The 56,235-nt window shown below is 71.5% G+C and carries 50 protein-coding genes (1 of these 50 only partly in view); 30 read left to right on the plus strand and 20 right to left on the minus strand.

Translation table 11 applies throughout. The features are described 5' to 3' along the window. Positions 1–130: 130 nt before the first annotated feature. On the minus strand, positions 131–1,315 hold the full coding sequence (locus tag ABZW17_RS00005; RefSeq protein ID WP_354808081.1) for a glycoside hydrolase family 88 protein: 1,185 nt from the start codon (positions 1,313–1,315) through the stop codon (positions 131–133). Between the two features lie 351 nt (positions 1,316–1,666). Between ABZW17_RS00005 and ABZW17_RS00010 the strand changes: the two genes are divergently transcribed. After that, positions 1,667–3,439 carry an alpha-L-fucosidase gene (locus ABZW17_RS00010; protein ID WP_354808082.1) on the plus strand — a complete coding sequence of 591 codons (1,773 nt, stop codon included), beginning with the start codon at positions 1,667–1,669 and terminating at the stop codon, positions 3,437–3,439. Here ABZW17_RS00010 and ABZW17_RS00015 read toward each other — a convergent pair. Continuing rightward, positions 3,418–4,653, minus strand: coding sequence for a hypothetical protein (locus ABZW17_RS00015; protein ID WP_354808083.1), 1,236 nt, complete (start codon positions 4,651–4,653; stop codon positions 3,418–3,420). The two genes, ABZW17_RS00010 and ABZW17_RS00015, sit on opposite strands and share 22 nt — an antisense overlap. A gap of 62 nt (positions 4,654–4,715) precedes the next feature. On the opposite strand from ABZW17_RS00015, the gene ABZW17_RS00020 reads away from it, so the two are divergent. Continuing rightward, complete coding sequence (locus tag ABZW17_RS00020) at positions 4,716–5,861, plus strand: ROK family protein (protein WP_354808084.1); 1,146 nt, start codon at positions 4,716–4,718, stop codon at positions 5,859–5,861. A 304-nt stretch (positions 5,862–6,165) separates the two neighbouring features. Further along, the gene (locus ABZW17_RS00025; protein WP_354808085.1) at positions 6,166–8,097 is read left to right on the plus strand and encodes a S53 family peptidase; all 1,932 of its coding nucleotides are present in this window, start codon (positions 6,166–6,168) and stop codon (positions 8,095–8,097) included. Positions 8,098–8,145: 48 nt separating this feature from the next. Here the strand turns inward: ABZW17_RS00025 and ABZW17_RS00030 are convergent, their stop codons facing one another. Continuing rightward, positions 8,146–9,699 carry an ATP-binding protein gene (locus tag ABZW17_RS00030; RefSeq protein ID WP_354808086.1) on the minus strand — a complete coding sequence of 518 codons (1,554 nt, stop codon included), beginning with the start codon at positions 9,697–9,699 and terminating at the stop codon, positions 8,146–8,148. Positions 9,700–9,830: 131 nt separating this feature from the next. On the opposite strand from ABZW17_RS00030, the gene ABZW17_RS00035 reads away from it, so the two are divergent. The 3 genes from ABZW17_RS00035 to ABZW17_RS00045 are packed head-to-tail and all read left to right on the plus strand — an operon-like array spanning position 9,831 to position 12,919. After that, a complete protein-coding gene (locus tag ABZW17_RS00035) occupies positions 9,831–11,204 on the plus strand; it encodes a cytosine permease (RefSeq protein WP_354808087.1) in 1,374 nt (457 codons plus the stop codon). A 45-nt stretch (positions 11,205–11,249) separates the two neighbouring features. Further along, complete coding sequence (locus ABZW17_RS00040) at positions 11,250–11,915, plus strand: SDR family NAD(P)-dependent oxidoreductase (protein WP_354808088.1); 666 nt, start codon at positions 11,250–11,252, stop codon at positions 11,913–11,915. Next, entirely contained in the window at positions 11,912–12,919 is a 1,008-nt protein-coding gene (locus tag ABZW17_RS00045; RefSeq protein WP_354808089.1) for an S-adenosylmethionine:tRNA ribosyltransferase-isomerase, read from the plus strand. Before ABZW17_RS00040 ends, ABZW17_RS00045 begins: the two co-directional genes overlap by 4 nt. A 4-nt stretch (positions 12,920–12,923) precedes the next feature. Here the strand turns inward: ABZW17_RS00045 and ABZW17_RS00050 are convergent, their stop codons facing one another. Then, positions 12,924–13,319 (minus strand): hypothetical protein, encoded by a 396-nt coding sequence (locus tag ABZW17_RS00050; protein ID WP_354808090.1) that lies wholly within the window; start codon positions 13,317–13,319, stop codon positions 12,924–12,926. Between the two features lie 205 nt (positions 13,320–13,524). Here ABZW17_RS00050 and ABZW17_RS00055 point away from each other — a divergent pair, with 205 nt between their 5' ends. The 3 genes from ABZW17_RS00055 to ABZW17_RS00065 are packed head-to-tail and all read left to right on the plus strand — an operon-like array spanning position 13,525 to position 16,259. Then, positions 13,525–14,577, plus strand: coding sequence for an ABC transporter substrate-binding protein (locus tag ABZW17_RS00055; RefSeq protein ID WP_354808091.1), 1,053 nt, complete (start codon positions 13,525–13,527; stop codon positions 14,575–14,577). A gap of 19 nt (positions 14,578–14,596) precedes the next feature. After that, on the plus strand, positions 14,597–15,388 hold the full coding sequence (locus ABZW17_RS00060; protein ID WP_354808092.1) for an ABC transporter ATP-binding protein: 792 nt from the start codon (positions 14,597–14,599) through the stop codon (positions 15,386–15,388). Continuing rightward, positions 15,375–16,259: an ABC transporter permease gene (locus ABZW17_RS00065; protein ID WP_354808093.1), complete on the plus strand. Its 885-nt coding sequence runs from the start codon at positions 15,375–15,377 to the stop codon at positions 16,257–16,259. The genes ABZW17_RS00060 and ABZW17_RS00065 overlap by 14 nt, the downstream gene beginning before the upstream one ends. Positions 16,260–16,679: 420 nt before the next feature. Here the strand turns inward: ABZW17_RS00065 and ABZW17_RS00070 are convergent, their stop codons facing one another. Continuing rightward, complete coding sequence (locus ABZW17_RS00070; RefSeq protein ID WP_354808094.1) at positions 16,680–18,215, minus strand: DEAD/DEAH box helicase; 1,536 nt, start codon at positions 18,213–18,215, stop codon at positions 16,680–16,682. 234 nt (positions 18,216–18,449) lie between these two features. Between ABZW17_RS00070 and ABZW17_RS00075 the strand changes: the two genes are divergently transcribed. From ABZW17_RS00075 to ABZW17_RS00095, 5 genes are all read left to right on the plus strand, one after another. Further along, positions 18,450–20,156: an acyl-CoA dehydrogenase gene (locus ABZW17_RS00075; RefSeq protein ID WP_354808095.1), complete on the plus strand. Its 1,707-nt coding sequence runs from the start codon at positions 18,450–18,452 to the stop codon at positions 20,154–20,156. Next, positions 20,156–20,602: a nitroreductase family deazaflavin-dependent oxidoreductase gene (locus tag ABZW17_RS00080; protein ID WP_354808096.1), complete on the plus strand. Its 447-nt coding sequence runs from the start codon at positions 20,156–20,158 to the stop codon at positions 20,600–20,602. The genes ABZW17_RS00075 and ABZW17_RS00080 overlap by 1 nt, the downstream gene beginning before the upstream one ends. After that, entirely contained in the window at positions 20,599–21,369 is a 771-nt protein-coding gene (locus ABZW17_RS00085; RefSeq protein WP_354808097.1) for a fumarylacetoacetate hydrolase family protein, read from the plus strand. The genes ABZW17_RS00080 and ABZW17_RS00085 overlap by 4 nt, the downstream gene beginning before the upstream one ends. A 4-nt stretch (positions 21,370–21,373) precedes the next feature. Then, on the plus strand, positions 21,374–21,787 hold the full coding sequence (locus ABZW17_RS00090; RefSeq protein ID WP_354808098.1) for a hypothetical protein: 414 nt from the start codon (positions 21,374–21,376) through the stop codon (positions 21,785–21,787). A 92-nt stretch (positions 21,788–21,879) separates the two neighbouring features. Further along, the gene (locus ABZW17_RS00095) at positions 21,880–23,214 is read left to right on the plus strand and encodes a ribosomal protein L7/L12 (RefSeq protein ID WP_354808099.1); all 1,335 of its coding nucleotides are present in this window, start codon (positions 21,880–21,882) and stop codon (positions 23,212–23,214) included. A 47-nt stretch (positions 23,215–23,261) separates the two neighbouring features. On the opposite strand, the gene ABZW17_RS00100 is transcribed toward ABZW17_RS00095, so the two are convergent. Beyond that, complete coding sequence (locus ABZW17_RS00100) at positions 23,262–25,637, minus strand: Tex family protein (RefSeq protein WP_354808100.1); 2,376 nt, start codon at positions 25,635–25,637, stop codon at positions 23,262–23,264. 145 nt (positions 25,638–25,782) lie between these two features. On the opposite strand from ABZW17_RS00100, the gene ABZW17_RS00105 reads away from it, so the two are divergent. After that, positions 25,783–27,270, plus strand: a complete 1,488-nt coding sequence (locus tag ABZW17_RS00105; protein WP_354808101.1) for a glycosyl hydrolase family 18 protein — start codon at positions 25,783–25,785, stop codon at positions 27,268–27,270. Between the two features lie 48 nt (positions 27,271–27,318). Here ABZW17_RS00105 and ABZW17_RS00110 read toward each other — a convergent pair whose 3' ends face one another. The 3 genes from ABZW17_RS00110 to ABZW17_RS00120 all read right to left on the minus strand — a co-directional run bounded on the left by ABZW17_RS00110 (position 27,319) and on the right by ABZW17_RS00120 (position 31,604). Beyond that, complete coding sequence (locus ABZW17_RS00110) at positions 27,319–28,971, minus strand: GMC family oxidoreductase (protein ID WP_354808102.1); 1,653 nt, start codon at positions 28,969–28,971, stop codon at positions 27,319–27,321. Next, positions 28,971–30,434, minus strand: coding sequence for an NAD(P)/FAD-dependent oxidoreductase (locus ABZW17_RS00115; protein WP_354808103.1), 1,464 nt, complete (start codon positions 30,432–30,434; stop codon positions 28,971–28,973). The genes ABZW17_RS00110 and ABZW17_RS00115 overlap by 1 nt, the downstream gene beginning before the upstream one ends. Positions 30,435–30,509: 75 nt before the next feature. Next, complete coding sequence (locus ABZW17_RS00120; RefSeq protein ID WP_354808104.1) at positions 30,510–31,604, minus strand: winged helix DNA-binding domain-containing protein; 1,095 nt, start codon at positions 31,602–31,604, stop codon at positions 30,510–30,512. Positions 31,605–31,684: 80 nt separating this feature from the next. Here ABZW17_RS00120 and ABZW17_RS00125 point away from each other — a divergent pair, with 80 nt between their 5' ends. Continuing rightward, complete coding sequence (locus ABZW17_RS00125; protein ID WP_354808105.1) at positions 31,685–32,755, plus strand: AraC family transcriptional regulator; 1,071 nt, start codon at positions 31,685–31,687, stop codon at positions 32,753–32,755. Here ABZW17_RS00125 and ABZW17_RS00130 read toward each other — a convergent pair. Further along, a complete protein-coding gene (locus ABZW17_RS00130) occupies positions 32,661–33,332 on the minus strand; it encodes a helix-turn-helix domain-containing protein (protein WP_354808106.1) in 672 nt (223 codons plus the stop codon). The genes ABZW17_RS00125 and ABZW17_RS00130 overlap by 95 nt on opposite strands. A 193-nt stretch (positions 33,333–33,525) precedes the next feature. On the opposite strand from ABZW17_RS00130, the gene ABZW17_RS00135 reads away from it, so the two are divergent. Further along, positions 33,526–33,837, plus strand: a complete 312-nt coding sequence (locus ABZW17_RS00135) for a hypothetical protein (RefSeq protein ID WP_354808107.1) — start codon at positions 33,526–33,528, stop codon at positions 33,835–33,837. Positions 33,838–33,879: 42 nt separating this feature from the next. Here ABZW17_RS00135 and ABZW17_RS00140 read toward each other — a convergent pair whose 3' ends face one another. From ABZW17_RS00140 to paaI, 3 genes are read right to left on the minus strand one after another with little or no spacing between them, the layout of a single operon-like run. Next, complete coding sequence (locus ABZW17_RS00140) at positions 33,880–34,473, minus strand: TetR/AcrR family transcriptional regulator (RefSeq protein WP_354808108.1); 594 nt, start codon at positions 34,471–34,473, stop codon at positions 33,880–33,882. Next, positions 34,470–35,747, minus strand: a complete 1,278-nt coding sequence (gene paaK, locus ABZW17_RS00145) for a phenylacetate--CoA ligase PaaK (RefSeq protein WP_354808109.1) — start codon at positions 35,745–35,747, stop codon at positions 34,470–34,472. The genes ABZW17_RS00140 and paaK overlap by 4 nt, the downstream gene beginning before the upstream one ends. Next, complete coding sequence (paaI, locus tag ABZW17_RS00150; RefSeq protein ID WP_354808110.1) at positions 35,744–36,160, minus strand: hydroxyphenylacetyl-CoA thioesterase PaaI; 417 nt, start codon at positions 36,158–36,160, stop codon at positions 35,744–35,746. Before paaI ends, paaK begins: the two co-directional genes overlap by 4 nt. 166 nt (positions 36,161–36,326) lie before the next feature. Between paaI and paaZ the strand changes: the two genes are divergently transcribed. From paaZ to paaE, 6 genes are read left to right on the plus strand one after another with little or no spacing between them, the layout of a single operon-like run. Next, positions 36,327–38,357, plus strand: coding sequence for a phenylacetic acid degradation bifunctional protein PaaZ (paaZ, locus tag ABZW17_RS00155; RefSeq protein ID WP_354808111.1), 2,031 nt, complete (start codon positions 36,327–36,329; stop codon positions 38,355–38,357). Next, positions 38,354–39,286, plus strand: coding sequence for a 1,2-phenylacetyl-CoA epoxidase subunit PaaA (paaA, locus tag ABZW17_RS00160; RefSeq protein WP_354808112.1), 933 nt, complete (start codon positions 38,354–38,356; stop codon positions 39,284–39,286). Before paaZ ends, paaA begins: the two co-directional genes overlap by 4 nt. A 38-nt stretch (positions 39,287–39,324) precedes the next feature. Then, a complete protein-coding gene (paaB, locus tag ABZW17_RS00165; protein ID WP_354808595.1) occupies positions 39,325–39,639 on the plus strand; it encodes a 1,2-phenylacetyl-CoA epoxidase subunit PaaB in 315 nt (104 codons plus the stop codon). Beyond that, positions 39,636–40,493: a 1,2-phenylacetyl-CoA epoxidase subunit PaaC gene (paaC, locus tag ABZW17_RS00170; RefSeq protein ID WP_354808113.1), complete on the plus strand. Its 858-nt coding sequence runs from the start codon at positions 39,636–39,638 to the stop codon at positions 40,491–40,493. Before paaB ends, paaC begins: the two co-directional genes overlap by 4 nt. Continuing rightward, a complete protein-coding gene (gene paaD / locus ABZW17_RS00175; RefSeq protein ID WP_354808114.1) occupies positions 40,487–40,975 on the plus strand; it encodes a 1,2-phenylacetyl-CoA epoxidase subunit PaaD in 489 nt (162 codons plus the stop codon). Before paaC ends, paaD begins: the two co-directional genes overlap by 7 nt. 1 nt (position 40,976) lies before the next feature. Then, entirely contained in the window at positions 40,977–42,029 is a 1,053-nt protein-coding gene (gene paaE / locus ABZW17_RS00180; RefSeq protein ID WP_354808115.1) for a 1,2-phenylacetyl-CoA epoxidase subunit PaaE, read from the plus strand. Between the two features lies 1 nt (position 42,030). On the opposite strand, the gene ABZW17_RS00185 is transcribed toward paaE, so the two are convergent. From ABZW17_RS00185 to ccrA, 5 genes are all read right to left on the minus strand, one after another. Further along, entirely contained in the window at positions 42,031–43,695 is a 1,665-nt protein-coding gene (locus ABZW17_RS00185; protein WP_354808116.1) for a toll/interleukin-1 receptor domain-containing protein, read from the minus strand. Between the two features lie 86 nt (positions 43,696–43,781). Then, entirely contained in the window at positions 43,782–44,894 is a 1,113-nt protein-coding gene (locus ABZW17_RS00190; protein ID WP_354808117.1) for an adenylate/guanylate cyclase domain-containing protein, read from the minus strand. Between the two features lies 1 nt (position 44,895). Then, positions 44,896–45,348, minus strand: coding sequence for a universal stress protein (locus ABZW17_RS00195; RefSeq protein ID WP_354808118.1), 453 nt, complete (start codon positions 45,346–45,348; stop codon positions 44,896–44,898). Between the two features lie 93 nt (positions 45,349–45,441). Further along, entirely contained in the window at positions 45,442–46,659 is a 1,218-nt protein-coding gene (locus ABZW17_RS00200) for a chromosome segregation protein (protein ID WP_354808119.1), read from the minus strand. A 157-nt stretch (positions 46,660–46,816) separates the two neighbouring features. Further along, entirely contained in the window at positions 46,817–48,157 is a 1,341-nt protein-coding gene (ccrA, locus tag ABZW17_RS00205; protein ID WP_354808120.1) for a crotonyl-CoA carboxylase/reductase, read from the minus strand. A gap of 194 nt (positions 48,158–48,351) precedes the next feature. Between ccrA and ABZW17_RS00210 the strand changes: the two genes are divergently transcribed. Beyond that, positions 48,352–48,720 carry an SPW repeat protein gene (locus ABZW17_RS00210; protein ID WP_354808121.1) on the plus strand — a complete coding sequence of 123 codons (369 nt, stop codon included), beginning with the start codon at positions 48,352–48,354 and terminating at the stop codon, positions 48,718–48,720. A gap of 16 nt (positions 48,721–48,736) precedes the next feature. Continuing rightward, complete coding sequence (locus ABZW17_RS00215; protein WP_354808122.1) at positions 48,737–49,309, plus strand: TetR/AcrR family transcriptional regulator; 573 nt, start codon at positions 48,737–48,739, stop codon at positions 49,307–49,309. Positions 49,310–49,816: 507 nt separating this feature from the next. On the opposite strand, the gene mce is transcribed toward ABZW17_RS00215, so the two are convergent. Continuing rightward, positions 49,817–50,272 carry a methylmalonyl-CoA epimerase gene (gene mce / locus ABZW17_RS00220; protein WP_354808123.1) on the minus strand — a complete coding sequence of 152 codons (456 nt, stop codon included), beginning with the start codon at positions 50,270–50,272 and terminating at the stop codon, positions 49,817–49,819. A 137-nt stretch (positions 50,273–50,409) separates the two neighbouring features. On the opposite strand from mce, the gene ABZW17_RS00225 reads away from it, so the two are divergent. The 3 genes from ABZW17_RS00225 to ABZW17_RS00235 all read left to right on the plus strand — a co-directional run bounded on the left by ABZW17_RS00225 (position 50,410) and on the right by ABZW17_RS00235 (position 53,549). Continuing rightward, the gene (locus ABZW17_RS00225) at positions 50,410–51,597 is read left to right on the plus strand and encodes an acetyl-CoA C-acetyltransferase (protein ID WP_354808124.1); all 1,188 of its coding nucleotides are present in this window, start codon (positions 50,410–50,412) and stop codon (positions 51,595–51,597) included. After that, positions 51,598–52,563: a methylmalonyl Co-A mutase-associated GTPase MeaB gene (gene meaB / locus ABZW17_RS00230; RefSeq protein WP_354808125.1), complete on the plus strand. Its 966-nt coding sequence runs from the start codon at positions 51,598–51,600 to the stop codon at positions 52,561–52,563. A gap of 260 nt (positions 52,564–52,823) precedes the next feature. Further along, positions 52,824–53,549 carry a peptidylprolyl isomerase gene (locus tag ABZW17_RS00235; protein WP_354808126.1) on the plus strand — a complete coding sequence of 242 codons (726 nt, stop codon included), beginning with the start codon at positions 52,824–52,826 and terminating at the stop codon, positions 53,547–53,549. A gap of 118 nt (positions 53,550–53,667) precedes the next feature. On the opposite strand, the gene ABZW17_RS00240 is transcribed toward ABZW17_RS00235, so the two are convergent. Continuing rightward, on the minus strand, positions 53,668–55,050 hold the full coding sequence (locus tag ABZW17_RS00240) for a PLP-dependent aminotransferase family protein (protein WP_354808127.1): 1,383 nt from the start codon (positions 55,048–55,050) through the stop codon (positions 53,668–53,670). A 46-nt stretch (positions 55,051–55,096) separates the two neighbouring features. Here ABZW17_RS00240 and ABZW17_RS00245 point away from each other — a divergent pair, with 46 nt between their 5' ends. Both ABZW17_RS00245 and ABZW17_RS00250 read left to right on the plus strand, forming a co-directional pair. Further along, positions 55,097–55,558, plus strand: coding sequence for a carboxymuconolactone decarboxylase family protein (locus ABZW17_RS00245; protein WP_354808128.1), 462 nt, complete (start codon positions 55,097–55,099; stop codon positions 55,556–55,558). Further along, on the plus strand, positions 55,555–56,235 hold the 5' portion of the coding sequence (locus ABZW17_RS00250) for an isocitrate lyase/phosphoenolpyruvate mutase family protein (protein ID WP_354808129.1). It continues 57 nt past the right edge of the window; 681 of the gene's 738 nt are visible here — the first part of the coding sequence; the start codon lies at positions 55,555–55,557; the stop codon falls past the right edge of the window. The genes ABZW17_RS00245 and ABZW17_RS00250 overlap by 4 nt, the downstream gene beginning before the upstream one ends.

Below are 56,235 nucleotides of genomic sequence, written 5' to 3' on the forward strand. Positions count from 1 at the left end.
GGAGGGTCGGCTCACCAACCGACCCTCCAGGTACGCGAACCGACGGTCCAGGTACGCGAACCGACCGTCCGGGTACGGACGAAGGGGCCCCGGCCTGGTGGCCGGGGCCCCTTCTGCGGCGTCACAAAGGTCAGTGGGTGTACTGCTCGTTCATGATCAGGAAGGCTCCGAGGCCGTGGAAGTCGTTGGTCTTGCGGCCGCGGCCGTAGTAGTACGACAGGTCTCCGACGTTGGTGCCTTCGCAGATGTCGGTGATGTTCGTCAGGCCGTCCGAGCCGACCGACACCTTCTTGAGCACGCCGGCGTAGCCGCGGTCCGCCACCGCCTGGTAGGACGACGGCAGGTAGCCGCGCTGGACGCCGCGGGCCATCGTGAACGTGTACATCGACGACGCCGACGTCTCCAGCCAGTTCTTCGAATCACCGCCGCGGTCGACCACCTGGTACCAGCGGCCGGTCGAGGCGTCCTGGTACCGCTGGTAGCCGGCCGCCAGGAACCGCACGACGTCGATCAGGGCCGCCCGGCGAGGGTGGTCGGCCGGGAGCACCTCGAGGATGTCGATGGTGGCCATGCCGAACCAGCCGATCGCGCGCGCCCAGTGGTACTTCGAGTGGTGGCCGGCGCCGGACGCCCACGACTCGGAGCCGTCCTCGTCGTAGGCGTGGTAGAGCAGGTTCTTCGCCGGTTCGCGCAGGTGGCTGAAGTACACGACGATGTTCTTCGCCGACTCCTCGAAGCAGTAGTCCCCGTCGCCGAACGCCGCGCCGTACAGCGCCAGGAACGGCTGGGCCATGTAGACGCCGTCGCCCCACAGCTGGCCGACCTTGCTGGTCGCGTGGAACATGCCGCCGTCGGACGTCCGGGGGTAGGACGGGAACCGCTTGCGCAGCTGGTCGGCCGCCGTCCTGTACTTCTTGCGGCCCGTCTCCGCGTACAGCAGCGGCAGCATCTGGCACGAGCGCATCGAGTCCAGGTTGCTGAAGCTGTTGGAGATGCCGCTGTCGGTGATGAACCGGTCGTACCACGCGACGATGTAGTCGAGGTACTTCTTCTCGCCGGTGCGCTTGTAGAAGAGGTACTGCCCGTAGAGGTACAGGCCCAGGGTGTAGCCCCAGCCGCCGATCTTGTCGGGCGTGTAGCGCTTCATCGTCGAGTCGATCACCGCGCGCGACCAGTCCGTGGGCGCCGCGCCGCCGATCGGGGGGAGCCGGTCCGCCGCCCACGCGACGGGACCCGTCGCGGCGAGCGCGCCCAGGGCGCCGAGGGTGCCGGCCAGGACCGCGCGCCGGGTCGGGCGAAGGGGGTGTTCGGACATTCATCGTCCCTTCGTGCATTGGCCCCGCGACGCGGTGAAAGGGTGGCCGGGATGCCGATCCGCCGTCCGTCGGCATCCCGACCAGCTCTGGGGGGCGCGGCGTGCTGCCCGTGTCGCCGGAGCGATGGTCTCGAAGCGAAAGCGCTTCCGGGGAAAACATCTACTCGCCTCCGGGACGCCCAGTCAAGAGAGATCGGATCTCTCGCGTCATATATCAGATATTTAACCCGAACGGCCGCAACGTGGATGTACCGGCCAGCGAAACTCGGCGGAAAGGTCGGATCTAAGCCTTGACCGGCGGTTGCGGCGAGGAGTACACCACCGAGTGGACCAGACCACTGGAGGTCGTTCATGGCAGACAGGTTCCTCCGCCGGGCGCTCGTCGCGTGCGCGTCGATGCTGGCGGTGTCCGGGCTCATCGCCGCGCCGGCTTCGGCCGACCTGCAGAAACCCTCCCAGCAGTGGCTGCGCGACAGCCAGGCGGGGCTGTTCCTGCACTGGGGCATGCGCACGTCACCCGGCTACACCAGCTGCAGCGCCTGGGAAAAAGCGATCACCGACGGCGGGTGGAATCCCGCCTACTGGGTCACCGAAGCCAAGAAGCTGCACGCGTCCTACCTCGTGCTCGCCTCCTTCCACAGCCGCCTCGGCTATTCCCGGGCCTGGCCGTCGAAGATCCCGGGCAGCTGCAGCACCAAGCGGGACTTCCTCGGCGAGCTCGTCGCCGCGGCGAAGCCCCAGGGCCTCAAGGTCATCCTCTACATGACCAACGACGCCCAATGGCACGACGAGGACGGCCACGAGTGGCTCGACTCGGCCGGCTACTCGAAGTACAAGGGCAAGACCGTCGACCTCGACAGCCAGGACGGCTTCGGCCAGTTCAGCTACGACAACTTCTTCGAGGTCATGAAGAACTACCCCGACCTCGGCGGCTTCTGGATCGACAACGACAACGCCTACTGGGAGTCGCACGACCTGTACCGGCAGATCTACCAGCAGCGCCCGGACTACCTGCTCAGCAACAACAACGAAGACACGCCGATCATGGACACGATCAGCAACGAGCAGAAGACCGGCATGACCCCGTCCTACGACTACCCGCAGGCGACCTACACGGCGATGCCGCGGCTCACCGAGGCGTGCTTCAAGCTCCCCGACACCGGCTCGTGGTGGTACGGCGGATCGAACTCCGCGGTGAACAAGATGCTCAACCTCGGCCGGTTCGTCACGAACTCGGGCTCGTCGATCAAGTCCCTGATGGCCGAAACGGCGATGGTGAACGGCAGGTTCCCGTCGAACCAGGAGGCGTTCAACAACTTCGCGAACACCTACCTCGACGCGATCTGGGAGTCCCTCGGCGGCACCCAGGGCGCCGGCTACATGTACGGCGGCATGCAACCGGGTTTCTGGAACGACGGCGCCCACGGCGTCATCACCATCAAGGGTGACGCGCAGTACGTCCACGTCCTGACCAAGCCGTCGGGGAGCACGCTCAAGATCCGCGACAACGGCTACCGCGTCAGCCGCGTCACGAACCTCCGCACCGGCGCGGCGATCTCGTTCGGCCAGGGCGGCGGCAGCCTGACGCTCTCCGGGCTGTCCGGCTGGGACACCTACGACACGGTGTTCAAGGTCGAGACGGCGGGCCGCACCGGCACCTACGACCCGAAGACCGTGACGCTCAAGGCGAGCGCGTCGGCCAGTGGCCACAGTGGACAGTCCGCGAGCGACGGCGACTACCTGACGTACTTCGACAACAACAAGACGCTCCCGGTCAACCTCGACTACGACCTCGGGACGGCGAAGAAGGTCCAGTACCTCGGCCTCAACCAGCGGGAGGATTCGGTCAGCTACGCCCGGTCGGACAGCGAGCAGTCGGCGCGGATCAAGGCGTACAAGGTGTTCGTGTCCGACGACGGCAAGGACTGGGGCAGCGCGGTGAAGTCCGGGACGCTGCCGAGCCACCGCGGCGTCCAGTTCGTCGACCTCTCCGCGGTGAACGCCCGGTACGTGCGGCTCCAGGTGACGAGCACGTACGCGGCCTCGAGCGACAGCACGCGGTACAAGCGGCTGCGCATCGACGAAACCTGGGTCGGCTCGGACTACGCGACCGCGGCGGGCTGATCCGCCAGGAGGTCGACGGTCAGGGCCGCGGTCCAGCTGAACGACCGGGTGCCGTGGCCGGCGCCGGTCAGCGGGTCCACGTACTCGGCGAAGTCCGTGCGGGCGGCGATCTCGACGAGGTCGCCGCCCAGCCGGGCGGCGAGGGCGAACTCGCCGTGGCACACCAGCCCGCGCCGGACCAGCCAGCCGATGTTGGACCACGACGGCCCGCGCCAGTAGCGGCCCGGGTCGAAACCCGGGGCGGTCAGGTCGTGGCTCGGGACGCCGTGCACCCGGCCGAGCCGGAACCGCGGACCGGTCGCGGCCGCCACCAGGGCCGGCGCGACCGCGAGGTCCGGCAGCACCAGCGGCAGCAGGCCCGCGCACGTGTACTCCGGGGTCAGTGAACCGGTGAGAACGTCGCGGGCGAAGAAAAAGCCGTCGTGCCACAGGGTTTCCTGCAACGCCTTTTCGATGCGCGCCGCGGCTTCGCGGTGGGCGCCGGACGGCAGGCCGAGTTCGTCGGCGATCTCGGCCAGCGCCAGCTCGGCGTCGGCCAGCAGGGCGTTGAAGCCGGGGTCTTCCACGGCGAAGGTCCCGAAGTCCCGGTAGCCGCTGTCCCGGTAGTCCGCGGCGAGCCGGACGTACCTGCCGTAGTCGTCGTCGCCCGGCCGGTCGCCGGCGGCGCCGTGCGCCAGGTCGCGGCGGACGAACCCGGTCGCGGGCGTGACGCGCGAAAGCGGGCCGTCCCAGGCCGGGCTGTTGTCCATTCCGGACTCCCACGGGTGCACGATCGCCACCAGCCCGCGGCCGCCCGCGTCGCGGTGCGTCCGCAGGTGGTCGTGCCACGCCACCAGCTTCGGGTACAGCGCGGCGAGGAACTGGAGATCGGGCGCGGTTTCGTGCACCGCGAGCACGGCGCGGGCGTGCACCGGCGGCTGGACCAGCCCCGACGTGCGCCCGGCCTGCCAGAAGGACGGCCCCGGGAAGTACGCCTCGGGCGGTGTCGCCGGGTCGAACACGATGTGCGGGACACGGCCGTCGGGCCACTGCGCCTCGAACAGCGTCACCAGCTCACGCCGGGCTCGCGAAGGGGAGAGGTGGCGGAGGCCGAAGGCGATGAAGGCGGAGTCCCAGCTCCACTGGTGCGGGTAGAGCGAACGCGAGGGCACGGTGGACGCGCCGAGCCAGTTGCCCGCCAGGACGGCCGCCGCCCGCTCCCGTGTTACGTTCATATGTCCAATCTATCTCCAACTTGTGTCTTGTCAATGGACAAAAGTCCGAAGGAGGCCGCCGGATGACCGCGCCGACCAGCGCCGGAGAGCTGCTGCAGCTGGTCCGGACGGGCCAGGCGAGCACGCGGAAGGCCCTCCAGGAACGCAGCGGGCTGTCCCGCTCGACGCTGACCGCGCGCCTGGAGCAGCTCCAGACGGCGGGTCTGCTCACCGAAGGCGGCCAGGAGGACTCCACCGGCGGCCGCCCGGCGCGGCAGCTCCGGTTCGCCGACCGGCACGCCGTCGTCCTCGCCGCGAGCATCGACACCATGCACGCCGAAGCCGCGCTGACCGACCTGGCCGGCCGGGTGCTGGCCCGCCGCGGCGGCGCGCTGCGGGTCGCCGACGGTCCGGAGCCGGTGCTCGGCCGGATCGCGGAGTGGTTCGACGCGATGCTGGCCGAGGCGGGCCGGCCGGTCTGCGGCGTCGGCGTTTCCGTGCCGGGCCCGGTCGAACCCGGCCGCGGGCGGGTCACCCGGCCGCCGATCATGCCCGGCTGGGACGGCTACCCGATCGACGCCTTCCTCGGCGCGCGCTTAGGCGCCCCGGTGCTGGTCGACAACGACGCGAACCTGATGGCGCTGGGCGAGCACCGCGCCCGGTACCCGGACTCGGCCGCGCTGGTCGTCGTCAAGGTGTCCACCGGCATCGGCGCCGGGCTGGTCCTCGGCGGCGAGGTGTACCGCGGGGTCGACGGCGGGGCCGGCGACATCGGGCACATCCGCCTGCCCGGCCACCCGGAGGCGCGGTGCCTGTGCGGCTCGCTCGGCTGCCTCGCGGCGGTCGCGGGCGGCGGCGCGCTGGCCGCCCGGCTGACGGAACAGGGCCTGCCGACGGTGTCGGGCTCCGGCGTGCGCGACCGGATCGTGGCGGGCGAGCCGGCCGCGATCCGGCTCGCCGAGGTCGCCGGCCGCCAGGTGGGGGAGGTGCTGGCGACGCTGGTCTGCGTGGTCAACCCGGGCGTGGTGGTGCTGGCCGGCGACCTCGCCGAGCCGCACTTCGCCGCCGGCGTCCGCGAGGTGCTCTACCGGCGGGCGCTGCCGCGGGCGACGCAGAACCTGCGGGTGGAGATCGGCGGCCGCGGCGAGGCGCTCGGCGGTGCGGTGGCGATGGTCGTCGACGCGGTGTTCGCCCCGGCCGAGGTGGACCGGCGGCTGGCCCGCGCGTGACGGCCGAAGTGCCGTCAGCCGCCGGACTGTCCCGAGTGGACGGAGCGCCCGACTTTAGTAGGTGGCGGGCGGCCGTCGCGCGTGGTCCGCGATACCGCCACGAACCGGACTTAAGGTGCACAATATAATAATCCTCGCGTTTTTCCCGCGACAAATCGGATTTCCGTACCACGCTTAACGGGGCGCGAATTCCTGTCCAGATAACGGTTCCGCAGGCACTTCCCGTGAGCGGAACACCGATCTAGTCTCAGCCGGTGTTCCAAGGCCCATTTACTGGGGGCCGCTTTCGAAGAGGGAGATTTCTGTGCGAAGAAGCTCCACCCTGCTCCTTTCGCTCGCGGTGGTGGGTGGCCTGACCGGCACCCTGCCGGCGACGGCGTCCGCGCAGGGGCGTCAGGACATTCCGCAGTCGCACCCGTTGTGGGCGAACGCGCAGGCGAAGGTCGCCGACACCGCGCCCGCCGCGAAGCTGAGCTTCCGGGTCTACCTGAACCAGCGCGACAACGCCGGTGCCGAGGCGCTGGCCCAGGCCGTGTCCGACCCGGACAGCGCGACCTACCGCCAGTACCTCAGCCCCGACCAGGTGCGCGACCGCTTCGCCGCCAGTGACGCGACCGTCAACGCGGTCAAGTCGTGGCTGACCGGCAACGGGTTCAGCATCGGCGAGGTTCCGTCGAACCGCGCCTTCGTCGAGGCCACCGGTACCGCGGCCCAGACCGAGAACGCGTTCGCGGTCGACCTCGGCAAGTACCGGGTCAAGGGCCAGACGCTGCGCGCCGCCGACAAGAACCTGTCGGTGCCGGCGAACCTGGCCGGCGACGTCCTCGGCGTCGTCGGTGTCGACCAGGCGACCAACCTGTTCAAGCCGGACCACGCCACCGGCTCCGGGACGCCGTCCGACGTCCCGCCCGGCCCCGGCTTCCGCAACGCCCGGCCGTGCAGCGCCTACTACGGCGAGAAGATCGACACCACCGATCCCGCCTACAACGGCAAGCAGCTGCCGTACGCCCCCTGCGGCTACACCCCGGCGCAGCTGCGCTCGGCCTACGGCATCGACAAGGTCGGCGCGGACGGCAAGGGCACCACGATCGCCATCGTCGACGCGTTCGCCTCGCCGAACATCTACTCCGACGCGAGCACGTACGCGAAGAAGAACGACCCGCAGCACCCGCTGAAGCAGAGCCAGTTCTCGCAGCACATCTTCCCGGTCAACCCGGTCCTGGAGCCGGCGGACCAGTGTGACGCGGCGGGCTGGTACGGCGAGGAGACCCTCGACGTCGAGGCCGCGCACGGGCTCGCGCCGGGCGCGAACATCCTGTACGTCGGCGGGTCCGACTGCCAGGACAACTCGCTCGACATCGCGCTGAACTACGTGGTCGCCGGCCACAAGGCCGACATCGTGTCGAACTCCTACGGCGACACCGGCGAGGACATCCCGGCCGACGAGGTCAAGGTGTTCAACCAGATCTCGCTGCAGGCGGTCCTCGAGGGCATCGGCGTGTACTTCTCGTCGGGCGACAACGGTGACGAGGTCGCGCGCCTCGGCACGCCGTCGCCGGACTTCTCCGCCTCGGCGCCGTGGATCACCGCGGTCGGCGGCACGTCCATCGCCATCGGCAAGGACGGCAAGAAGATCTTCGAGACCGGCTGGGAGACCAGCAAGTCGACGCTGACCAACGGCGTCTACGGCCCGGCCAACTACACCAGCGGTTCCGGCGGCGGCACGAGCCGGCTGTTCACGCAGCCCTTCTACCAGAAGGGTGTCGTGCCGGACGCGCTGGCGAAGAAGAACCAGACCGGCAACACCAAGGGCCGGGTCGTCCCCGACATCTCCGCGGTCGGTGACCCGAACACCGGTTTCCTGGTCGGCCAGACGCAGACCTTCCCGGACGGCGTCTACTACGACCAGTACCGGATCGGCGGCACGAGCCTCGCGTCGCCGGTGTTCGCCGGCATCATGGCGGTGGCCGACAGCTTCGACCACTTCCACCACGGCTTCATCAACCCCGTGATCTACAAGCTGACCTCCCGCACCCCGGCGATCAGCGACGTGAAGCACGTGGACGCCGCGGTGGAGCGCGTGGACTACGCGAACTCGACCGACGCCTCGGGCGGCCTGCTCACCTCGGTGCGCACGCTCGACTACCAGGGTCTGACCATCCACACGACCCCGGGCTACGACGACGTGACCGGCCTCGGCTCGCCCAACGGCCTGCTGTTCCTGTTGCTCGTCTAGATCGAAAGTCCCGTGAAGGCCCCTTCGCCGGTCTCGGCGAGGGGGCCTTCACGGCTTTTCGGCGGCCATCGGGATGACGGCCGTGACCGCGGTGCCGCCGGGGCCGCTGGTGACGTCCAGCTCGCCGCCGAGGGCCTGCACCCGGTCCCGCAGCCCGGCCAGGCCCGAGCCCTTTCCGGCGTCCGCGCCGCCGACGCCCGCGTCGGTCACCTCGACCCGCAACCCGGCACCGGTCACCGCGATCCGGACGTCGGCGCGCTCGGCCCGCGCGTGCTTCAGGGCGTTGGTCAGGGCCTCCGACGTCACGAAGTACGCCGTCGCCTCCACCGCCGCGTCGAGGCGCGGGACCGTGCCGACCGCCAGGGCCACCTCCATCGGGATCCGGTCGGCCAGCGACCGGACCGCCGCGGCCAGCCCCGCTTCGGTGAGGATGGCCGGGCGGATGCCGCGGGCCAGTTCCCGCAGCTCGGTGATCGCCGTCTGCAGCTCGTCGACCGCACCGGCGAGCACCGCCCCGAGCTCGGGCGGCAGCCCGGCGCCGGAGCGGCGGCCGGCCATCCGCAGCAGCAGCAGCACGACGCTGACCAGCCGCTGCTGGGCGCCGTCGTGCAGGTCGCGCTCCAGCCGGCGGCGCTCCTCGTCGCCCGCCGCGACCAGCCGCGCCCGCGACGCCCGCACCTCGGCCAGCCGCTGCTCCAGCTCGGCGGTGAGCCGCTGGTTGTCCAGCACCAGCCCGGCGGCCGCGTTGAGCGCGTCGATGGACCGGCTGTCCTTCCACACCTCGTCGTCCTGCACGAGCGCGGCCAGCCCGGTGCCGTCGCGTTCCAGCAGCAGGCGGACCATCTCGGCGTGGCCGACGCGGGCGCGCATCACCCCGGCCAGGAACGCCAGCGGCCACAGGCAGAACAGGATGCGGTACGCCTGCAGCAGCGGCCCGGACAGCGGGTGGGCGTCGCCCAGCGCGGTGCCCGCCCCCGACGTCAGCGCGCCGGCCAGCGCGATCACCACCACCGGCGACAGCAGCCGCCGCTGCGGCAGCCGCCCGGTCAGCCACCGGTAGAGCAGCACGACGACGACGCCCGCGCTGATCGCCGTCGCGGCGAGCCCGAGCGCGCGGCCGACCACGGGGGCGGCCTGCGAGTCGGCGGCGACGGCCAGCAGATCGCGTGGGTCGTCGTCGGTCAGCAGGCCGACCACGCCGATGCCGAGCACCACGACGTAGGCCGCGGCCACCAGCAGCCGCTCCCACCTCGAGCGGAGCCTGCCGTGCGGGAACGCGAGCACCAGGTGCGCGATCACCGGGCTGGACGCGGCCCGCAGCGGCACGGCGATCGTGTACAGCACCGGGTTCGCCGTGAACTGCAGGTCCTCCAGGAACAGGGCGACCCCGGCGAGGGCGATGAGCACGCCGATCGGGTTGGCCGGGCGTCGCACGTGCGCGACCGCGCCGGCGAGCAGGAACAGGAACCCGGTCGTGGTGCTGAGCGCGGTGTCGAGCGCCGGGTGGCTGCCTTCGCCGGCTTTCAGCGTCAGCGCGACCACGCCGAGCACGCACCCGGCGGCCAGCAGGGCGGTCATCGCCGACGTCCGCGGGTGCTGCACGGCGACCCTCCCGATGGGTCTTGGCCGGTGGTTGGCGCAGTCCGGTAACGGCTAACCGTGATTCGCCCGTTCGGGCCGTCGCGTTACACCACGCGGCTGCGCTTTAGGGTGATCCCGGAGGAAGGCGGAACATGAGCGCACACGGCTTGGACGCCGAGGTCTTCGGCGGGCGGATGCCCGCCGGCGGCGGGGACCTCGCGATCGAAACCCACGGCATCGCCCCGGTGCCGGCGGACAACCGGTTCGGCCGCCCGTGGCGGCTGTTCAGCGTGTGGTTCGCGCCGAACCTGACGATGACGGCGGTGTTCACCGGCACCCTCGCGGCGTCGCTCGGCCTCGGCTTCTGGACGGGCCTGGCCGCGATGCTCGCCGGCACCGTGCTCGGGTCGCTGCCGGTGGCGTACCTGTCGACGTGGGGCCCGCGCACCGGCACCGGCCAGCTGCCGCTCGCCCGGCTGCCCTTCGGCGGCGGTGTCGTGCTGCCCGGCCTGGTGCAGTGGCTGGGCTCGATCGCCTGGGACGCGCTGGTCGGGCTGTTCGGCGGCGACGCCCTCGCGGAGCTGACCGGGCTGCCGTTCTGGGCGGCGGTGCTGATCGTGCTGGTGCTGCAGTGCACGCTCGGCGTGTTCGGCTACGCGCTGATCCACCGCGTGCAGGCGGTGATGAGCGTGCTGCTGGTGCTGGCCTTCGCCGCGCTCGCCGTGAAGGTCCTCGCCGGGCACCCGATCGCCACGGCGAACACGGCTTCGGGCGCCGACCTGGCGGGCGGCGTCGTCCTCTTCACGACCGTGACGTTGTCGCTGGCGGTCTCCTGGGCGCCCTACGCCTCGGACTTCAGCCGGTACCTGCCGGCTTCGACGTCGTCCCGCAGCGTCTTCTGGGCGACGCTGCTCGGGCTCGTGGCGTCGTACGCGATCGGCGAGGGCCTCGGGCTCGCGCTCGGTTCGTCACTGGGCGACCAGACGGCGAAGGGGGTCGCCGGGCTGCTCGGCGGCGGGTTCCTCGGCGGGCTGGCGCTGGCGGTGATCGCGCTCGCGGCGGTGTCGTCGAACGCGATGAACGACTACAGCGGCTCGCTGGCCCTGCAGACGGTCGGCGTCCGGCTGCGGCGCCCGGTGTCGGCGGTGGTCGTCACGGTGCTCGCCTTCGCGCTCATCCTCTGGATGCACAGCGGCGACCTGTCGGCGAAGTTCCAGAACGTGCTGCTGTTCGTCTCGTACTGGATCCCGCCGTTCCTCGGGGTCGTCGTCCCGGACTGGTTCGCGCGCACCCGCGGCGGACGGCAGGTCGACGTCCTGGCTTCGGTTCCCGTCCGCCCGTGGGCCGCGGTGGTGGCCTTCCTCGTGGGGTTCGGCGCGGCGGTGCCGTTCATGAACACGACCCTCTACACCGGACCGGTCGCGGCGGCGCTGCACGGCGCCGACCTCGCGTACTACGTCGGGCTCGTCGTTTCGCTGGCCGCGTATTCCCTGCTGCGTGGCCGCACTCCGGTTGACCTCAAGTAATGTAGAGGTTTCACGATGGTGTGGTACCCCCACGAAGGAGGCACCATGCCCACCGCACTCGTCACCGGCGCGTCCGCCGGGCTGGGCCGCGCCCTCGCGGCCGCCCTGGTCGGTCGCCAGTGGACGGTCACCGGCACCGGCCGCGACGCGGCGGCGCTGGAATCGGCGGCGCGCGAGATCGGCTTCACGGCCGTCCCCGGCGACGTCACCGACCCGGCCCACCGCGCCGCGCTCGCCCGTTCCGAGCTCGACCTGCTCGTCAACAACGCCAGCTCGCTCGGGGTCAGCCCATTGCCGCCGCTGGCGCGCTACCCCTTGGCGGACCTGGAGGACGTCTACCGCGTCAACGTCTTCGCCCCCTTGGCGCTGACGCAGCTGCTGCTGCCCGCGTTGACCGCGGCCCGGGGCGCCGTGATCGACGTCAGCTCCGACGCCGCCGTGGAAGCGTACGAAGGCTGGGGCGGCTACGGCTCCGCGAAGGCCGCGCTCGACCAGGTGACCGCCGTTCTGGGCGTGGAACACCCGGACCTGTCCGTGTACGCGGTCGACCCGGGCGACCTGCGCACGGCCATGCACCAGCGGGCGTTCCCGGGCGAGGACATCTCGGACCGGCCGCTGCCGGAGACGGCCGTCCCGGCGTTCCTGCGGCTGCTCGACGAGCGCCCGCCGAGCGGCCGCTACCGCGCCGCCGACCTCCTGGTGCCGGCATGAACGTCCGGTTCGACCTGCCGCCGGACCTGTCGGCCTCGGCACCGCCGGAGGCCCGCGGGCTGGCCCGGGACGGCGTCCGCCTGCTGGTCGCTTCGCCCGCGGGCGTTCACCACACGGTGTTCTCGTCGCTGGGGGAACACCTGCGGCCGGGGGACCTGCTGGTCGTCAACACGTCCGGCACGCTTCCGGCCGCCGTCGACGCCCTGCGGGACGGGCGCCCGGTCGTGGTCCACTTTTCGACGTCGCTCGACGACGGTTCCTGGGTCGTCGAGCTGCGCGCCCCCGGCGGGCCGCTGCTCGACGGCCGCCCGGGGGAACGCCTCGGACTGCCCGGGGGCGCGTCCCTGACGCTGCTCGCCCCGGTGGTCCCGGGCGCGGCGCGGCTGTGGCGGGCGGAGGTGCCGCCCGAGGTGACCCGGTTCCTGGCCGAGGCCGGCCGGCCGATCCGCTACGGGTACGTCCCGCGGGCGTGGCCGCTGGCGGACTACCAGACGGTGTTCGCCCGCGAGCCGGGCAGCGCGGAGATGCCGTCGGCGGCCCGGCCCTTCACCCCGGAGCTGGTGACCCGCCTGGTGACGGACGGTGTGCTGGTCGCGCCGCTGCTGCTGCACACGGGGGTGTCCTCCCCGGAGGCGGGCGAGCCGCCCCAGGCCGAGCGCTTCCGCGTCCCGGCGGCCACGGCGGCGCTCGTGGCGTGGGTCCGCGGTCGCGGGGGCCGGGTGATCGCGGTGGGCACGACGGTGGCCCGCGCCCTGGAGTCGGCTTCCGACGGTGGTGCGATCGGCCCGGCCGAGGGCTGGACGGACCTGGTCCTCGGCCCGGACCGCCCGGCCGCGGTGGTGGACGGCATCGTCACGGGCCTGCACGCCCCGGAGGCGTCCCACCTGCTGCTGCTGGAGGCGGTCGCCGGGGCGGACGTGGTCCAGCGGGCGTACGACGCCGCCGTGGCGCAGCGGTACCTGTGGCACGAATTCGGCGACGTGTTCCTCCTGCTGCGCCGCTGACCGCCTACTGGCGCACTTCGGCGGCGTGGCGGCGCGACCGGATCATGCCGGAGACCGTCACCACCGCCACCCCCAGCCCGACGCCGCTGACGATCGACGCCACCAGGCTTGCCGTCCCGGTGGCCAGGCCGAACGCCCCGGCCAGGTACACCGGGATGGAGATCGCCACCGGCAGCCAGTTGCGCAGGGTGAACGCGCGGTCCGACGCCACCCACAGCACCAGCGTCACCGCCGCGGCGGTGACGACCGGGATCGCCCACACCACCATGCCCGTCAGCGCGTCCATGCCGAGTGACCTGAGCCACTCGAACGACGCCTGGCCCAGCCCGATGAACAGCAAGACCAGCGCCACGCGGACGCCGGCGACCCCGTGGCCCCGTCGGTGTGCGGTGCTCGTCATGACTTCCTCCCGATTCCGTGGTCACCCATACCACGTCCGGGTGACGCGAGCGGTTGCCCGCGCCGGCGACTTTCTCGCGGTCAGTAGGCGCCGGGGCCGCCGATGTCAAGAAATCTCACGAGGTGTCCCGGGATGCGGATGGCTATGCGCCTGAGTGGGTGACCGTGCGAACCTCGCCCGGACACCGACGAAAGGCGATGCCGACGTGCGCACCTCCCGGAGAACCCTGGCCTCGGCGCTGGCCGCCCTGACCGTCGTGGGCGTGCTCGCCGGCTGTTCGCGAGCGGACAGCAGCACCGCGCCGGCCGCGAACCAGGGCGCCGCCGGGGAGGTCCGCGTCGGGTTCTTCCCGAACGTCACGCACGCCCCCGCGCTGATCGGCGTCAAGAAGGACTTCTTCAAGACCGAGCTCGGCTCGACCAAGCTCACCACCCAGACCTTCAACGCCGGCCCCGAAGAGGTCAACGCCCTGCTCGGCGGTTCCCTCGACGTCGCCTTCCTCGGCTCCGGCCCGGCGATCAACGCCTTCACCAAGTCCAAGGGCGCCATCCAGCTGATCTCCGGCGCCGTCTCGGGCGGCGCGCAGCTGGTCGTCAAGCCGGACATCACCAGCGTGGAGGGGCTCAAGGGCAAGAACATCGCCACCCCGCAGCTGGCCAACACCCAGGACGTCGCGCTCAAGAAGTTCCTCGCCGGCAAGCAGCTGACCGGCCAGGTCAAGATCACCAACCTCGACAACCCGAAGACGCTCGACGCCTTCAAGAAGGGCGAGGTCGACGGCGGCTGGCTGCCCGAGCCGTGGGCGTCCCGGCTGGTCCTCGACGCCGGCGCGAAGGTCCTGGTCGACGAGAAGACGCTCTGGCCGGGTGGCCGCTTCCCGACCACGGTCGTCATCGTGCGCAGCGAGTTCCTGCAGCAGCACCCGGACACCGTCCGCGCGATCCTCAAGGGCGAGCTGGCCGCGATCGACTGGGCCAAGACGAACCCGGCGGAGGCGAAGACCGTGGTCAACGGGGCGCTCAAGGAGCTGGCCGGCAGTACCCTGAGCGCAGCGGTCCTGGACCGCGCCTTCTCCGGCATCGAGCTGACCACCGACCCCATCGCCGCCGAATTCCCGCAGCTCGCACAGGACTCGGTGACGGCCGGCGTGGTGAAGTCGGCCGTGGCGCTGAAGGGCTTCGCCGACTTCGGCCCGCTGAACGAGGTCCTGAAGGCCAAGAACCTGCCCGCCGTCGACGCTCCCGAACTCGCGAAATGACCCGGAGAGGCAGCCAGCGATGACCACCACCCTCCCCACCGGCCGCACCCATTTCACCGGTGCGACCGCGGTCCGGCTCGACGGCGTGCGCAAGACGTTCGGCACGGCCGGGCGTGCGGTCGTCGCGCTCGACGGCGTCGACCTGACGGTGGCGCCCGGCGAGTTCGTCTGCCTGCTCGGCGCGTCCGGCTGCGGCAAGAGCACGCTGCTGAACCTGGTCGCGGGGCTCGACGCGCCGTCGGCGGGGGAGATCACGCTGAACACGTCACGGCCCGCCGTGATGTTCCAGGAGGCCGCCCTGATGCCGTGGCTGACCGCGGCCCGCAACGTCGAGCTGCCGCTGCGGCTGGCCGGGTTCGGCCGCGCCGAGCGTCGAGAAAAGGCCGCTGAGCTGCTGGAACTGGTCCGGCTTACGGACGCGGGCGGCAAGCGGCCGCACGAGCTGTCCGGCGGGATGCGGCAGCGCGTCGCGCTGGCCCGAGCCCTGGCGGCGACCCTGCGCGTCGGCGGCGACCCGGAACAGGCGCTGCTGCTGATGGACGAGCCGTTCGCCGCGCTCGACGCCATCACCCGGGACGTCCTGCAGGGCGAGCTGCTGCGCGTCTACCGCAGCACGGGCACGTCGGTGCTGTTCGTGACGCACGATGTGCGCGAGGCGGTCCGGCTCGGGCAGCGCGTGGTGCTGCTGTCGTCGCGGCCCGGCCGGGTCGTGCGCGAGTGGACGGACGTCCCGCTGGCCGACGCCGAGGAACTGACCGAGGAGATCACCGGGCACCTGCGCGAGGTGATCAGCACCCATGCCGCAGCTTGACCGGCCCGCCGAAGCCGACCTGGAGCAGGTCGGCGCCGGGCTGGATTCGCTCGACGCCCCGATCGGCGAACGCCGCCCGGGATTCTGGAAGCGGTTCGCCTGGGGGTTCCTGCCCCCGCTGGGCGCGCTGGTCCTGCTGGTGGTGGTCTGGCAGATCCTGTGGGCGGCGGCGTTCTGGCCGGAGTCCCAGCTCCCGGCCCCGGCGGCGGTGTGGAGCGAGTTCTGGGGCATCGTCGCCGACGGCCAGGTGTTCGGGTTCGTCTGGACGTCGGTGCACCGGGCGGCGCTGGGGTTCCTCGCCGGTGTGGTGATCGGTACTCCGCTCGGCCTGGTGGTGGCGAAGGTCCGGGTGGTGCGGGCGGCGATCGGGCCGTTGCTGACGGGGCTGCAGAGCTTGCCTTCGGTGGCTTGGGTTCCGGCGGCGATCCTGTGGTTCGGGATCAATGACGGGGCGATCTACTTCGTGGTGCTGATGGGGTCGGTGCCGTCGATCGCGAACGGGCTGGTGTCGGGGATCGATCAGATTCCGCCGATTCTGCCTCGGGTGGGGCAGGTCATGGGGGCCAATCGGTTGTCCTCGGCTCGGCATATCCTGTTGCCGGCGGCTTTGCCGGGGTTTTTGGCGGGGTTGAAGCAGGGGTGGGCGTTTTCCTGGCGGTCGTTGATGGCGGCTGAGTTGATTGCTTTGTCGCCTCAGTTGGGGATTGGGCTGGGGGCGTACTTGAACCAGGGGTCGTCGTTCAACAGCATGGAGACTGTTATTGCGGCGATCTTTCTTATTCTGCTTGTTGGGGTGGGGATTGAGCTGCTTGTTTTTCGGCCTTTGGAACGGGCTGTGCTTCGGGCTCGGGGGTTGACTTCGTCGCTGTAGTTGGCTTTTGAAGACTGTCCTCGCCGGACGGGCAGGCTCTGGGATGACCCTTGGGTTTTGCTTTTTGCTCGGCTTTTCGTGGGGTCGCTGGGTGGTCATCCCGTCGCCTGATTGAGGCCTATCACTTTGAGCCAGGCCCGCAAGGTTGGGTTCTTTGTCCTGCGTTGCGCTGGGGGTTGCGGGCCTGGCTCAAAGTGATTTGACGGCCTCAGACGACGGGATGACCACCCAGCTTGTTTTGGGGTTGCCGGGGGTGCGTGGAGTGGTTTTGTTGCCTTGCAAAAACGGGCATCACGTGTGTCTGGAGGGGCATCGCGATGATGCCCCTGCAGACACGTGTGATGCCCGTTCAATCACGCGTGATGCCCGTCTGGACACACGTGGTGCCTCTCCAGGCACGTGTGGTGCCCGTCCAGACGCCTAGCGGGGGCGGCGGGCGCCTGCTCGGGTGCCGGCCGAGAACGCTGCTGCGCCGCCCGTTCGGCGGCTCGCCGCCGCTGGGGCTCCGGCCGCTCCGCTGCTGCGGCGACCGCTTGTCGCCGGGGCTCCCGCTCGGCCTGTGCCGGCCGCCTTTGCTGCTCCGGTTGAGCGGCGCTGGGCCTGGCCGGCTCGGGATGTTGTTGACGAACGCTGCTGCTGCTCTTCGCGCCGCCCCTGTCCGTTTGCTCGCGAACGCTGGCCGCCGCGGTTCTCCTTCGGTGCCGTCGATCGGCGTCCGCGACCTCCGCTGCCGGGGGCTGCTCCCGTTGCCGAGACCTTCTTCGGGCGGTTGTCCACCGCGGGGGCCTTCGAGAACGTTCGCTCGCCCGGGGCCAGCTCCGCCAGGAGCGGGTGGCCCGGGCCCAGCTGGGTCGTCGTCGGCTTGATGCCCGCCTTGCGCGTCAGGTCGCGTACGTCCCTGACCTGCGCGTCCGTCATCAGCGTCACCACCGTGCCCGACGCACCCGCGCGGGCCGTGCGGCCCGACCTGTGCAGGTACGCCTTGTGCTCCACCGGCGGGTCCGCGTGGATCACCAGGCGGACGTCGTCGACGTGGATACCCCGGGCCGCGATGTCCGTGGCCACCAGCGTGCGAGCCGTTCCGGACGAGAACGCCTCGAGGTTGCGGGTGCGTGCGTTCTGGCCCAGGTTGCCGTGCAGCTCCACCGCCGGCACGCCCGACGCCACCAGTTTCCGCGTCAACGCCTTCGCGCGGCTCTTCGTCCGCGTGAACACCAGCGTGCGGCCCGGCGCCGCCGTCAGGTCGACCAGGACCGGCAGGCGGTGGGTCTCCTCCAGGTGCAGGACGTGGTGCTCCATCGTCGACACCGGGGACTGCGCCGAGTCGACGCTGTGCAGCACCGGGTCGTCCATGAACCGCTTGACCAGCACGTCGACGCCGTTGTCCAGGGTCGCCGAGAACAGCAGCCGCTGGCCGCGGTCCGGGGTTGCGTCCATGATGCGGCGGACCTCCGGGAGGAAGCCCAGGTCGGCCATGTGGTCGGCCTCGTCCAGGACCGTGATCTCGACGGCGTCGAGCTTCACGTGCCCGGAGCGCATGTGGTCGGCGAGCCGGCCGGGGCAGGCGACGACGATGTCGACGCCGTCGCGCAGGCGGGTGATCTGCGGGTTCGCGGACACCCCGCCGAAGATGGTCGTCGCCTTGAGCCCCAGTGGGCGGGCCAGGGGCAGGATCGACGCCTCGATCTGCGTCGCGAGCTCGCGCGTCGGCGCCAGGATCAGCGCGCGGGGGCGGCCCGGCTTGCGCCGCGTCGGGCCCGCGGCCAGGCGCGCCAGCACGGGCAGCACGAAGCCGTACGTCTTGCCGGAGCCGGTCCGGCCGCGGCCGAGGACGTCCCGGCCGGCGAGGGTGTGCGGCAGGGTCGCCGCCTGGATCGGGAAGGGCTCGGTGACGCCCTGCGTGGCCAGAGCGGCCACGAGCGGGGTCGGCAGGCCCAGTTCAGCGAAAGTGCTCATAAGTCGTGCGGGCACGCGAGTGCCCTGGTCTCCGTAACCTGAGAAGGGTTGTCCTGCCCGGCGCAGACCGGTCAACGGCCGCGGCGCGTGGTAGTCGACAACAGCAGCGGGCCGAGGCAGAACTGAGCGGCCCGCATGATCAGTATACCCAACGAGAGTGACCTGCCCCCAGTGAGATTGCCCGCACTCGGGTGACCTTGCTAAGTTACCGGTCGGTAATCGAGGAGGACGACCATGCTGCTGAACCCGCGCGAGTACGACCCGGCGCACTTCGACGCCGAGACGCGGCGCCTGCTGCGCGCCACCATCGACTGGTTCGAGCAGCGCGGCAAGGCGAAGCTGACCGAGGACTACCACAACCGCACCTTCTACGCGGACTTCATCGAGTTCGCGGGCAAGGAAGGGCTGTTCTCGACCTTCCTGACGCCCTCGGCGAACGCCGAGGGCAACCCCGACAAGCGCTGGGACACCAGCCGCGTCGCCGCCCTGTCGGAAATCCTCGGCTTCTACGGCCTGAACTACTGGTACCCGTGGCAGGTCACCATCCTCGGCCTCGGCCCGGTGTGGCAGAGCGCCAACGCGCAGGCGCGCAAGCGCGCCGCGGACGCCCTCGACGCCGGCGGCGTCGGCGCGTTCGGTCTGTCCGAAAAGGACCACGGCGCCGACATCTACTCCTCCGACATGGTGCTCGCGAAGGACGGCGACGGCTACCGCGCCACCGGCTCGAAGTACTACATCGGCAACGGCAACTGCGCGCGCACGGTGTCGGTCTTCGGCCGCATCGACGGCGTCGAGGGCCCCGGCCAGTACGTCTTCTTCTACGCCGATTCCGAGCACCCGAACTACCACGTCGTCAAGAACGTGGTGCCGTCGCAGATGTACGTCGCCGAGTTCCGGCTCGAGGACTACCCGGTGCGCGCCGAGGACATCCTGCACGTCGGCGCCGAAGCCTTCAGCGCCGCGCTGAACACGGTCAACATCGGCAAGTTCAACCTCTGCTTCGGCGGCATCGGCATGGCGACGCACTCGCTGTACGAAGCCGTCACGCACGCGCACAACCGCGTCCTGTACGGCAAGCCCGTCACGGACTTCCCGCACGTCCGGCGCGAGTTCGTCGAGGCGTACGCGCGGCTGACCGGGATGAAGCTGTTCTCCGACCGCGCCGTCGACTACTTCCGCAGCGCGAACCCGGACGACCGCCGCTACCTGCTGTTCAACCCGATCACCAAGATGAAGGTGACGACGGAGGCCCAGAAGGTGATCGGCCTGGTCGCCGACGTCGTGGCGGCCAAGGGCTTCGAGGCCGACACCTACCTGGCGATGTCCAAGAACGACATCGACGGCCTGCCGAAGCTCGAAGGCACGGTGGCGGTGAACCTGGCGCTGATCGCGAAGTTCATGCCGAACTACCTGTTCGCGCCGCAGGAGTACGCGCCGGTCGGCACCCGCACCGACGCCGCGGACGACGAGTTCCTCTTCCGCCAGGGCCCGGCGCGCGGCCTGTCGAAGGTCCGGTTCCACGACTGGAAGACCGCCTACGCCGAAGCCGCGCACGTCCCGAACGTCGCCCTGTTCACCGAGCAGGCCGGCTACCTGGTCAAGCTGCTCACCGAGGCGGCGCCGGACGAGGCCCAGCAGGCCGACCTCGACTTCGGGCTCGCGCTGACCGAGCTGTTCACGCTCGTCGTGTACGGCCAGCTGATCCTGGAGCAGGCCCGGATCACCGGCCTCGACGACGAGGTCGTCGACCAGATCTTCGCCGTGATGGTGCAGGACTTCAGCGCCGCCGCGGTGGACCTCAACGGCAAGGCGAGCTCGACCGAAGCCCAGCAGTCGATCGCCCTGGCCGCGCTGCGCAAGCCGGTGGTGGACGCCGGGCGGTTCGAGAACGTCTGGGCGCGGGTGCGCGACCTCTCCGGGGTCTACGCTATGCACCCGTGATGGCGCGGAAGTACCGGCTCGGCGTGGCGCGCAAGACCGTCAACGCCGGAGTGAAGGCGTTGCTGGCCCGCGGGATCCCGGCCGCGGGTGGCACCGGGTTCCTGCTGACCACGCGGGGGCGCAAAAGCGGCACCGACCGGACCACGCCGGTCAACGTCGTGGAGACCGGCGGCGAGCGCTGGCTCGTGTCGCCGTACGGGCAGGTCGGCTGGGTGCACAACCTGCGCGCCGACCCCACCGCCCGGCTGTGGCGCGGCCGCCGGCGCGAGACGTGGGAGGTCGAGGAGGCCGGCGCCGCCGCGGCGGGCCCGGTGCTGCGCGCGTACGTCCGCAAGATCCCGGTGACGGCGCCGTTCTTCGACGCGAAGCCGGGCGACCCGGCCGAGGCGTTCGCCGCGGAAGCCGATCGACACCCGGTCTTCCGGTTGGCAAGATCGCGCGGGTGAACCGAGCGCGGGCGGCGGAGCTGATCTGGGACGCGTGGCGCAGCGGCAAGCGGCTGGACGGCCTCCCGGACGACGTCCGCCCGCGCGACCTCGCCGAGGGCATGGCGGTGCAGGCGGCGCTCGCCGACCTGGCGGGGCCCGTGTCGGGCTGGAAGATCGCCGCGACCACGGTGTACGCCCGCCAGTACCTCGACGTCCCCGGGCCGCTGCCGGGCGCGATGTTCGAGCGGTTCCACCACGCCGAGGGCGCGCCGGTGCCGGCGGACACGATGACGATGGGCGTCGCGGAACCGGAGTTCGCCTTCCGGCTCCGGGCCGACCCGGGCCCGTCGCCCTCCCTGGCGGCGGTGCTCGACGCGGTCGACACGATGTTTTTGGCGATCGAGCTGCCGGACAGCCGCTACACCGACCACCGCCACGCGGGCGGCCCGCAACTGCTGGCCGACGCGGCGTGCGCGGGCCGGTTCGTCGAGGGTCGCCCGGTGCCGGGCTGGCGCGACCTCGACCTGCCCCGCCGTCCGGTGATCCTGCACGCGGACGGCGAAGAGTTCTCCCGCGGCAGCGGCAGCCTGGTCCTGGGCGATCCGCGGCTGGCGCTGCACTGGCTGGCGATGGAGCTGCCCCGCCACGGCCGGTCGCTGCGCCCGGGCGACATCGTGACGACGGGCACGGCGACCCCGCCGTGCCCGATCCACGCGGGCGGGCACGTGGTGGCGGACTTCGGCGAGTTGGGGAGCGTGGAAGTGCGGTTCACGTCGCTAGAGTGATCGGGTGCTGACTTTCCGTGCGGGTTTCGTCGTGCTGGCGGTCGTCGTCGCGGCGCTCGACGCGGGGTTCTGGATCTTCGGCCGCGGCCCCCACCCGATGACGGCGCGGATCGGCTTCCTGGTGGCGTTCGTGCTGCTCCTGGCCCTGCTGGCGGCGGCCGCGGGCGTGGTGCGCTGGGAAGTGGCGGCGCCCCTGGGCGCGGCCTCGACAGCGGGCCTGCTGTCCGTCGGCGCGGCGGCGATCTTCAGCGTCGGCCTGGGCTTCGTGTTGACGGCGGTGGTGGAGGCGGCCCTGGTCCGGCGGCTGGTGCTGGAGGCGTCCCCGGCGGGCTGGCGCGGCGGGATGTGGCTGATCAGCACGGCGGCCGCCGTGGTGCCGGTGGTGCTGTTCGCCGTGGGGTTGTTCGCGCTGCGGTGAGGCGGGCCACCCTCCTCGGACGTAACGCCCCGCCTGCCCCGGCGCGACTCAACTGCGACAGGTGATCACCGCGGACGAGCACGAGGTTCGGCATGGGTTTCTCCATCAAGCTTGCTCCCGGCGTGCGGATCCGCGCGTCCAGCCGAGGTTTGCGGGCGAGCGTCGGGCCGCGGGTCGCGAGAGTGCACGTCGGCGGCGGACGCGCGGGCTTCTCGAGCGGTGCCGGGCCCGTGGGGTTCTACACCTCGCTCGGCGGCAGCAGGCGGGCACCGGCTCGCCGGTCGTCGACCGGGACCTCTTCCCGGTCACTCGCCGCTGCGGTCAAGGCTCAACAGGCCGAGGAGCTCGCTGCCGCGCTTCAGGCCATCCTCTCGTTGCACCGCTCGGACTTCGCGGCCGCGGAACCGCCTCGGGCACCGGACCCGGAGCCGCCGGACGAGCGGGCGATCGCCGATCGGCACCGGAAGGCCCGGCTGTCGGGCCTGGGTCTCTTCGCCCGGCAGGCTCGCGCGCAGGCAAAGGCCGAAGCCGACCGCGCCGCCCAGGCCGAGCTCGCCGAACTGCGGGCGAGCAACCGACGAGCTCACGACCGGTGGCAGGCAGAACTGGATGCGCTGTGGCGGCGACTGAACGAGAACGATGCGGACGTCGTCTTGGGCACGCTGGCGGAAGCGTTCGAAGACAACGAGGCGGCCGCCGCGCCGATCGGCGTGGACGGCGACGAGGCGTCGGTCGTGGTGGCCGTACCCGGTTCGTCGGCCATCCCCGAGCGGCGTCCGACGACGACGGCGGCCGGGAACCTGTCGCTGAAGAAGCTGACCAAACGCGAGCTGGCCGACTTCTACAAGGTTCTGGTCTGCGGATATGTTCTCGCCACCGTCAAGGAGGCGTTCGCGGTCGCGCCCGCGCTGCAGTGGGTGCGCATCGTCGCGGTGCGCAGCGCGGGACTCGACGCGTATGGGCGGAGCCGTACCGAAGTGGTCCTCGGTGCCCGGTTCTCTCGCGAAGCGCTCGTCGGCGTGCGGTGGGACACGGCCGACGCTGTCACGGTGGTCAACGACACCCATGACCAGCTGCAGGTGAGGTTCACCGGGCCGAGCCGGGAAATCACCCCACTGGAACTGGCGGGAGAGCCGGATCTCGCTGCCGTCGTCGCCGCCGTCGATCTGGACGAGCTCCACGGGCAAAACGGATCGATCGCATCCGGAGGACAGTTCGACGTCGTGCTCGCGGAGGCCGGACCGAGGAAGATCCAGGTGATCAAGCTCGTTCGCGAGTCCCTTGCCGGCCTCGGGCTGAAGGAAGCGAAGGACCTGGTCGAGTCTTTGCCGAGGACCCTCATGCAGAACGTGGGCCGGGAACAGGCGGAAGCGGTCAGGGTGAAGCTGGAAAGGGCCGGCGCTCGCGTGGTGGTTACCGCCAGCTGAGCGCGAAGGCCGCGTCCGGAGCCCGGGCGCGGCCTTCGACGCCAGTCCTACTTCTTGCCGAAGCCGGCCCGCCGGAGCGCGTCCGCCATCGATCCGCTCGCCGCGGTGTTCCCGCCGCGGTCCCGGCCGCCGCCGCTGCCGCCGCGACGGTCGCCGCCGCCGGCGCCGCCGCGGCGCTGACCGCCGCCGCCCTGGCCGCGGTCACGGCGCTCGCCGCCGCCGCGGTTGCCCGAGCTCGCGCCGGGCTCGTCGTCCAGGCGCAGCGTCAGGGAGATGCGCTTGCGGGGCACGTCCACCTCGAGGACCTTCACCTTCACGATGTCCCCGGGCTTCACCACCTCGCGCGGGTCCTTCACGAAGTTCTTCGACAGGGCCGAAACGTGGGCCAGGCCGTCCTGGTGCACGCCCACGTCGATGAACGCGCCGAACGCCGCCACGTTCGTCACCACGCCCTCCAGGCGCATGCCCGGCTTGAGGTCGGAGATCTTGTCCACGCCCTCGGCGAACGTCGCCGTCTTGAACGCCGGGCGGGGGTCGCGGCCCGGCTTGTCCAGCTCCGACAGGATGTCCGTCACCGTCGGGAGGCCGAACTGCTCGTCCACGAACTCGGCCGGCTTCAGCGACGACAGCGTCCGGGTGTTGCCGATCAGCGCGCGGATGTCGGTGCCGGTCGACGACAGGATCCGGCGGACCACCGGGTACGCCTCCGGGTGCACCGCCGAAGAGTCGAGCGGGTCGTCGCCGTCCGGGATGCGGAGGAAGCCCGCGCACTGCTCGAACGCCTTCGGGCCGAGCCGCGCGACCTCCTTCAGCGCCGTCCGGGAGCGGAACGGGCCGTTCGTGTCGCGGTGCGAGACGATGTTCTCCGCCAGGCCCGTCGTGATGCCCGAGACCCGGGTGAGCAGCGGCGCCGACGCCGTGTTGACGTCCACGCCGACCGCGTTCACGCAGTCCTCGACCACCGCGTCGAGCGAGCGCGACAGCGAAACCTCGGACAGGTCGTGCTGGTACTGCCCGACGCCGATCGACTTCGGGTCGATCTTCACCAGCTCGGCCAGGGGGTCCTGCAGCCGGCGCGCGATCGAGACCGCGCCGCGCAGCGAGACGTCCATGTTCGGCAGTTCCTGCGAAGCGAACGCCGACGCCGAGTACACCGAAGCGCCCGCCTCGGAGACCACGGCCTTCGTCAGCTTCAGCTCCGGGTGCTTCTTGATCAGCTCCTGGGCGAGCTTGTCCGTCTCGCGCGACGCCGTCCCGTTGCCGATCGAGATCAGGTCCACCTTGTGCCGCGCGGCCAGGGCCGCGAGCTCGGCGATCGACTGGTCCCACTTGTTCGCCGGCTGGTGCGGGTAGATGACGTGGGTGTCGACGACCTTGCCGGTCGCGTCCACGACGGCCACCTTCACGCCGGTCCGGAAGCCCGGGTCGAGGCCCATGGTGGCGCGGGTGCCGGCCGGCGCGGCCAGCAGCAGGTCGCGCAGGTTGGCGGCGAACACGCGGACGGCGTCGTCCTCGGCGGCCTGGCGCAGCCGCATCCGCAGGTCGATGCCCAGGTGCAGGAGGATCTTGGTGCGCCACGCCCAGCGCACGGTGTCGCCGAGCCACTTGTCGCCCGGCCGCCCCTGCTGGGCGACGCCGAACTTCGCGGCGATGCGCTGCTCGTACTCGGTCGGCCCGACCTGCGGCTCGTCGGTGGGCTCGTCCGGCGACATCGTGAGGTCGAGGACCTCCTCCTTCTCGCCGCGCAGCATCGCGAGGATCCGGTGCGAGGGGAGCTTGGTGTAGGGCTCGGAGAAGTCGAAGTAGTCGGAGAACTTCGCGCCCTCCTCCTCCTTGCCGGACCGGACCTTGGCGACCAGGTGGCCCTGGCCCCACATCTTCTCCCGCAGGTCGCCGATGAGGTCGGCGTCCTCGGCGAAGCGCTCGACGAGGATCGCGCGGGCGCCGTCGAGGGCGGCCTGCGTGTCCGCGACGCCCTTGTCGGCGTCGACGAACACCGCCGCGGCCGCCTGCGGGTCGGTCGCCGGGTCGTTCAGCAGGCCGTCGGCCAGCGGCTCGAGGCCGGCTTCGCGCGCGATCATGGCCTTGGTGCGGCGCTTCGGCTTGTAGGGGAGGTAGATGTCCTCCAGCCGCGACTTCGTGTCCGCGGCGAGGATCGACGCCTCGAGGGCGTCGTCGAGCTTGCCCTGGCTGCGGATGGACTCGAGCACGGCGAGCCGGCGCTCGTCGAGTTCCCGCAGGTAGCGCAGCCGCTCTTCGAGCGTGCGCAGCTGCGCGTCGTCGAGCATGCCGGTGACTTCCTTGCGGTAGCGGGCGATGAACGGCACGGTCGACCCGCCGTCGAGCAGCTCGACGGCGGCCTTGACCTGTCCTTCGCGCACGCCCAGTTCTTCGGCGATCTTCTGCTCGACCGACACGCTCACTGCAACACGCTCCTGCTTCGCCTGGATCCGATCGTCACATTCTGCCGTTTCGGGCCCCCCGACTTTCGGATGGGGTTCCTTGACAATCAGATTGGTCTAGTCCATTTTGTGGTGACCTGCCTCACCAGTGTCGTGGAGGTCGCCCGTGGTCCCCAAGGTCCGCTTCGCCCTGCTTTCCCTACTTTCCGTGGTCGCGTTGTGCCTCGGCGTGACTTTCGTGCTCGCCGGCAGCGCTTCGGCGGCCAACATCCTGGCCAACCCCGGCTTCGAAGCCGGCACCACCGGCTGGACGTGCACCTCCGCGCCGGCCGTCGTCAGCACCCCGGTGCACGGCGGCAGCAAGGCCCTGAACGTGACGCCGACGTCGTCGGACAACGGCCAGTGTTCGCAGACGCTGAGCGTCTCGGCGAACACGGCGTACAAGCTGTCGGCCTGGGTCCAGGGCAGCTACGTCTACCTCGGCGTCTCCGGTTCGGCGACGACCAGCACGTGGACGCCCGGCACCAGCGGCTACCAGCAGCTGTCGCTGAGCTTCACGACCGGCTCGAGCACGTCGCTGACGGTGTACCTGCACGGCTGGTACGGCCAGCCGGCGTACTACGCCGACGACGTCAGCCTCGACGGCCCGGGCACCCCGCCCACCACCACGCCGACGACGCCGACCACCCCGACGACGCCCCCGACCACCACCACCACCACCACGCCGCCGACGACCACGACCACGACGCCGCCGACCCAGGGTGACCTGCCGAAGCACGTCCTGACGGGCTACTGGCAGAACTTCTACAACGGCGCCAAGGCGCTGAAGCTGGCCGACGTCCCGACGAAGTACAACATCATCGCGGTGTCGTTCGCGGACGCCACCGGGACGCCGGGCGCGGTGAGCTTCACGCTCGACTCCGGCCTGTCGTCGCAGCTCGGCGGCTACACGGACGCGCAGTTCAAGGCCGACATCAGGACGGTCCAGGCGCGCGGCCAGAAGGTGATCATCTCGGTCGGCGGCCAGAACGGCACGATCAGCGTCAGCGATTCGAGCTCGGCGAACAACTTCGCGAACAGCATCAAGTCGCTGATCGCGAACTACGGCTTCGACGGCGTCGACATCGACCTGGAGAACGGCATCAACGCCACGTACATGGGCCAGGCGCTGCGCAGCATCTACAACGGCGGCGGCAAGGTCATCACGATGGCGCCGCAGACGATCGACATGCAGTCCACCCAGGGTGGCTACTTCCAGCTGGCGCTGGGCATCAAGGACATCCTGACGATCGTCAACATGCAGTACTACAACTCCGGCTCGATGAACGGCTGCAACGGCAACGTGTACTCGCAGGGCACGGTCGACTTCCTGACGGCACTGGCCTGCATCCAGCTGCAGGGTGGCCTCCGCGCGGACCAGGTCGGCCTCGGCCTCCCGGCGTCCCCGCAGGCGGCGGGCGGCGGCTACCAGGCCCCGGCCAACACGGTGTCGGCACTGAACTGCCTGGCCCGGGGAACGTCGTGCGGCTCGTTCAAGCCGTCGACGACCTACCCGTCGATCCGCGGCGCGATGACGTGGTCGATCAACTGGGACGCGTCGCAGGGGTACGCGTTCGCCAACACGGTGTCGGCCGGGCTCGCGGGCCTGCCGTAACCGTGCGTTGAACGGCCCTCCCGGACGGCGCGGTCCGGGAGGGCTGTTTCACGCCAGGGGCAGCCGAAGGGCACCCGGTGCTTCCGACGGGACCACCGGGTTCTTCGGCGCCACCGCCGCCACCCGCCGGTACTCCGCACCCAGCGACGGCCGCGGATCCGCCTCGCCGGCGTTCGGCCAGAACGCCATCGCCCGCTCCGCCTGGGCCGTGATCGTCAACGACGGGTTCACCCCCAGGTTCGCCGAGATCGCCGACCCGTCCACCACGTGCAGTCCCGGGTACCCGTACAACCGCTGGTACGGGTCCACCACGCCGGTCTCGGGAGAGTCCCCGATCGCGCAGCCGCCGATGAAGTGGCCCGTGATCGGGATGTTCGCCAGGTCCGTCCACGCGCCCTGGGGCAGGCCGCCGATCTTCGACGCCACCCGGCGCGTCACCTCGTGGCCCGGGGGGATCCACGACGGCGACGGCGCTCCCGCGCCCTGGCGCGTGGTCATGCGCCGGCCGAAGAGGCCGCGTTTCGTGTACGTCGTCACCGAATTGTCCAGCGTCTGCATCACCAGCAGGCCGATCATCCGCTCCGACCAGCGGCGCGGGTTGTGGATCCGCAGCAGGTCGCGGCGGGCGCGCCACAGCTCGCGCACGCCCAGCGCCCAGCGGCGGCGGCCGGGCTCGCCGTCCACCAGCACCGTCGCCAGCAGGCCCATCAGGTTGCTGCCGCGCCCGTACCGCACCGGCTCCACGTGCGTCACCGCGTCCGGGTGGATCGACGACGTGATCGCGACGCCGCGCGAGTAGTCCGTGTCCGCCCGCAACGACCGGGCCGCCAGGACCGCCTCCGAATTCGTGCGGGCCAGGAGGCCGAGCCGGGGCGACAGGGCAGGCAGAGTTCCGGTGTCCCGCATCCGGTGCAGCAGTCGCTGGGTGCCCAGGGCGGCCGCGGAAAACACCACCTGCGACGCCGTGAACGTCCTCCGGGAAAGCCCGCCGGTGCGCCGCGTCTGCACCGCGTACCCGCCGGAGATCGGCCGGACGGACATCGCGGTCGTCAAGGGGTGCACCACCGCGCCCGCCCGCTCGGCCAGGTACAGGTAGTTCTTGACCGTCGTGTTCTTCGCCCCGACCCGGCAGCCGGTCATGCACTCGCCGCACAGGGTGCAGGAGGAGCGCAACGGGCCCGCGCCGCCGAAGAACGGGTCCACTCCGGACTGTCCGAAGTAGACGCCGACCGGGGTGCGGCGGTACGTGTGGCCGACGCCCATGTCGTCGGCGACGTCCTTCAGGACCCGGTCCGCCGCCGTCGTCGCCGGGTTCTCGACCACGCCGAGCATCCGCTTCGCCTGGTCGTAGTACGGCGCCAGCTCGACCTTCCAGTCCGTGATGTGCGCCCACTGCGGGTCGGCGTAGAACCCGTCCGGCGGCTCGTACAGCGTGTTCGCGTACACCAGCGAACCCCCGCCGACGCCGGAACCGCTCATCACGAACGTGTTCTTCAGCAGCGTCAGCCGCTGGATGCCGAAGCAGCCCAGCGCCGGCGCCCACAGGTACTTGCGCAGCCGCCACGACGTCTTCGCGAACTCGTCGTCGGCGAAGCGGCGGCCGGTCTCCAGCACGCCGACGCGGTAGCCCTTCTCGGTCAGCCGCAGCGCCGTGACGCTGCCGCCGAACCCGGAGCCGATCACCAGGACGTCGTAGTCCATCACGCCACCACCCGGTAGTCCGCGACGTCGAGCCGCCGCGTCCGCCGGTCGTACTCGGTGACCAGGCCCGGCCAGTTGGTCGTCACCCGGCCGTCGGCCTGGCGGTACCAGCTGGTGCAGGCGCTCCACACGCTGTGGCCCAGCCGCCGCTGCACCTCCCGGTCGTACCGCTGCTCGACCTCGGGCCGGACGTCCAGGTAGGACACCCCGGGCCGCGCGAGCTGCTCCACCGCCTGCCGGACGTACCGCGCCTGGCGCTCGATCATGTAGATGATGGACCCGGCGCCGAGGTTCGTGTTGGGCCCGTAGACGCAGAACAGGTTCGGGAAGCCGGGCACGGTGATGCCCAGGTACGCCCGCGCGCCGCCCGACCACTCCTCCTGCAGCGACCGCCCGCCGAGGCCGCGCACGTCCATCCGGTGGAGGAACTCCGTCGCGGCGAACCCGGTGCCGTAGATCAGCACGTCCGCCTCGAGTTCCGTGCCGTCCTCGACCCGCACGCCCTTTTCGGTGATCTCGCGGATCCGCCGCGTCTCGACGTCGACGTCCGGCTGCGCCAGCGCGGGCAGGTACTCGTTGGTGAACAGGATCCGCTTGCAGCCCAGGGGATAGGACGGCGTCAGCTTCGCGCGCAGCTCCCGGTCCTTGATGTGCCGCCGGCGCAGCTGCGCGGTCCGCAGCTCGAACATCTTCGCCAGCACGGGGTGGCGCGTCATGGCGTAGGTGGCGTACTCGGCGAGCAGGAAGATCCGCAGCCGGCCGAGCAGCTGCGTGGGCGGCACGTGTTCGAACAGCCAGTGCTGCCACCGCCGGTAGCTCGGATCGGACTTCGCCATGACGTACGGCGGGGTGCGCTGGAAGACGGTGACGTGCTGGGCGCGTTTCCGCAGCTCGGGCACGAACTGCACGGCACTGGCCCCGGTCCCGATCACGGCGACGCGCTTCCCGGTCAGGTCGACGCCGTGGTCCCACCGCGCGGAGTGGAACGCGTCGCCGGCGAAGCTCTCGCGGTTCGGGATGTCCGGCAGCACCGGCCGCGACAGCTGCCCGACGGCGGGCACGAAGACGTTCGCCTCGAAGGTTTCGCCGCCCTTCGTCTCGACCCGCCAGAGGTTCCGCGTTTCGTCGAACGCGGCCCCGGTGACCTCGGTCCGGTACCGGATGTGCGGGTCCAGGCCGTACTTGGTGATGACCCGCCGCAGGTAGGCGAGGATGTCCGGCTGGTGCGAGAACCGCTTCGGCCAGCGCGGGTTCGGCTCGTAGGAGAAGGAGTACAGCGGCGAGGGGATGTCGCAGGCCGCGCCCGGGTAGGTGTTGTCCCGCCAGACCCCGCCGGGCTCGGCGGCGCTCTCCAGGATCGTGAAGTCGGTGAACCCCGCGCGCTTCAGCTCGATGGCCGTCCCGATGCCGCCGAATCCGGTGCCCACGATCAGCACCGATGGCCCCTTCGCCGCACTGCTCATGCGGGAAAAGCTACGCACCGGACGCCTGTGACAACAGGCCACGAGCGGTCACACAATCGAGAATTCCGGCCAGCCTCAAGCCGGCGCGTGCACGCGCACCTCGTGCGTCGCCGACCCCGGCTCGGCCCACCGCACCAGTTCTCCCGCCGACTTCTCCAGCGCCGCCGCATCCCGCTTCCGCAGCTTCTCGAACGGCGACAGCTCGATCACCGCCGCCTTCCGCGACGCCTGGATCTCCCAAAGGCCGCACACCTGCCCGTCGACCAGCAGCGTGCCCTTGACCAGGCCGTTCTGCGTGATCACCCGCTTGCGGTAGGCGTCCGAGACGACTCGCGCCCGGTTCGCGTACGAAAGGATCGTCTGGTCGAACGGCCCCAGCAGCCGCGGCGGCGCCGGGACGTCCTCGGGCGGCACCGTCAGCTCCGGCAGGTCCAGCAGCTCGCGGCCGTCGTCGTCGCGGTAGCGCCGCAGGTCCATCGACGCGGCCACCTCGCCCAGGCGGGTGATGCCCGCCCACGTCTGGACGTCCGCCACCGTGGCCGGGCCGAACGCGCGCAGGTACCGCGCGATCAGCGAAGCGGGCGAAGGCGGCGGCAGGGGAGCGCCCACCCACTCGTCCAGGCACGCGTACGTCGTCTGGCCGGCCTTGCCCCAGATCGCCCGCGGCGGGGTCTGCACCAGCGGCAGCCGGCCCCGGGCCAGGTGCGTCAGGGAGGACGGCGGGACGTCCCAGGTCTTCGCCAGCTCGGCACCCAGCGCCGTGCTCGACCACGCCGACGCCGTCAGCAGCTCGCGGGCGGCCGAGGCGACCGCGTCGTGGTCGAGGCCGGCCAGCGCCCGCGCGTGCAGGGTGTTCGTCTTCAGGTCGCGGTCGTAGAGCGGCTGCACCACCGGCCGCCACGCCAGCGCGTCCGCCGCCGTCACCAGGTGGACCGTGCCGCGCATCAGCGCGATCCGGACCACGCGGCGGCTCTCCAGCAGCTCCGCCAGCTCCGCGGGCCGGAACCCCGCCAACCGCGTCCACAGTCCGAAGTACGGCGGGAACGGCGCCTGCGCCTGGAGCCCGGCCAGGTGCTCGACGGCGTCGAAAGCCGACAGCTTCGCCCGGCTCAGCAGCAGCTGGCGGTCCAGGGTCGCGCGGTTCAGCGCGCGCCGGCTCAAGGTCTCCACGTCGTCACCCTAACGATCACCCCGGACAGTTCCGGTCCTCGATTGGACACCTTCTCCGCCGGTGATCCATGATTCCGGCCATGGCCGAGCTCGCCGCGCCCGCCGTCGGGGACTGGGACTTCCCGCGCGGCACCGCGAGCATCGAGCTGATGACCCGCTTCGCCGCCGCACGCGGCCTGCCGGCCGGGAAACTCCTGGCCGCGACCACGCTCACCCCGGAACACCTCGCCGACCCGGCCGTCCAGGTCGACGCGCGCCAGGAGCTGGCCGTCGTGCGGGCGCTGGCCGCCCTGGACGGTTCGGACGCGGCCGCGCTGGAGCTCGGGCGCCGCTACCGCGTCACCACCTTCGGCATCTTCGGGTTCGCCTGCATCAGCAGCCCGACCCTGCGCGACGCGATGCTGCTCGCGCTGCGCTACTTCGACCTGAGCTTCGCGTTCTGCATCCCGCACGTCGTCCTCGGCGGCGACCGCCTGACGCTGGAGCTCGACGACAGCCGCGTGCCCGCCGACGTCGCCCGCTTCCTCGTGCTGCGCGACCTGGCCGCGATCTTCGCGGTCATGCGCGACCTGCTGCCCGAGATCGCGCTGGAGGACCTGACCTTCCGGCACGAGCCGGTCACGCCGGAGCCGTACCTGGCCGCGTTCGGCGTGCGGCCGCGGTTCGGGGCGGACGCCTGCCGCGCCACGCTCGACCCGGCGCTGCTGATCCGGCCCCTGCCGCAGGCGAACGAGCAGACCGTCGCCCTGTGCGCCGCGCAGTGCGAAGCGCTCGTCGAACGCCGACGGCAGCGTTCGGGCATCTCGCAGCAGGTGCGGGAACGGCTGGTCCGGCTCGGCGGCGTCGACGCCGGGATGGACGAGATCGCCCGCCAGCTGACGCTCAGCACGCGCACCCTGCGCCGCCGCCTGACCGAAGCCGGCACGAGCTACCGCGCCTTGGTCGACGAGGTCCGCCAGACGCTCGCCGAAGAGCTCCTGGACACCGGCGTGCTGTCGGTCGAGGACGTCGCCTACCGCCTCGGGTACGCCGAGGCGTCGAGCTTCATCCACGCGTTCAAGCGCTGGACCGGGATGACGCCGGCGGCGTTCGCCCGTCGCTACCGCGCCGCTCGGCAAGCACCGCCGGGTAGGTCAGCTTCAGCAGGTTGAGCAGCGATTCGGTGAGGAAGGTGCGCAGGGCGGCGCGGTCGAGCGCGCCGCGGATCAGCCACTCCCGCGACGCCGCGCGCAGCATCCCGCCGAACGACCGGATCATCGCGCGCAGCTCTTCGCGGCCTTCGGTCACGCCGGTCATCAGCGCGGCCTCCAGGACCCGGTCGGCGGCGACCTCGTCGGCCTCGCGCATGATCCGCTCGATCTCGGGGTCGCGCCCGGCCGCCTCGGGGCCGATCACGGTCAGCCACGCGTCGCGGTTGCGGTCCACGACCTCGATCCACCGCTCGACGCCGATCGCCAGCCGCTGCTCCATCGTGGTGTCCGGCAGCGCTTCGGTGACCGGCGCGGGCACGATCATCAGCTGCCGCACCACTTCCAGGTACAGCTCGCGCTTCCCGCCGAAGTAGTGGTTGATGAGCGGGCGTGCCACCCCGGCCGCCTCGGCGATGTCCGAAGTGGACACCGACGCGTAGCTGCCCGCCCCGAACAGGTGCCGGGCGGCGGCGAGGATCTCGGCCCGCCGCTCGGCCGGTTCGAGCCGGCGGCGCCGGGGCCGGGTCCCACTCGTCATCCGCTCAGCCTCGCCGGGGATCGGCATGCTGTCAACAAATAGTTGACCCGACGTCAAAAGAGTGACTCCGGTGGCGGGCGGGCGGTGTTTCGGGCCAACCTTTGTCGTTACGCAACCGGAACAACCCGCCGGTAACTTCCCGGCACCCGGATGCGACGAGACGGCAGGGGCCCGCGACCGGGGGTAGGAGCAGATGAACGAAGAAGACGCGCCGATCCGGCCGGCCGGACGCTGGGTCAGCGTCCGCCTGCAGCATCGCCACGTCAGCTTCGACGACGGCTTCGAAGCCGAAGAACCCCTGCCCGACGGCGACTGCGCGGACGAAGAGTCCCTGTCGTACTCGGGGATCGTGATCACCAGCTACGACCACGGCGAGAAGGTGTCGGAGCGCTGGATCCCGCTGGGCGTCGACCCGTCCGAAGCGGACGACGAGCGGCTCATCGGCCAGCTGCGCGAGGCCCTGCTGTGGCAGGCGGGCCGCCCGCCCCAGACCGCCGAGGACTAAGCCCTCGTGAGTGAGAAACAGTGTTAGAACACTGTTTCTCACTCACGACCCCGTGCGCAGGCCCTCGAAGGCCACTTTGCACACCGCGTCCGCGACCTCCGCCGCCGACGAACCCCGGCGTGGCCGGTACCACTCGATCAGCGAGTTCACCATGCCGAACACCAGCCGGGCGGTCACCGCCGGGTCGACGTCCGGGCGGATGTCGCCCTCCGCCGCCGCCTGCTTCACCAGGTCCGTCACCAGGCGGTCGAACTCGCGCCGCCGGGCCAGGGCCGTGCGTTCCACCTTCGTGTTGCCCCGCACGCGCAGCAGCAGCGTCACGAACGGGAGCCGGTCCGCCAGCACCAGGACGCTGCCGCGCACCAGGTGCTCCAGCCGGTCGATCGCGCGCCCGTCCAGCTGGTCGGTCGACGCGGCCACCTCGAACAGCCCGTCCAGGGCCCGGTCGACCGCCAGCCGCAGCAGTTCCTCCTTGCTGGGCACGTGGTGGTAGATCGCCGACTTCGTGATGCCGAGCTTGCGGGAGAGGTCCTCCATGCTCGTGCCGTCGTAGCCGCGCTCGTTGAACAGCTTCACCGCCACCTGCAGCAGCGATTCGAGGTCGTAGCCGGGCCGGCCGCGCCGCGGCGTCGTCACGGCCGCTCCCGCTGGTCGACGATCCGCCGCATCTTGCCCATCGACCGCTCCAGGGTGTCCGGGTCGACGACGTCCACCGACACCGTCACCCCGACACCGTCCTTCACCTGCGAAACCAGCGAGGCCGCCGCCTCCGAACGAGCCGCCGGAGAGGCGTCGTGGCGCGCCTCCACCCGCACGGTCAGGTGGTCGAGCCGGCCGCGCGTGGACCGGACGAGCTGGAAGTGCGGGCTCAGCGCCGGCGTGCGCAGCACGATCTCCTCGATCTGCGTCGGGAAGACGTTGACCCCGCGCAGGATGATCAGGTCGTCGGTGCGCCCGGTGACCTTGGCCATCCGCCGGAACGCCGGCCGCGCGGTGCCCGGCGACAACGCCGTCAGGTCGCGGGTGCGGTAGCGGATGATCGGCAGCGCCTGCTTGGTCAGCGACGTGAACACCAGTTCACCCGTCTCGCCGCCGCCCAGGACGTCCTCGGAGTACGGGTCGATCACCTCGGGGTAGAAGTGGTCCTCCCAGATGTGCAGGCCGTCCTTCGTCTCGACGCACTCCTGCGCGACGCCTGGGCCCATCACCTCCGACAGCCCGTAGATGTCGACGGCGTCGATCGCGAACCGCTCCTCGATCTCGGCGCGCATCTGCTCGGTCCACGGCTCGGCGCCGAAGATGCCCACCTTCAGCGAACTGGCCTTCGGGTCGACGCCCTGCCGCTCGAACTCGTCGAGCAGCGTCAGCATGTACGACGGCGTCACCATGATGATCTCGGGCTGGAAGTCGGTGATCAGCTGCACCTGCCGCGCGGTCATGCCGCCGGAGGCCGGGATCACCGTGCAGCCCAGCTTCTCCGCGCCGTAGTGCGCGCCGAGCCCGCCGGTGAACAGGCCGTAGCCGTAGGCGACGTGCACCTTGTGCCCCGGACGGCCGCCGGCCGCGTGGATCGAGCGGGCCATCACCGTCGCCCAGGTGTCGATGTCCTGCTCGGTGTACCCGACGACGGTGGCCTTGCCGGTGGTGCCGCTGGAGGCGTGGATGCGCCGGACCTGGTCCTGCGGCACGGCGAACATCCCGAACGGGTAGTTCTCGCGCAGGTCCTGCTTGGTGGTGAACGGGAACTTGGCCAGGTCGGCCAGTTCCTTGCAGTCGTCCGGGTGGACGCCGGCCGCGTCGAACTTGCGCGTGTAGGCGGGCACGTTCGCGTAGGCGTGCCGGAGTGTCCACTGCAGACGTTCCAGCTGGAGGGTGGCCAGCTCGCCGGCGCCGATGTCCGTCTCGATCATGGTCGGTCCCGTTTCGCGGAGATGGCGCGGCTGCGGCCGCGGAATTCGGCGACGACCTCGGGCCCGGCGGGGGTCTCCCGGTGCACCGTGACGTCGTAGATGCCGTTGCGGCCGTAGCGGGTGCGCTCGGTGGCCGTCGCGACGAGGTGGTCGCCGAGCCGGCCGGCGGCGACGAAGGAGATCTCCGCACCCGCGGCGACCGTCACCGGGCCGTGGGTGTTGCAGGCGCAGGCGAACGCCGTGTCGGCGAGGAGGAAGACGTACCCGCCGTGCGCGATGTCGTGGCCGTTGACCATCGCGCGGGTGATCGTCATGGTCGCCACGGCGTGGCCGTCGCGTGCTTCGACGAGTTCGATGCCCAGCGCGCGGGAGGCCTCGTCGGCGGCGAACATGGTGTGCGCGGCGTTGGTCATCTGCCCTCCGTCCCCACTGACCGAATGGACGGTCACCTCGCGGTGCCGCCCAGTAAAGGCAGTGGTCCGGGCCGGTGTCAAGCGTCGCCCCCTTCCGATCTTCGGGCGCGACGGCTACCATGCGATTAACTGAACGTCCGGTAGGTAATTCGGCGAGAGGGACCTGATGGCATTGCTGCGCAGCTACGTCTCCGGGAGCTGGCACACCGCGGCGGACGAGGGCGTCCCGCTGCACGACGCGGCCACCGGCGAGGAGGTCGCCCGGATCTCGTCGAAGGGTGTCGACTTCGCGGCCGCCCTGGAGTACGGCCGCCGGGTGGGCGGCCCGGCCCTGCGCGAACTGACGTTCCACCAGCGTGCGGCGCTGCTGAAGGCCCTGGCCTCGCACCTGCGCGAGCACCGCGAGGAGTTGTACGCCCTCTCCGCGCGCACCGGCGCCACCCTCGGTGACTCGAAGTTCGACATCGACGGCGGCATCGGCGTCCTGTTCAGCTACGGCTCCAAGGGCAAGCGCGAGCTGCCGAACGACACCGTCTACGTCGAGGGCGCGGTGGAGCCGCTCTCCCGCGGCGGCACGTTCGTCGCGCAGCACATCGCGACCCCGCTGCGGGGCGTCGCCGTCCAGATCAACGCGTTCAACTTCCCGGTGTGGGGGCCGCTGGAGAAGTTCGCGCCCGCGTTCCTGGCCGGGGTCCCGAGCCTGGTCAAGCCGGCCAGCTCGACGGCGTACCTGACCGCGCGGCTGGTCGAGCTGATCATCGAGGCCGGCATCCTGCCGGAGGGCTCGCTCCAGTTCGTCGCCGGCAGCGTCGGCGATCTGCTCGACCACGTCACCGCGCAGGACCTGGTGTCGTTCACCGGCTCGGCGTCGACGGCCCAGAAGCTGCGGACCCACTCGGCGATCGTGCGCAACGCGGTCCGGTTCAACGCCGAGGCCGACTCGCTGAACTGCTCGATCCTCGGCCCGGACGCGGTCAAGGGCACGACCGAGTTCGACCTGTTCGTCAAGCAGCTGACCACCGAGATGACGGTCAAGGCGGGCCAGAAGTGCACCGCCATCCGCCGCGCGTTCGTCCCGGCCTCGCTGCTGGACGACGTCGCTGAGGCAGCCTCGGCCCGGCTGGCGAAGGTGACGGTCGGCAACCCGGCGGCCGAGGGCGTCCGGATGGGTGCGCTGGCCAGCCTGGAGCAGCGCGAGGAGGTCCGGCGGTCGCTGAAGGCGCTGCTGGACGCCGGCAGCGTCGTGTTCGGCGACCCGGAAAACGTCTCTGTGGTCGACGCCGACGCCGAGCGCGGCGCGTTCATCTCGCCGGTGCTGCTCAAGGCCGACCCGGAACGCTCCGAGCCGCACGAGGTCGAGGCGTTCGGCCCGGTCTCGACGCTGATGCCGTACACGTCCACCGAGCAGGTCGTCGACTTCGCCGCGCGCGGCGGCGGCAGCCTGGCCGGGTCCGTGGTCAGCGCGGACCAGGAGTTCGTGCGCGAGGTCGTGCTCGGCGCGGCGCCGTTCCACGGCCGCCTGCTGGTGCTGGACGCCGAGGACGCGAAGGAGTCCACCGGGCACGGCTCGCCGATGCCGCAGCTGGTCCACGGCGGCCCGGGCCGCGCGGGCGGCGGCGAAGAGATGGGCGGCATCCGGGGCGTGCTGCACCACATGCAGCGCACCGCCGTGCAGGGCTCGCCCGCCGTGCTTTCCGCGGTCACCGGCCGCTGGGTGACCGGCGCCCCGCGCACCGAGGGCGACGTCCACCCGTTCCGGAAGTCCCTGGCCGAGCTGCGCATCGGCGACTCGGTCGTCGCCGGGCCGCGGGTCGTTTCGCAGGCCGACGTCGACCACTTCGCCGAGTTCACCGGCGACACGTTCTACGCGCACACCGACCCCGAGGCGGCGGCCGCCAACCCGCTGTTCGGCGGGATCGTCGCGCACGGCTACCTGGTCGTCTCCTTCGCCGCGGGGCTGTTCGTCTCGCCCGAGCCGGGCCCCGTGCTGGCCAACTACGGCCTGGAGAACCTGCGGTTCCTGACCCCGGTCAAGGTCGGCGACTCGCTGACGGTGACGTTGACCGCGAAGCAGATCACCCCGCGGATCGACCAGGAGTACGGCGAGGTCCGCTGGGACGCCGACGTCACCAACGCCGAGGGCGAGTCGGTGGCCAAGTACGACGTCCTGACGCTGGTTTCGAAGGAGCAGCCGTGACGGCCACTGTTTCGCTGGAAGGACACTTCGAGCACACCATCGAGCGCGACCAGCGCATCGAGCCGCGCGACTGGGTGCCCGAGGGCTACCGCAAGACGATGATCCGGCAGATCGCGCAGCACGCGCACTCGGAGATCATCGGCATGCAGCCCGAGGGCAACTGGATCACGCGCGCGCCGTCGCTGCGGCGCAAGGCGATCCTGCTGGCCAAGGTCCAGGACGAGGCCGGCCACGGGCTCTACCTGTACTCGGCCGCGGCGACGCTGGGCGCCGACCGCGCCGACCTGACCGACAAGCTGATCACCGGCCGGCAGAAGTACTCGTCGATCTTCAACTACCCGACGCTGACCTTCGCCGACGTCGGCGTGATCGGCTGGCTGGTCGACGGCGCGGCGATCTGCAACCAGGTGCCGCTGTGCCGGTCGTCGTACGGGCCGTACGCGCGGGCGATGATCCGGATCTGCAAGGAGGAGTCCTTCCACCAGCGGCAGGGCTACGAGCTGCTGATGACGATGATGAAGGGCACCCAGCAGCAGCGGGACATGGTCCAGGAAGCCGTGGACCGCTGGTGGTGGCCGTCACTGATGATGTTCGGCCCGCCGGACGCCGACTCGCCGAACACCGCGCAGTCGATGGCGTGGAAGGTCAAGCGCCACACCAACGACGAGCTGCGGCAGCGGTTCGTGGACATGTCGGTGCCGCAGGCCGAGGCCCTCGGCGTCACCTTCCCGGACCCCGACCTGAAGTGGAACGCCGAACGCGGGCACCACGACTTCGGCGCGGTCGACTGGGACGAGTTCAAGAACGTCCTGAAGGGCAACGGCCCGTGCAACGCGCAGCGGATCGCGCACCGGCGTCGCGCGCACGAAGACGGCGCGTGGGTGCGGGAAGCCGCCGTCGCCCACGCCTCGAAGAAGGAGCGCAAGTGACCGACCTGACCGCCGAGGGCGGCCACGGAGCCGTCCCGCTGGAGGGCGTCCCCGCCGCGCCGGGCCCGCTCAAGCACGACTGGCCGCTGTACGAGGTGTTCGTCCGCGGCAAGCGCGGCCTCAACCACGTGCACGTCGGGTCGCTGCACGCGGCCGACGACCAGATGGCGCTGCACCACGCGCGTGACCTCTACACCCGCCGCAACGAAGGCGTGTCCATCTGGGTCGTGCGGGCGGCGGACATCACGGCGTCGTCGCCGGACGAGAAGGACCCGTTCTTCGCACCCAGCGGCGACAAGGTCTACCGGCACCCGACGTTCTACGAAATCCCCGAGGAGGTGCCGCACATATGAGCTTCGACAACGTCTACGAGTCGCTGACCGAGGAGAACGACGCCCGCTGGGCGTTCGGCACCGGCTTCGAGGACCCGCTGTCCGGGGTGGACACCTCGGTTCCGTCCGGTGTGGACGGTGCGGCGCTCGCCGCGTACGGCCTGATGCTGGGCGACGACGCGCTGATCTTCTCCCACCGGCTGCAGGAGTGGTGCACCAACGCCCCCGAGCTGGAGGACGAGGTCGCCATCGCGAACATCGCCCTGGACCTGCTGGGCCAGGCGCGCCTGCTGCTGGCGCGGGCCGGGAAGGCCGACGGCTCCGGCCGCTCGGAGGACTCCTACGCGTTCGAGCGCGCGGAGCACGAGTTCCGGCACGTCCGGCTCGCCGAGCTGGGCGGTGGCCACTTCGGGCACCTGATCGCGCGGCTGTTCGTGTTCTCGACCTGGCGGCTGGCGCTGTTCCAGCGGCTCGAGTCGTCGGTGGACCCGGTGCTGGCGGCCATCGCGGACAAGGGCGTCAAGGAACTGACCTACCACCGCGACTACGCGGCGCAGTGGCTCGTCCGCCTCGGCGACGGGACGCCGTTGTCGCACGAACGGATGCAGGAGGGGCTCGACGCGGTCTGGCCGTACGTGGGGGAGCTGTTCCGCACGCACCCGCTGGAGTTCGTGGACGCGGCCTCGCTGCGGCCGGAGTTCGACGCGGTCCTGGACCAGGCCCTGGCCGCGGCCACCTTGGTGCGGCCGTCGTCGGGCGAGCTGGCCGGCGTGTCGGGCCGGACGGGCCGCGACGGCGTCCACACCGAGTCCTTCGGCTACCTGCTGGCGGAGCTGCAGAGCGTCGCCCGGGCCATGCCGGACGCGAAGTGGTGACCGCCGCCGCCGTGGCCGCCACGGTCACCGACCCGGAGCTGCCGATGCTGACGCTGGCGGACCTGGGCGTGCTGCGGTCGGTGTCGGAGTCCGAGGGGCGGGTCGTCGTCGCGATCACGCCGACGTACACGGGCTGCCCGGCGATGGACACCATGCGCGACGACCTGGAGCACGCCCTGCTCACGGCGGGTTTCTCCGACGTCGAGATCCGGACGCAGCTGGCGCCGGCCTGGACGTCGGACTGGATTTCCCCGTCGGGGCGGGAAAAGCTGGCCGCGGCCGGTATCGCGCCGCCGGGTGCGGCGCCGCGGCGGTCGGGGCCGATCCCGTTGACGCTGTCGGCGCCGGTGTCGGCGGTCCGCTGTCCGTTGTGCGGGTCGGCGGACACCGAAGAGCAGTCCCGTTTCGGCGCGACGGCGTGCAAGGCGCTGCGGCGTTGCCGCGCGTGCCTGGAGCCGTTCGAGCACGTCAAGGAGATCTGAAGTGGCGCAGTTTCACTCGCTCAAGGTGGCGGGCGTCGAGCGGCTGTGCGACGACGCGGTCGCGGTGACGTTCGACGTGCCTGCGGATCTTTCGGCGGAGTTCGCCTTCAAGCCGGGTCAGTCCCTGACCCTGCGGCGGTCGATCGACGGCCGTGACGAGCGCCGCTCGTACTCGATCTGCGCCCCGGCGGGCGCCCCGCCGCGGGTGGGCGTCCGCCTCGTGCCGGACGGCTGCTTCTCGTCGTGGCTGGTCGGCGAGGTGCGCCCGGGTGACACGATCGAGGTGGCGCCCCCGACGGGCTCGTTCACGCCGGACCTGTCCGCGGGCGGTCACCACGTCCTGATCGCGGCGGGCTCGGGCATCACGCCGGTGCTGTCGATCGTGGCGTCCCTGCTGGACACCCCGGACGCGACGGTGACGGTGCTCTACGGCAACCGCCGCACGGACACGGTGATGTTCGCCGACGAGCTGGCGGACCTGAAGGACCGGGCGCCGTCGCGGCTGGAGCTGATCCACGTGCTCTCGCGCGAACCCCGCGAGGCGGAGCTGTTCAGCGGCCGCCTGGACGTCCCGAAGCTGCGCACGCTGTTCTCGACCCTGGTGCCGGTGCCGTCGGTGGACCACTGGTGGCTGTGCGGCCCGTTCGAGATGGTGACGGGCGCGCAGGAGCTGCTGGCGTCCCTGGACGTGCCGCGCGCGCGGATCCACCAGGAGCTGTTCTACGTGGACACGCCCCCGGCCCCGGTGGAGCACCTCGACCCGGCGGTGGCGGGCGAGTCGTCGGAGGTGTCGGTGGTCCTGGACGGCCGGTCGACCCCGATGACGCTGCCGCGCTCGTCGTCGGTGCTCGACGGGGCGCAGAAGTTCCGCCCGGACCTGCCGTTCGCGTGCAAGGGCGGGGTGTGCGGGACGTGCCGCGCGAAGGTGACGGAGGGCAAGGTCGACCTGCGGCGCAACTTCGCGCTGGAGGAGGCGGAGGTCGAGGCGGGGTTCGTGCTGACGTGCCAGTCGTACCCGGTGTCGGACACCCTCACCGTGGACTTCGACGCCTGAGTCACACCAGGTCGGACTCGTCGGCGTCGGCGTAACCCCAGCCGCGGGCCAGGCGGGTCAGGGCTTTCGCGGCCCAGTGCCGCCGCTGCAGAAGGTCGAACCCGATCGGGGCGACCACGGTCACCGCCCCCTCGTCCCCCGGCTGCCCGTCGCCGAACGCGGACAGATCGAACGGGTCCGGCCACGGGCTGTACGTCTTGACGTGCAGTTCCACCGTCGGCGGAGCCAGCAGCGCGGCGGTCTCGGGGTCGGGTACGAGGACGCCGGGCACCGTGGTGGTCGCGGTGCCCCACGCGGCCGTCCACAGGTCCACGATCTCGGGCGCGGTGATCCGCGGGGTCGCCTCGACTTCGACGGAAACCGTGATCGCCGAGGACAGGGTGTTCGGAAGGATGAGGCGCACGGACGCCGGGCCGTCGATCCGGTCGTACCGGGCGTCACGTCCGGTCTGGCGACCGGCGCGCTCCCACGAGCCTGATGTGTGTGCGCTGATCTCGGCGTACGAGAGGGCCGCTTCAAGCCGCTCGCGAGTCCGCCGGGTGATCTCGAGGTCGTCGTCCAGCCGCAACGGCAGGGTCGCGATGGCGCGCACGGTCAAGGTCAAGGGGTTGGCCACCGGCAATTGGAAAGCTTCCCAGGCCTCCATGCTGAGCCGCGGTTGGGGCTGCCACCGCGGTTCGAGGTCACGGAGGAGGGTTCCCGCGCCCCAAGCTCCGCCGTCGAGGTCGACCACCCGGGCGGTGGCGTCGGCGGACTCGGTCGGGAAGCCGGTGCTGTCCGGGAAACCCGGCAAGGCCGAGAGGTCGTCCCAGACGGGACCGGCGACGGTCACCGCCTTCCTCCCGGCGAGGGCACACAGGACGGTGTCGTCGGCGAAGTGCTGGACGAAACCCGGTCCTTCCGCGAAGACCGGGCCGGTCGGATCGCCCAGCCCCGCGGCTCGGCAGGCGGCCTCGAAAGCTCGTTTCGTCCGCGGATCGGCACCTTCGCCGGGTCGGACGCCGGACGGCCCGGGAACCGTCATCGAGCCCACGCTGCCGACCTGGATCAGGAAGCCGCTGACGTCGTGGGCCTCGTTGTGCACGTGGGCGGGGTGCCGCCGTACCGGTGTGGACGGTGAAGCCTTCCGCGGCTTCAGATCCGGCTTGGCTCCCAGCGGCGGCTCGACGATCTCCGGCTGGTCGGTGAGCAGCCGCAGGAGCCGCTCCGCGCCTTCGAGCGTGAAGTCCGTCACCGGGTACACGTCCGATCCCAGGAAGTCCGGCACATCGTGCTCGCTCCGGCCGGGCAGGACGACGGGGACGACCCGGTGCAGCGTCCGCTGGTCGGCGAAGAACGCGTCGCGGATCAGCCGCGCTTCCCATTGGACGCTGCGCTCCTCGGACGCCTCACCGCGGCCCTCGGCATGCCGGCGGTACGCGGGCGAAGCGATCACCAGCACGTAGCCGGCTTCCCGAATCTGCTGCGTCCGCCACAGCGCCCAGTCCCGGCGCTGCGACGCCTCGGCCAGGTCGAGCCGGGCGTCGACCCCGTAGGACCGCAGCAACTCCCACAGCCGCAGCACGGACTCCTCGTGGGCCGGGTCGTCCTGCTCCTTGGCGTACGAAATGAACACCGCGGACGACCGCGCCGCCCCCTTGCCGGCTTCGGCGTAGTGCCCGGCCACGCGTACCTCCCACCGTCACGCGAAAGCCGAAAGTGTACCCACCGGGCGGGCTTCGTCGTGCGCGCTCGCCGGCCGGCCGAGCCCGTTCAGCGCAGGCGTCCCCGACGGCGGCGGCGTGGGCGCGGCTCTTCGCTCTCCGGGATCGCCGCGTCGGCGGCCGGGTCCGTGAGCCCCAGCATCTCCGCCGCCAGCTGCTGGGAACTCGCGAACATCCCCGTCGGCGCCTCCTGGGCGCGGCGCAGGGCCGCCGGGCGGAGGCGGTTGTAGCCGCGGACCGTCACCGGCCTGCGGACCCGCAGCTCGTACGCCGCCTCCTCCGCCAGCTCCGTCGCCAGTTCGCGGTCGACCAGGATCGTGCCCGGCCGGGCCACCGACGTCAGCCGGGCCGCCAGGTTGACCACCGAGCCGTAGACGTCGCCGAACCGCGACAGGATGCGGCCCGAGGCCATGCCCGCGCGGACCGCCGGCAGTGTCTCGTCCGCCGACGTGCGCTCGGTCAGCGTCAGGGCGATCTCCGCCGCGTCGACGGGGGAGTCCGCCACGAACAGGACCTCGTCGCCGATCATCTTCACCACGCGGCCGTGGTGCTCGGCGATCACTTCGGTCGCCAGCGTCTCGAACGCGTCGAGCACCCGGCTCAGCTCGTCCTCGCCGATCTGGCGCGTCAGGCGCGTGTAGCCGACCATGTCGACGAACCCGACCACCTCGGTGCGGGCCTCGACGTTGTCGCCCGCAGCCGCGAACGCCCGGCCCGCGTACGCCGCCAGGTGCCGCCGCCAGACGAAGTTCTGCACCCGCTCGAGCTCGGGCAGCAGCCGGTCGACCAGGCGGGTCACCTGGCGTTCGCTGCGGCCCAGCTCCGGCTGCTCCCGGATCAGCTCCCACAGCATGTCGACCTGCCACTCGGCCAGCCGCGACAGGTGCTGGCCGAGCGCGCGCGTCACCGGCACCTCGATGCTCGGGTCGATCAGCCCGGACTGCACCAGCTGGTCGGCGGTCCGCATGGCTTCGACGTCGGCATCGGTGAAGACCACCTCGTCGTCGCGCACGGTCGCGAAGCCCAGCGCGCGCCAGAGCCGGCGTGACCGTTCGTCGGGCACGCCGGCCTTCTCCGCCACCTCGAGCCGGGTGTACTTCCGCCTGCCGCCGAGCAGGACGCGTTCGAGCCGCTGCTGAAGCTCCTCGCTCGGATCGGTCACGTCAGGTCGTGTGGACGATCAGCACGTCCACGCCGGACTTGCGGGCCACCTCGGATGGCACCGAGCCCAGGATCCGGCCGGCGATCGTGTTCAGGCCGCGGTTGCCGACCACCAGCAGGTCGGCCTCGCGCTCCTTGACCACCTTGCGCAGCGAGTCGACCGGGTCGCCCTTGACCGCGACTGTGTCGATCTTCTCGGCCCCCGCGCGCGCGGCCCGGTCCCGGGCCGACTGCAGGGTGTCTTCGGCCGGCGCCGAGCCGACGACCTGGTACGCCTCGTCACCGAGGGCGTCCTGAGCCTTGTCGACGTCGGACTGGCTGGCCGGGTAGAACGCACACGCGATGACGAGCGTGGCGCCCGCGTCGCCGGCCACCGCCGCCGCGCGGTCCACCGCCGCGAACGAGGACTCCGAGCCGTCCGTGCCCACCACCACGGTCCGATATGCCGCACCCATGCGCAAAACCTCCAGGTGATCCCGCGTGAGCAGGGACGATAGCCGGTCGGTACCGACCGCGCAGGCTCGTCCGCGCCCGTGTCGGGTGGAAGGTTACTCGCCAGTCGGTTTCCGCGCTCCGCTCGGCCGGGGAGCCGGCTTGGGGGTGGGCTTCGCCGCGGGTTTGGCCCCGGGCCCGGTCGCGGCCTTCGGCTTCGGGACGTCGCTGGCGCGGATCCGGATCGTCTCCTCGACGTCGGGCACCCGGACCGTCTGCTCGGTCTCGTCGACGGCGTCCTGGGGCGGCGCCACGTCGGCCTTGACCTCGGCGGGCACCTTGACCTCGTCGCCGAGGACGGTGTGCGCCTCGGCCAGCACCGCCCGCGCCGCGCGCACCTGCTCGGCCAGCCCGCCGCGCACCTTGCGCAGCGCGTCGACCCGCTCGTTGGCCTGGGTGATCCGCCGGTTCGACTCCTCGGTGGCGGTCGTCACCCGGCGCCGCGCCTCGTCGGCGGCCTCGGCGAGCCGGGCGTTGGCCTCGGTGATCGAGTCCTGGCGGCGCTTGTTCGCCTCCGCCACCGACTCCCGCTGACGGCGGTCGATGTCGGCCTTCGCCGCCTTCTCCTCTTCGAGGACCTTCGCGCGGATGTCGGCGGCGTCCTGCGTCGCCTCCTGGACGCGCCGCGCGGCTTCGGCCTTGCTCGCCGCCTCCTGCTCGGCCAGCACCCGCATCGCCTCGGTGCGGCGCGAGGCCATCGCGATCTCGAAGTCCTCTTCGACCTTGGTGCGGCGCTCCTGCGACTCGGTGTCGAGCCGCTTGCGCTCCGCCTCGGCCTCGTCGGTGATCTTCTTGGCCTCCGCGCGCGCGTCCTCGAGGACCTTGCGGTGCTCGGCCTCCATCTCCTTGCGCCGCAGGTCGAGCTCGGTGAGCAGCTGCTCGTAGCGGGCGCGCATGGCGCTCGCGTCCGTCTCGGCCTTGGCCCGGATGTGCCCGGCCTCGGCTTCGGCGCGGGCCCGCGTGTCGGCGGACTCGTCCTGCGCCAGGCGCAGCATCCGCTGGAGGCGCTCGGACAGGCCTTCGACGCTCGTCGGCGGCTGGGCCAGCCGGTCGACCTGCCCGCGCAGGTCCGCGATCTCGCCGCGCGCGATCTCCAGCTGGCGGGCCAGGTCACCCGCCTGCGCGATGGCGGCGTCCCGATCCGCGGTGAGCATCTTGAGGTCGGCATCCAGCCGTTCGAGGTGCTCGTCGACCTGCGCTCGGCTGTACCCGCGCTTCGCCACGTCGAAGCCGGCTCCCAGCGGCACAAGCTCCCGTTCATCGCCAAGGCTCATGGGCCTACCGTAGTCGCAGGCCGGTCACGGAAGGGTGAGCACCCGTACCGTGCGCCGAACGCACGGCCTGCCGCGGCGAAGGGAACTGGCGGATTCCGGCCGGTCCCGGTCGGTTTCCGACGCCGGGAGCGAGCCCGCTCCCGGCGCCGCCCGCGTGTCACTCACCGCGGAACGCGTTGATCCCTTCGAGGTGCTTCGCGCGCTTCTCCTCGTCACGAACCCCCAGACCCTCCTGCGGCGCGAGCGCCAGCACACCGACCTTGCCCTGATGGGCGTTGCGGTGCACATCCAACGCAGCCTGCCCGGTCTCCTCCAACGCATACGTCTTCGACAACGTCGGATGGATCAACCCCTTCGCGATCAGCCGGTTCGCCTCCCACGACTCACGGTAGTTCGCGAAATGCGAACCGACGATCCGCTTCAGGTTCATCCACAAATACCGGTTGTCGTACTGATGCATGTACCCCGACGTCGACGCACACGTCACGATCGTCCCGCCCTTACGCGCGGCATACACCGACGCACCGAACGTCTCCCGCCCCGGATGCTCGAACACGATGTCCGGATCCTCCCCACCGGTCAGCTCCCGGATCCGCGCCCCGAACCGCTGCCACTCCCGCGGATCCTGCTCGTGCTCGTCCTTCCAGAACCGATACCCCTCCGCACTGCGATCGATGATCAGCTCCGCCCCCAGCTTCCGGCAGATCGCCGCCTTCTCCGGACTGGACACCACACACACCGGGATCGCACCCCCGTTCAGCGCGTACTGCGTCGCATACGACCCCAAACCACCCGAAGCGCCCCAGATCAGCACGACATCACCCTGCTTCATGTCCGCGCCGTTACGCGAGACCAGCTGCCGGTAGGCAGTGGAGTTGACCAGCCCCGGCGAAGCCGCCTCCTCCCACGTCAGGTGATCCGGCTTCGGCATCAGCTGATTCGCCTTGACCAGCGCAAGCTCCGCCAGCCCCCCGAAGTTCGTCTCGAACCCCCAGATCCGCTGCTCGGTGTCGAGCATCGTGTCGTTGTGCCCGTCCGGGCTCTCCAGCTCCACACTCAGGCAATGCGCGACCACCTCATCGCCCGGCTTCCAGTTGTGCACCCCCACCCCGGTCCGCAGCACCACCCCCGACAGATCCGAGCCCACCACGTGATACGGCAGATCGTGCCGCTTGGCCAGCGGCGAAAGCCGCCCGTACTTCTTCAGGAACTTGAACGTCGGGATCGGCTCGAAAATCGAGGTCCACACGGTGTTGTAGTTGATGGCACTGGCCATCACCGCCACCAGCGCCTCACCCGGACCCAGCTCCGGCACGGGCACGTCATCGACGTGCAACGACTTACGCGGGTCCTTGTCCCGGCTCTCGAGGCCCTCGAACATGTCGACCTCGTCGGCATGCACGGTCACCCCACGGTAGCTCTCGGGCACGGGCAACGAGCCGACCGCGGCGGACTCGCCGGTCAGGATGGCCTGCTGGATCTCGCCGAGCTGCGTCATCGGTTCCTCCGCGGAGATGGGGGGTCAACGGCGTTGGCGGCAGAAATTACTCGCCGGTAACACGCGCCCACAACAGTAGGAGACGGACAGCACGATTACACGCCGAACTGTAACCGATCAATCTTGACCGGCCGGCCAGTCAAGCGGACCATTCGAGGTGGCCAGCTGTTCCACCCGACGGAGGTGAGCACGAAATGAGGGAAATCTCTATGCGCGCGTGGTCCCGCCCCCACGACTGGGCCGAGGTCGTGATCGGGGTCGTCGCCGCTCTTTCACCCCTTTGGCTGAGCACGGACACGACCGCACTGTGGACGATGGTCGTCCTGGGCGCCTTGATCGCCCTCGACGGACTGGTCTCGCTGGCGATGCCGGGCATGGTCTACGGCGAGGGCGTCCAGATCGCGCTCGGCGTGCTGCTGTTCATCGCGCCGTGGGTGATGGGGTACACGGAGTTCAACGGCGCTTCCTGGACGTCCTGGATCGCCGGGGTGCTGACGGTCATCGCCGGCGCGGCAGCGATGCCGGTCGCGAACGCCGCACACCGCACGGCCGGCCAGCACTGACACGTAGGAGGCACGGATGACCGAGGATTCGGCGAAGGAGCGCATCCTCTGCGCCGCCGAGGCGCTCTTCGCCGAGTCCGGCTTCGACGCCACCCCGACCTCCCGGATAGCCGAGCAGGCCGGGGTGCCGAAGGGGCTGGTGCACTACTACTTCCGCCACAAGTCGGACCTGCTCACGGCGCTGGTCGAGCGCCTGCCGGACGAGCGCATCGAGCCGGCGGTGGTGGTGGTCCCGGGCGACCTGGCGGGCAGCCTGCGGCGCTTGGTCCGCGAGCTCGACCACCGGTTCAGCAGATCGTTGGGCCTCTCCCACCTGCTGTGGCGCGAGGCCGACACACACCACGTGGTCCGCGACGCCCTCCACGAGCGGTTCCAGGTCCTGGTCCGCCAGGTCCGAGCGGTGATCCAGGCCGCAACAGGCGGAGGCCTCCCCCCGGCGGACGTGGACCGCGCGTCGGGCCTGCTCGCCCGGGCGGTCAGCCACCGCCACGCGACGGCCCGCCATTCGGAAGACGACCTCCCAGCGGAGTTCGACGGCGAGCTGACGTTCATCGCCGACGCACTGGCGTCGAAGGCCGCCCCGGCGTAGCGGGGGGTGCTTGGCCGGGCGGCGCGGTGCGCCGCCCGCCGTCCCGCGCTCGGCGGCCCGCCGCTCGGTGGCCTGCCGCCCTATGGCCCGGCGCCCGTCCCGCGCTCGGCGGCCTGCCGCTCGGCGGCCTGCCGCCCGGCGGCCCGGTGGCCAGGCGCTCGCCGCCCGGCAGCCAGGCGCCCCGCGGCGCGGCGGCCGCGCGGCGCGGCGGGGCGCGCCGCGGTGGCGGCGTACCGAGCCCGCGCCCGACCGCAATGGCCGGCTGACCTTCCGGCGCCGCCAGCCTGCCGACCGGCCACCCTTTCCTGCCGCCGTCGGGCCGCCGACCGGTCGCCGGCCTGCCGACGGCCGCCTTTCCTGCCGCTGCCGGCCTGCCGCCGGCCGCCAGCCAGCCGGCCCGCCGCCGACCGCTGGCCGCCTGCCGGGTCGGCCGCGCGCCCGGGTTCTGTCATGGGCGTGCGGCCGCGCGTCGGTGGCCTTGTTGCGGTGGAACGGGTTCGCCTGGGGTCAGTGCGCCGTGGTGTCCTTGGCCGGCTCGACCAGTTCCACCAGCACTCCGCCCGTGTCCTTCGGGTGGACGAAGTTGACCCTGCTGTTGGACGTGCCCCTCTTCGCCTCCTCGTACAGCACGCGCAGGCCCTTTGCGCGCAGGGCCGCCGCCGCTGCGTCCACATCGGACACGCGGTACGCCAGCTGCTGCAGGCCCGGGCCGCTCTTGCTCAGGAACTTGCCGATCGGTGAGTCTTCGCGGATCGGCGCCAGGAGCTGGACCTGCGTCTCCGTGCCCGCCGCGCCGGGGGCGCGCAGCATCGCCTCCCGCACTCCCTGCTCTTCGCTCACCTCCTCGTGCGTGAGTTCCAGGCCGAAGTGCTCGCGGTGGAACTCGATGGCCGCGTCCAGGTCCGGGACCGCGATGCCGACGTGGTCGATGGCCGTCACGAACGGCCGCAGGGCGTCATTCATGGAGGCAGGATAGGGGGCTCGCGCGCCGCCGGGAGGCGGAATCGTCGCGTGCCCCGCCTCACACTGGCTCCATCAAGAAGCCCTGCTCCCGGGTATGGTCGGGAAAACTGCCCATGCGCCGATGCTTGGAGGACGCCGTGTCCGGTTCCGTGATCCTGGGTGCCGCCCGTACGCCGATCGGGCGCCTGCTGGGCTCCCTCAAGGACTTCACGGGTGCTCAGCTGGGCGGGGTCGCGATCAAGGCGGCCCTCGAACGCGCCGGGGTCTCCCCGGACGCGGTCCAGTACACGATCATGGGCCAGGTGCTGACCGCCGGCGCCGGCCAGATCCCGGCCCGCCAGGCCGCGGTCGCCGCGGGCATCCCGATGAGCGTGCCCGCGCTGACGATCAACAAGGTCTGCCTCTCCGGCCTCGACGCCATCGCGCTCGCAGACCAGCTCATCCGCGCCGGCGAGTTCGACCTCGTCGTCGCCGGCGGCCAGGAGTCGATGACCCAGGCGCCGCACCTGCTGCCCAAGTCCCGCTCCGGCTTCAAGTACGGCGACACCACCCTCGTCGACCACATGGCCTACGACGGCCTCTTCTGCGCCTTCGACCAGGTCGCCATGGGCGCCTCCACGGAGAAGTACAACTCGCGCTACGGCGTCACCCGCGAGCAGCAGGACGCCTTCTCCGCCCGCTCGCACCAGCGCGCCGCCGAGGCCATCAAGAACGGCTACTTCGCCGACGAGATCGCGCCGGTCTCCATCCCGCAGCGCAAGGGCGACCCGGTCGTCTTCGACACCGACGAAGGGGTCCGCGCCGACACCACCGCCGAAGGCCTCGCCAAGCTCCGCCCGGCCTTCGCCTCCGACGGCACCATCACCGCGGGCTCGGCCTCGCAGATCTCCGACGGCGCCGCCGCTGTCATCGTGGCCAGCAAGGCGAAGGCCGAGGAACTCGGCATCACGCCGATCGCCGAGATCGGCGCGCACGGTGTCGTCGCCGGGCCCGACGCGAGCCTGCACGAGCAGCCGTCGAACGCCATCCTCGCCGCGCTGGCGAAGGCGAACCTCTCCGCCGACGCGCTCGACCTCGTCGAGATCAACGAGGCGTTCGCCGCCGTCGGGCTCGTGTCGACCGAGAAGCTCGGCCTCGACCCGGAGAAGGTCAACGTCAACGGCGGCGCCATCGCCCTCGGCCACCCGATCGGCGCGTCCGGCGCCCGGCTCGCCGTGCACCTGATCCACGAGCTGCGCCGCCGCGGCGGCGGGCTCGGCGCGGCCGCCCTCTGCGGTGGCGGCGGCCAGGGTGACGCCCTGCTGCTGCGGGTGCCGTCGGCGTAAGTGAGCGGACCACTCGACCTCGACGACCTCGTCGGCCGCGCGCGGGACGGGCAGCCCCGTGCCGTCGCGCGGCTGCTGTCGCTCGTCGAGGACGCCCACCCCCGCGTCGCCGAGATCGCGCGGGCGCTGACCCCGCACACCGGGCGGGCCCGCGTCGTCGGGCTCACCGGACCACCCGGGGTCGGCAAGTCGACTTCGACGTCGGCGTTGCTCACCGCGCTGCGCGCGGAGGGCAAGCGGGTCGGGGTCCTCGCCATCGACCCGTCTTCGCCGTTTTCGGGCGGAGCGCTGCTCGGCGACCGGATCCGGATGACCGAGCACGCCACCGATCCCGGCGTGTTCATCCGCTCGATGGCCACGCGAGGCCACCTCGGCGGGCTCTCGTGGGCGACCCCGCAGGCCGTGCGCGTGCTCGACGCCGCCGGGTTCGACGTCGTGCTCATCGAGACCGTCGGGGTCGGTCAGTCCGAAGTGGACGTCGTGAAGCTGGCCGACACCACGGTGGTGCTGCTCGCGCCCGGGATGGGCGACGGCATCCAGGCCGCGAAGGCGGGCGTGCTCGAGATCGCCGACGTCTTCGTCGTCAACAAGGCCGACCGCGAGGGTGCCGACGCCACGGTGCACGACCTCAAGCAGATGATCTCCTTGGCCCGCCGGGAAATCCGTGGGGCGAGCTGGCGGCAGCCGATCGTGCGGACCGTCGCGGCGAAGAGCGAGGGCGTCGACGAAGTCGTGCAAGCGCTGGCCGCGCACCACGACTGGCTCGTGGCGCACGACGAGCTGGCCCGGCGCCGGGTGGCGCGGGCGCGGGACGAGGTCGAGGCCATCGCGCTCCGCCGGTTGCGGGCCGAACTGGTCGACCTGCGCGGCGGGGGACGGCTCGCCGACGTCGCCGAGCGGGTCGTGGCGCGGGAACTCGATCCCTTTGCGGCGGCCGGGGAACTGATCGCGGACCTTCGAGGCTAGCGCGGACGCGAGCCGGGCGAGCAGGAACCGTGCCACCGCAACGGGTCTTCGCCGGACTTTCATGGTGACCTCCCTCTGTGCGCGGCGGGTTTGCCGCGTGCTGCCCATCGTGCGCCGGGGGTCCGACAATTTCCGGGGTGCGGGCGCCGAGGTTCACCCGATGGGCTGACGAGGGCGACTTTCGCCGGTTCTGGCTGTCGGTGCCGGGCCCTAGACTGCGGGGCGCTCCGGAACCGGGCGATCACTGGGAGGGCGTGCAGATGAAGAAGACACTCGTCACCGCGCTGGCGGCAGGCGCGTTGTTCGTGGCCGGGAACGGCGTCGCTACGGCGGCCGACGCCCCGCCGCCGAAGACGACCCACGGGCCCTGCCAGTACACCGAAACCCCGGACGAGCCGCCCGCGCGGCCGGTGCCGCTGCCGCCCGACCCGCGGCACACGCCGAGCCACGGCAAGGTCGACGTCGCGATCCCGACCAGCCAGGGTGCGCTGCCGCTGCGGCTCGACCGCGCGAAGGCGCCGTGCACCGTGCAGAGTTTTCTGCACCTGGCGCGGCACCGGTTCTACGACCACACGGTGTGCCACCGGCTCACGGCGTACCCGACGTTGAAGGTGCTGCAGTGCGGCGACCCGACCGCGACCGGCGAAGGCGGGCCGGGCTACAAGTACAAGGACGAGCTGCCGGTCGATCTGCCGCCGGCGCCGACCGACCCGACCGGCGCCCGTCGCGTCTACGCGCGTGGCCTGCTCGCGATGGCGAACGCGGGCCCGGACACTAACGGCTCGCAGTTCTTCGTCGTGTACGGCGATTCCGCACTGCGGCCGAACTACACGGTGTTCGGCACGGTCGGTGCGGAAGGGTTGAGGACGCTGGACAAGGTGGCGGCCGGCGGGATCCAGCCGACCGCGGAGGACCCGGCGCCGGTCGACGGCACGCCGGTGCTGCGGACGGAACTGCTGCGGGTCCGGCCTGACTGCTGGTTCTGACGGGGACCGCGGGCCGCTCCGGTGGGGTGGCCCGCGGGCATCACACGTACCTGGAGGGTCGACTCGCGTACCTGGGCGGTCGGTTCGCGTATCTGGGGGGTCGGTTCGGGGGAGGGGGTTAGGTGGTTATTTCTTGGAGGGCGTCCATCAGGGTTTGGGTTGCTCCTGCGAAGGCGTGTTTGGGGGTTGCCGCGTAGCCGACTACCAGGCCGCCGGGGGCGTTGGGGGTCATCCAGTGGCTGGACAGGCCCTCGATGCCGATTGCGCGGCGGCGGCAGGCCGCCAGGGCCGTGACCTCGGAGGGGCCGTCGGGGGGAAGCATCAGCAGCAGGTGCAGGCCGGCCGCGATGCCGTGCGGGCGGACGGAGGTCGGCAACGCGGACAACAGGTGCGCGCGGCGGGAGCGGTACTCCGCCCGGCTGCGGCGGACGTGCCGGTCGTACGCGCCCGAGTCGATCAGCTCGGCCAGGGCCAGCTGGTTCAGCAGGGCCGGCCGCGAACCGCTGTCCACCATCGCCGCGCGGACCGGCTCCACCAGTGACCGCGGCAGCACCAGCCAGGCCAGGCGCAGGGCCGGCGCAAGCGTCTTGCTGGCCGTGCCCGCGTACACGACCCGCTCCGGCGCCAGGGCCTGCAACGCTCCGACCTGCTGGCGGTCGAAGCGGAACTCGCCGTCGTAGTCGTCCTCCAGCACGAACGCACCCGAGTCGCTCGCCCGGCGGGCCAGCGCCGCACGCCGGGGCGGGGCCAGGGTGACGCCCGTCGGGTACTGGTGCGCCGGGGTGACGACCACCGCCGGGCTGTCCCACGCCGACACGTCGAGGCCGTGCTCGTCGACCGCCACGCCGACCACGCGCGGTCCCTGCGCGGCCGCGATGGACCGGTACAGCGGCAGCGACGGGTTCTCGAACGCCATTTCGTCGACGCCCAGGTCGGCGAGAGCCCGGGCCAGCACCGCGATGGCGTGGGAAAACCCGTGGCACACCACGATCCGCGCCGGGTCGGCGACCACCCCGCGGGCCCGGGCCAGGTAGCCGGCGAGGGTGTCGCGCAGCTCCGGCGCGCCCGATTCCGACTCGTAGCCGAACGCCGACGCCGGCGTCCGCAGCAGCGCCCGCCGGGTCGCGGTGATCCACGCCTGCCGGGGGAACGCCGTCAGGTCCGGGCGGCCCGGGCGCAGGTCCCAGCGCGGGGCCGGGTCGCGCGGGGCCTGCCGCGGCGCCGACTGGGGGAGCGACCCCGCCGTCGCCACGCGGGTCGGCGCGCCCTGGGCCGTGTGCAGGTAGCCTTCCGCGGCCAGGTCGGCGTACACGCGGGTGACCGTGCCGCGGGCGACGCCGAGGTCGTGGGCCAGGGACCGGGTCGAGGGCACCGCCGCACCCGCCTGCCACCGGCCGTCCCGGATGGCCGCGCGGATGGCCGCCGCGAGACCGGCCCGGCCGGAAGCGGGCTGCCAGCCGAGGTGGACGTCGAACCCGGAACTGGACCACGAATCCGTCATGTGACTGGACCATACCCGTGGACCAGTTGCCGCTAGCGTGGACGGCATGACCAAGCGAATCGGGCTCGGGGGCGCTCCCGAGCTCTACCAGGCGATGGCGAACCTGCAGGCCGAGGTGAACAAGGCCGGCGCCAACGCGGGGCTCGACCCGAAACTGCTGGAACTGGTGAAGACCCGCGCGTCGCAGATCAACGGCTGCGCGTTCTGCCTCGACATGCACACCCGCGACGCGCTCGAGCTGGGCGAGTCGCCGCGCCGGCTGTTCGTGCTCGACGGCTGGCGCGAGACCGACCTGTTCAGCGAGCAGGAGCAGGCCGCCCTCGCCCTCACCGAGGCGATGACCAAGCTGTCCGCGACGCAGTCCGTGCCCGACGACGTCTACGAGCAGGCGGCGAAGGTGTTCACCGAGGACCAGTACCGCGCGGTGGCCTGGGAGGCCATCGCGATCAACAGCTGGAACCGGATGACCATCACCAGCCACACCCCGCTGCCGAAGCGGGACGCGTGAGCGCCGCCGCGCTCAAGGCGCTGCACGTCCCCGGCAAACCCCTGGTCCTGCCGAACGCGTGGGACGCCGACACCGCGAAGCTCGTCGAGGCCGCCGGGTTCCCCGCGTTGGCGACCAGTTCGGTCGCCGTCGCGGCCGCGCTCGGGTTCGCCGACGGCGAAAAGGCGCCCGCGGACGAAATGTTCGCTGCGGCAAGACGCATCGCGAACGCCGTGGGCGTCCCGGTGAGCGTCGACGCCGAGTCCGGCTACGGACTGTCCGGCGCCGAACTCGCCGGTCGGCTGCTCGACGCGGGGGCCGTCGGCTGCAACTTCGAGGACACCGACCACGCCACCGGCGGGGTCCGGCCGGTCGCCGAGCAGGCCGGGCGGATCGCCGCGCTGCGTGAGGCGGCGGGCGACGGGCTGGTCATCAACGCCCGCGTCGACTCCTTCCGCGGAGTGGACCCGAAGGAAGCGCTCGAAGCCGGAGTGGCCAGGGCGAAGGCGTACCTGGAGGCGGGCGCCGACTGCGTCTACCCGATCCACCTGCGCACGCCGGAGCTGATCGCGGAGTTCGTGCAGGGGGTCGGCGGGGCGGTCAACGCGCCCGCGTGGCCGGGCAGCCCGGGCCTCGAAGGCCTCGCCCACCTGGGGGTGGCGAGGATTTCGCTGGGCGGCGGGCTGTGGCAGTACGTG

It is taken from the genome of Amycolatopsis sp. NPDC004625, from assembly GCF_040609695.1.
Lineage (GTDB): Bacteria > Actinomycetota > Actinomycetes > Mycobacteriales > Pseudonocardiaceae > Amycolatopsis.

Coding starts and splice junctions, on each gene's coding strand:
- ABZW17_RS00020 (WP_354808084.1), top strand. CDS start 4,716: ATGACCGCGCCGACCAGCGCCGGAGAGCTGCTGCAGCTGGTCCGGACG.
- ABZW17_RS00040 (WP_354808088.1), top strand. CDS start 11,250: ATGCCCACCGCACTCGTCACCGGCGCGTCCGCCGGGCTGGGCCGCGCC.
- ABZW17_RS00010 (WP_354808082.1), top strand. CDS start 1,667: ATGGCAGACAGGTTCCTCCGCCGGGCGCTCGTCGCGTGCGCGTCGATG.
- paaI (WP_354808110.1), bottom strand. CDS start 36,160: ATGACCAACGCCGCGCACACCATGTTCGCCGCCGACGAGGCCTCCCGC.
- ABZW17_RS00130 (WP_354808106.1), bottom strand. CDS start 33,332: ATGACGAGTGGGACCCGGCCCCGGCGCCGCCGGCTCGAACCGGCCGAG.
- paaC (WP_354808113.1), top strand. CDS start 39,636: ATGAGCTTCGACAACGTCTACGAGTCGCTGACCGAGGAGAACGACGCC.
- ABZW17_RS00200 (WP_354808119.1), bottom strand. CDS start 46,659: ATGAGCCTTGGCGATGAACGGGAGCTTGTGCCGCTGGGAGCCGGCTTC.
- ABZW17_RS00210 (WP_354808121.1), top strand. CDS start 48,352: ATGAGGGAAATCTCTATGCGCGCGTGGTCCCGCCCCCACGACTGGGCC.
- ABZW17_RS00035 (WP_354808087.1), top strand. CDS start 9,831: ATGAGCGCACACGGCTTGGACGCCGAGGTCTTCGGCGGGCGGATGCCC.
- ABZW17_RS00095 (WP_354808099.1), top strand. CDS start 21,880: ATGGGTTTCTCCATCAAGCTTGCTCCCGGCGTGCGGATCCGCGCGTCC.
- ABZW17_RS00015 (WP_354808083.1), bottom strand. CDS start 4,653: ATGAACGTAACACGGGAGCGGGCGGCGGCCGTCCTGGCGGGCAACTGG.
- paaK (WP_354808109.1), bottom strand. CDS start 35,747: ATGATCGAGACGGACATCGGCGCCGGCGAGCTGGCCACCCTCCAGCTG.
- ABZW17_RS00075 (WP_354808095.1), top strand. CDS start 18,450: ATGCTGCTGAACCCGCGCGAGTACGACCCGGCGCACTTCGACGCCGAG.
- ABZW17_RS00080 (WP_354808096.1), top strand. CDS start 20,156: ATGGCGCGGAAGTACCGGCTCGGCGTGGCGCGCAAGACCGTCAACGCC.
- ABZW17_RS00215 (WP_354808122.1), top strand. CDS start 48,737: ATGACCGAGGATTCGGCGAAGGAGCGCATCCTCTGCGCCGCCGAGGCG.
- ABZW17_RS00125 (WP_354808105.1), top strand. CDS start 31,685: ATGGCCGAGCTCGCCGCGCCCGCCGTCGGGGACTGGGACTTCCCGCGC.
- ABZW17_RS00235 (WP_354808126.1), top strand. CDS start 52,824: ATGAAGAAGACACTCGTCACCGCGCTGGCGGCAGGCGCGTTGTTCGTG.
- ABZW17_RS00195 (WP_354808118.1), bottom strand. CDS start 45,348: ATGGGTGCGGCATATCGGACCGTGGTGGTGGGCACGGACGGCTCGGAG.
- ccrA (WP_354808120.1), bottom strand. CDS start 48,157: ATGACGCAGCTCGGCGAGATCCAGCAGGCCATCCTGACCGGCGAGTCC.
- paaZ (WP_354808111.1), top strand. CDS start 36,327: ATGGCATTGCTGCGCAGCTACGTCTCCGGGAGCTGGCACACCGCGGCG.
- ABZW17_RS00240 (WP_354808127.1), bottom strand. CDS start 55,050: ATGACGGATTCGTGGTCCAGTTCCGGGTTCGACGTCCACCTCGGCTGG.
- ABZW17_RS00115 (WP_354808103.1), bottom strand. CDS start 30,434: ATGAGCAGTGCGGCGAAGGGGCCATCGGTGCTGATCGTGGGCACCGGA.
- ABZW17_RS00110 (WP_354808102.1), bottom strand. CDS start 28,971: ATGGACTACGACGTCCTGGTGATCGGCTCCGGGTTCGGCGGCAGCGTC.
- ABZW17_RS00050 (WP_354808090.1), bottom strand. CDS start 13,319: ATGACGAGCACCGCACACCGACGGGGCCACGGGGTCGCCGGCGTCCGC.
- ABZW17_RS00005 (WP_354808081.1), bottom strand. CDS start 1,315: ATGTCCGAACACCCCCTTCGCCCGACCCGGCGCGCGGTCCTGGCCGGC.
- ABZW17_RS00060 (WP_354808092.1), top strand. CDS start 14,597: ATGACCACCACCCTCCCCACCGGCCGCACCCATTTCACCGGTGCGACC.
- ABZW17_RS00245 (WP_354808128.1), top strand. CDS start 55,097: ATGACCAAGCGAATCGGGCTCGGGGGCGCTCCCGAGCTCTACCAGGCG.
- mce (WP_354808123.1), bottom strand. CDS start 50,272: ATGAATGACGCCCTGCGGCCGTTCGTGACGGCCATCGACCACGTCGGC.
- ABZW17_RS00045 (WP_354808089.1), top strand. CDS start 11,912: ATGAACGTCCGGTTCGACCTGCCGCCGGACCTGTCGGCCTCGGCACCG.
- ABZW17_RS00070 (WP_354808094.1), bottom strand. CDS start 18,215: ATGAGCACTTTCGCTGAACTGGGCCTGCCGACCCCGCTCGTGGCCGCT.
- ABZW17_RS00135 (WP_354808107.1), top strand. CDS start 33,526: ATGAACGAAGAAGACGCGCCGATCCGGCCGGCCGGACGCTGGGTCAGC.
- ABZW17_RS00065 (WP_354808093.1), top strand. CDS start 15,375: ATGCCGCAGCTTGACCGGCCCGCCGAAGCCGACCTGGAGCAGGTCGGC.